Origin of the sequence: Mycolicibacter acidiphilus (genome assembly GCF_018455725.1) — a bacterium.
Classification (GTDB): domain Bacteria; phylum Actinomycetota; class Actinomycetes; order Mycobacteriales; family Mycobacteriaceae; genus Mycobacterium; species Mycobacterium acidiphilum.
Genome location: NZ_JAHCLR010000038.1, coordinates 1 through 57,193 on the forward strand (window position 1 = coordinate 1; position 57,193 = coordinate 57,193).

General features: G+C 70.1%; 54 protein-coding genes (1 of these 54 cut by a window edge). 24 read left to right on the forward strand and 30 right to left on the reverse strand.

Annotated elements, in window-relative coordinates; all coding sequences use genetic code 11:
* Positions 1-70: 70 nt before the first annotated feature.
* The 14 genes from KIH27_RS16475 to glf form a co-directional block, all read right to left on the reverse strand.
* Positions 71-955: a type IV toxin-antitoxin system AbiEi family antitoxin domain-containing protein gene (locus tag KIH27_RS16475; protein WP_214094045.1), complete on the reverse strand. Its 885-nt coding sequence runs from the start codon at positions 953-955 to the stop codon at positions 71-73.
* Between the two features lie 128 nt (positions 956-1,083).
* A complete protein-coding gene (locus KIH27_RS16480; RefSeq protein WP_214094046.1) occupies positions 1,084-2,622 on the reverse strand; it encodes an MFS transporter in 1,539 nt (512 codons plus the stop codon).
* Positions 2,623-2,773: 151 nt separating this feature from the next.
* The gene (locus KIH27_RS16485; RefSeq protein ID WP_214094047.1) at positions 2,774-4,108 is read right to left on the reverse strand and encodes a PE-PPE domain-containing protein; all 1,335 of its coding nucleotides are present in this window, start codon (positions 4,106-4,108) and stop codon (positions 2,774-2,776) included.
* A 244-nt stretch (positions 4,109-4,352) separates the two neighbouring features.
* The gene (locus KIH27_RS16490) at positions 4,353-5,906 is read right to left on the reverse strand and encodes an acyl-CoA carboxylase subunit beta (RefSeq protein WP_214094048.1); all 1,554 of its coding nucleotides are present in this window, start codon (positions 5,904-5,906) and stop codon (positions 4,353-4,355) included.
* Entirely contained in the window at positions 5,906-11,227 is a 5,322-nt protein-coding gene (gene pks13, locus KIH27_RS16495; protein WP_214094049.1) for a polyketide synthase Pks13, read from the reverse strand. The genes KIH27_RS16490 and pks13 overlap by 1 nt, the downstream gene beginning before the upstream one ends.
* A 40-nt stretch (positions 11,228-11,267) precedes the next feature.
* Positions 11,268-13,178, reverse strand: a complete 1,911-nt coding sequence (fadD32, locus tag KIH27_RS16500; RefSeq protein WP_214094050.1) for a long-chain-fatty-acid--AMP ligase FadD32 — start codon at positions 13,176-13,178, stop codon at positions 11,268-11,270.
* Between the two features lie 305 nt (positions 13,179-13,483).
* Positions 13,484-14,530, reverse strand: a complete 1,047-nt coding sequence (culp6, locus tag KIH27_RS16505; protein ID WP_214094051.1) for a carboxylesterase Culp6 — start codon at positions 14,528-14,530, stop codon at positions 13,484-13,486.
* Positions 14,531-14,632: 102 nt separating this feature from the next.
* A complete protein-coding gene (locus KIH27_RS16510; RefSeq protein WP_214094052.1) occupies positions 14,633-15,532 on the reverse strand; it encodes an esterase family protein in 900 nt (299 codons plus the stop codon).
* A gap of 165 nt (positions 15,533-15,697) precedes the next feature.
* Positions 15,698-16,726: an esterase family protein gene (locus KIH27_RS16515; RefSeq protein WP_214094053.1), complete on the reverse strand. Its 1,029-nt coding sequence runs from the start codon at positions 16,724-16,726 to the stop codon at positions 15,698-15,700.
* A 322-nt stretch (positions 16,727-17,048) separates the two neighbouring features.
* Positions 17,049-19,088 (reverse strand): terminal beta-(1->2)-arabinofuranosyltransferase, encoded by a 2,040-nt coding sequence (gene aftB, locus KIH27_RS16520; RefSeq protein WP_307856908.1) that lies wholly within the window; start codon positions 19,086-19,088, stop codon positions 17,049-17,051.
* Positions 19,066-19,971, reverse strand: a complete 906-nt coding sequence (locus KIH27_RS16525; protein ID WP_214094054.1) for a decaprenyl-phosphate phosphoribosyltransferase — start codon at positions 19,969-19,971, stop codon at positions 19,066-19,068. The genes aftB and KIH27_RS16525 overlap by 23 nt, the downstream gene beginning before the upstream one ends.
* Positions 19,964-20,524, reverse strand: coding sequence for a phosphatase PAP2 family protein (locus KIH27_RS16530; RefSeq protein ID WP_214094055.1), 561 nt, complete (start codon positions 20,522-20,524; stop codon positions 19,964-19,966). Before KIH27_RS16530 ends, KIH27_RS16525 begins: the two co-directional genes overlap by 8 nt.
* Positions 20,511-22,406, reverse strand: a complete 1,896-nt coding sequence (locus KIH27_RS16535; protein WP_214094056.1) for a glycosyltransferase — start codon at positions 22,404-22,406, stop codon at positions 20,511-20,513. Before KIH27_RS16535 ends, KIH27_RS16530 begins: the two co-directional genes overlap by 14 nt.
* Positions 22,403-23,605, reverse strand: coding sequence for a UDP-galactopyranose mutase (glf, locus tag KIH27_RS16540; protein ID WP_214094057.1), 1,203 nt, complete (start codon positions 23,603-23,605; stop codon positions 22,403-22,405). The genes KIH27_RS16535 and glf overlap by 4 nt, the downstream gene beginning before the upstream one ends.
* A 232-nt stretch (positions 23,606-23,837) precedes the next feature.
* Here glf and KIH27_RS16545 point away from each other — a divergent pair, with 232 nt between their 5' ends.
* The gene (locus KIH27_RS16545) at positions 23,838-24,755 is read left to right on the forward strand and encodes a hypothetical protein (protein ID WP_214094058.1); all 918 of its coding nucleotides are present in this window, start codon (positions 23,838-23,840) and stop codon (positions 24,753-24,755) included.
* Positions 24,756-24,897: 142 nt separating this feature from the next.
* Positions 24,898-26,619, forward strand: coding sequence for an N-acetylmuramoyl-L-alanine amidase (locus KIH27_RS16550; protein ID WP_214094059.1), 1,722 nt, complete (start codon positions 24,898-24,900; stop codon positions 26,617-26,619).
* Position 26,620: 1 nt separating this feature from the next.
* On the opposite strand, the gene KIH27_RS16555 is transcribed toward KIH27_RS16550, so the two are convergent.
* Genes KIH27_RS16555 through KIH27_RS16565 form a run of 3 tightly spaced genes read right to left on the reverse strand, consistent with a single transcriptional unit; the run spans position 26,621 to position 29,033 of the window.
* A complete protein-coding gene (locus KIH27_RS16555) occupies positions 26,621-27,442 on the reverse strand; it encodes an HAD family hydrolase (protein ID WP_250150264.1) in 822 nt (273 codons plus the stop codon).
* Complete coding sequence (locus KIH27_RS16560; protein WP_214094060.1) at positions 27,442-28,236, reverse strand: lysophospholipid acyltransferase family protein; 795 nt, start codon at positions 28,234-28,236, stop codon at positions 27,442-27,444. Before KIH27_RS16560 ends, KIH27_RS16555 begins: the two co-directional genes overlap by 1 nt.
* Before the next feature lie 26 nt (positions 28,237-28,262).
* On the reverse strand, positions 28,263-29,033 hold the full coding sequence (locus tag KIH27_RS16565; RefSeq protein WP_214094061.1) for a lysophospholipid acyltransferase family protein: 771 nt from the start codon (positions 29,031-29,033) through the stop codon (positions 28,263-28,265).
* Between the two features lie 84 nt (positions 29,034-29,117).
* Here KIH27_RS16565 and KIH27_RS16570 point away from each other — a divergent pair, with 84 nt between their 5' ends.
* Positions 29,118-30,677 (forward strand): MBL fold metallo-hydrolase, encoded by a 1,560-nt coding sequence (locus KIH27_RS16570; protein WP_214094062.1) that lies wholly within the window; start codon positions 29,118-29,120, stop codon positions 30,675-30,677.
* Between the two features lie 129 nt (positions 30,678-30,806).
* On the forward strand, positions 30,807-31,661 hold the full coding sequence (locus KIH27_RS16575) for an endonuclease domain-containing protein (protein ID WP_214094063.1): 855 nt from the start codon (positions 30,807-30,809) through the stop codon (positions 31,659-31,661).
* 69 nt (positions 31,662-31,730) lie between these two features.
* On the opposite strand, the gene serS is transcribed toward KIH27_RS16575, so the two are convergent.
* Positions 31,731-32,987: a serine--tRNA ligase gene (serS, locus tag KIH27_RS16580; RefSeq protein WP_214094064.1), complete on the reverse strand. Its 1,257-nt coding sequence runs from the start codon at positions 32,985-32,987 to the stop codon at positions 31,731-31,733.
* Between the two features lie 93 nt (positions 32,988-33,080).
* Here serS and KIH27_RS16585 point away from each other — a divergent pair, with 93 nt between their 5' ends.
* Positions 33,081-34,190, forward strand: coding sequence for a septum formation family protein (locus KIH27_RS16585; protein ID WP_307856909.1), 1,110 nt, complete (start codon positions 33,081-33,083; stop codon positions 34,188-34,190).
* Positions 34,191-34,196: 6 nt separating this feature from the next.
* Positions 34,197-34,547 carry a metallopeptidase family protein gene (locus tag KIH27_RS16590; protein ID WP_214094066.1) on the forward strand — a complete coding sequence of 117 codons (351 nt, stop codon included), beginning with the start codon at positions 34,197-34,199 and terminating at the stop codon, positions 34,545-34,547.
* A gap of 7 nt (positions 34,548-34,554) precedes the next feature.
* Here KIH27_RS16590 and KIH27_RS16595 read toward each other — a convergent pair whose 3' ends face one another.
* Positions 34,555-35,223, reverse strand: coding sequence for a histidine phosphatase family protein (locus KIH27_RS16595; RefSeq protein ID WP_214094067.1), 669 nt, complete (start codon positions 35,221-35,223; stop codon positions 34,555-34,557).
* Positions 35,220-36,068, reverse strand: coding sequence for a prephenate dehydratase (pheA, locus tag KIH27_RS16600; protein ID WP_214094068.1), 849 nt, complete (start codon positions 36,066-36,068; stop codon positions 35,220-35,222). Before pheA ends, KIH27_RS16595 begins: the two co-directional genes overlap by 4 nt.
* An 87-nt stretch (positions 36,069-36,155) precedes the next feature.
* Between pheA and KIH27_RS16605 the strand changes: the two genes are divergently transcribed.
* From KIH27_RS16605 to KIH27_RS16615, 3 genes are all read left to right on the forward strand, one after another.
* Complete coding sequence (locus tag KIH27_RS16605; protein WP_214094069.1) at positions 36,156-36,986, forward strand: DUF2470 domain-containing protein; 831 nt, start codon at positions 36,156-36,158, stop codon at positions 36,984-36,986.
* Between the two features lie 36 nt (positions 36,987-37,022).
* Positions 37,023-37,790, forward strand: a complete 768-nt coding sequence (locus tag KIH27_RS16610; RefSeq protein ID WP_307856910.1) for a CPBP family intramembrane glutamic endopeptidase — start codon at positions 37,023-37,025, stop codon at positions 37,788-37,790.
* Positions 37,791-37,916: 126 nt separating this feature from the next.
* Positions 37,917-38,462 (forward strand): ferritin, encoded by a 546-nt coding sequence (locus KIH27_RS16615; RefSeq protein ID WP_214094070.1) that lies wholly within the window; start codon positions 37,917-37,919, stop codon positions 38,460-38,462.
* Positions 38,463-38,481: 19 nt separating this feature from the next.
* On the opposite strand, the gene KIH27_RS16620 is transcribed toward KIH27_RS16615, so the two are convergent.
* The gene (locus tag KIH27_RS16620; protein ID WP_214094071.1) at positions 38,482-39,267 is read right to left on the reverse strand and encodes a glycerophosphodiester phosphodiesterase; all 786 of its coding nucleotides are present in this window, start codon (positions 39,265-39,267) and stop codon (positions 38,482-38,484) included.
* A gap of 4 nt (positions 39,268-39,271) precedes the next feature.
* Positions 39,272-40,333 (reverse strand): DUF4328 domain-containing protein, encoded by a 1,062-nt coding sequence (locus tag KIH27_RS16625; protein WP_214094072.1) that lies wholly within the window; start codon positions 40,331-40,333, stop codon positions 39,272-39,274.
* Positions 40,334-40,767: 434 nt separating this feature from the next.
* Here KIH27_RS16625 and KIH27_RS16630 point away from each other — a divergent pair, with 434 nt between their 5' ends.
* The 10 genes from KIH27_RS16630 (at position 40,768) to rraA (ending at position 47,008) form a co-directional block, all read left to right on the forward strand.
* Positions 40,768-40,926 carry a hypothetical protein gene (locus KIH27_RS16630; RefSeq protein ID WP_214094098.1) on the forward strand — a complete coding sequence of 53 codons (159 nt, stop codon included), beginning with the start codon at positions 40,768-40,770 and terminating at the stop codon, positions 40,924-40,926.
* 192 nt (positions 40,927-41,118) lie between these two features.
* Positions 41,119-41,739: a superoxide dismutase gene (locus KIH27_RS16635; protein WP_214094073.1), complete on the forward strand. Its 621-nt coding sequence runs from the start codon at positions 41,119-41,121 to the stop codon at positions 41,737-41,739.
* A gap of 182 nt (positions 41,740-41,921) precedes the next feature.
* Positions 41,922-42,455, forward strand: a complete 534-nt coding sequence (locus tag KIH27_RS16640; protein WP_214094074.1) for a peptidase — start codon at positions 41,922-41,924, stop codon at positions 42,453-42,455.
* A gap of 130 nt (positions 42,456-42,585) precedes the next feature.
* Positions 42,586-43,275, forward strand: a complete 690-nt coding sequence (locus tag KIH27_RS16645) for a TMEM165/GDT1 family protein (RefSeq protein WP_214094075.1) — start codon at positions 42,586-42,588, stop codon at positions 43,273-43,275.
* 324 nt (positions 43,276-43,599) lie between these two features.
* Positions 43,600-43,998, forward strand: coding sequence for a helix-turn-helix domain-containing protein (locus KIH27_RS16650; RefSeq protein WP_214094076.1), 399 nt, complete (start codon positions 43,600-43,602; stop codon positions 43,996-43,998).
* A 98-nt stretch (positions 43,999-44,096) separates the two neighbouring features.
* Positions 44,097-44,756 (forward strand): DUF6474 family protein, encoded by a 660-nt coding sequence (locus KIH27_RS16655; protein ID WP_214094077.1) that lies wholly within the window; start codon positions 44,097-44,099, stop codon positions 44,754-44,756.
* Entirely contained in the window at positions 44,753-45,433 is a 681-nt protein-coding gene (locus KIH27_RS16660; protein WP_214094078.1) for a YcnI family copper-binding membrane protein, read from the forward strand. Before KIH27_RS16655 ends, KIH27_RS16660 begins: the two co-directional genes overlap by 4 nt.
* 44 nt (positions 45,434-45,477) lie before the next feature.
* Positions 45,478-45,969: a copper resistance CopC family protein gene (locus tag KIH27_RS16665; RefSeq protein ID WP_214094096.1), complete on the forward strand. Its 492-nt coding sequence runs from the start codon at positions 45,478-45,480 to the stop codon at positions 45,967-45,969.
* 89 nt (positions 45,970-46,058) lie between these two features.
* Entirely contained in the window at positions 46,059-46,529 is a 471-nt protein-coding gene (locus KIH27_RS23030) for a nucleoid-structuring protein H-NS (RefSeq protein ID WP_214094079.1), read from the forward strand.
* A gap of 5 nt (positions 46,530-46,534) precedes the next feature.
* Positions 46,535-47,008, forward strand: coding sequence for a ribonuclease E activity regulator RraA (gene rraA, locus KIH27_RS16675; protein WP_214094080.1), 474 nt, complete (start codon positions 46,535-46,537; stop codon positions 47,006-47,008).
* A 6-nt stretch (positions 47,009-47,014) separates the two neighbouring features.
* Here rraA and KIH27_RS23315 read toward each other — a convergent pair whose 3' ends face one another.
* Positions 47,015-47,290, reverse strand: coding sequence for a ribbon-helix-helix protein, CopG family (locus KIH27_RS23315; protein WP_214094081.1), 276 nt, complete (start codon positions 47,288-47,290; stop codon positions 47,015-47,017).
* A 2-nt stretch (positions 47,291-47,292) separates the two neighbouring features.
* Entirely contained in the window at positions 47,293-47,556 is a 264-nt protein-coding gene (locus tag KIH27_RS16685; protein ID WP_214094082.1) for a hypothetical protein, read from the reverse strand.
* A gap of 207 nt (positions 47,557-47,763) precedes the next feature.
* Here KIH27_RS16685 and KIH27_RS16690 point away from each other — a divergent pair, with 207 nt between their 5' ends.
* The 3 genes from KIH27_RS16690 to KIH27_RS16700 are packed head-to-tail and all read left to right on the forward strand — an operon-like array spanning position 47,764 to position 49,652.
* Positions 47,764-48,162: a DUF302 domain-containing protein gene (locus KIH27_RS16690; RefSeq protein WP_214094083.1), complete on the forward strand. Its 399-nt coding sequence runs from the start codon at positions 47,764-47,766 to the stop codon at positions 48,160-48,162.
* On the forward strand, positions 48,159-48,887 hold the full coding sequence (locus tag KIH27_RS16695; protein WP_214094084.1) for a YggS family pyridoxal phosphate-dependent enzyme: 729 nt from the start codon (positions 48,159-48,161) through the stop codon (positions 48,885-48,887). Before KIH27_RS16690 ends, KIH27_RS16695 begins: the two co-directional genes overlap by 4 nt.
* Positions 48,888-48,929: 42 nt before the next feature.
* Positions 48,930-49,652: a hypothetical protein gene (locus KIH27_RS16700; RefSeq protein WP_214094085.1), complete on the forward strand. Its 723-nt coding sequence runs from the start codon at positions 48,930-48,932 to the stop codon at positions 49,650-49,652.
* Here the strand turns inward: KIH27_RS16700 and KIH27_RS16705 are convergent.
* Positions 49,649-51,118, reverse strand: a complete 1,470-nt coding sequence (locus KIH27_RS16705; RefSeq protein WP_214094086.1) for a flavin-containing monooxygenase — start codon at positions 51,116-51,118, stop codon at positions 49,649-49,651. The genes KIH27_RS16700 and KIH27_RS16705 overlap by 4 nt on opposite strands.
* A gap of 75 nt (positions 51,119-51,193) precedes the next feature.
* Here KIH27_RS16705 and KIH27_RS16710 point away from each other — a divergent pair, with 75 nt between their 5' ends.
* Positions 51,194-51,832: a TetR/AcrR family transcriptional regulator gene (locus tag KIH27_RS16710; protein ID WP_214094087.1), complete on the forward strand. Its 639-nt coding sequence runs from the start codon at positions 51,194-51,196 to the stop codon at positions 51,830-51,832.
* Between the two features lie 6 nt (positions 51,833-51,838).
* Here the strand turns inward: KIH27_RS16710 and KIH27_RS16715 are convergent, their stop codons facing one another.
* Complete coding sequence (locus KIH27_RS16715) at positions 51,839-52,261, reverse strand: hypothetical protein (RefSeq protein ID WP_214094097.1); 423 nt, start codon at positions 52,259-52,261, stop codon at positions 51,839-51,841.
* Positions 52,262-52,316: 55 nt separating this feature from the next.
* Here KIH27_RS16715 and KIH27_RS16720 point away from each other — a divergent pair, with 55 nt between their 5' ends.
* Positions 52,317-53,174, forward strand: a complete 858-nt coding sequence (locus KIH27_RS16720) for an LLM class F420-dependent oxidoreductase (protein ID WP_214094088.1) — start codon at positions 52,317-52,319, stop codon at positions 53,172-53,174.
* A gap of 405 nt (positions 53,175-53,579) precedes the next feature.
* Here the strand turns inward: KIH27_RS16720 and KIH27_RS16725 are convergent, their stop codons facing one another.
* From KIH27_RS16725 to gltB, 4 genes are all read right to left on the reverse strand, one after another.
* A complete protein-coding gene (locus KIH27_RS16725; protein WP_214094089.1) occupies positions 53,580-54,476 on the reverse strand; it encodes a nucleotidyl transferase AbiEii/AbiGii toxin family protein in 897 nt (298 codons plus the stop codon).
* Positions 54,473-55,057, reverse strand: coding sequence for a type IV toxin-antitoxin system AbiEi family antitoxin domain-containing protein (locus KIH27_RS16730; RefSeq protein WP_214094090.1), 585 nt, complete (start codon positions 55,055-55,057; stop codon positions 54,473-54,475). The genes KIH27_RS16725 and KIH27_RS16730 overlap by 4 nt, the downstream gene beginning before the upstream one ends.
* Positions 55,058-55,191: 134 nt before the next feature.
* The gene (locus tag KIH27_RS16735; protein WP_214094091.1) at positions 55,192-56,646 is read right to left on the reverse strand and encodes a glutamate synthase subunit beta; all 1,455 of its coding nucleotides are present in this window, start codon (positions 56,644-56,646) and stop codon (positions 55,192-55,194) included.
* Positions 56,639-57,193, reverse strand: partial view of a glutamate synthase large subunit gene (gltB, locus tag KIH27_RS16740; protein ID WP_214094092.1) — the 3' end only. The gene runs 4,044 nt beyond the window's last position; 555 of the gene's 4,599 nt are visible here — the last part of the coding sequence; its start codon lies beyond the right edge, outside the window; the stop codon is at positions 56,639-56,641. Before gltB ends, KIH27_RS16735 begins: the two co-directional genes overlap by 8 nt.

The window sequence follows — 57,193 nt, forward strand, 5'->3', positions numbered from 1 at the left end:
ATAGCTCACCTAACTACCGATTTTGCAACAGCCCGGTCGGGGCGGTGAGTTCTGCACGCTCGGCAGGAGGTCAGGCGGCGGCACGCTCCAGTTGCACCTCGATGCGCCGCAGCATCTCCAGCGGCCGGCGCCGCACGTCGTCGTAAATCACAGCGACGACCACCCAGCCGACCTCCTGCAGCGCCGCCCGCCGGCGCCGGTCGCGCACCAGCGCGTCGACGCCGCTGTGCCAGTCGAGGCCGTCGTACTCGACCGCGACCTTGAACTCCGGCCAGGCGAAGTCCACCCGCCAGGTCTGGAAATTGCGGTCGACGATCTCGTACTGCAATTCCGGTGGGGCCAGGCCGCCGTCGACCATCACAAGGTGCGTCTCGCTTTCCATCGGTGATTCCACCCGGGGGTCGACCACCGGCAGCAGGGCGCGGACCTTGACGATGCCCGGTCGGCCGGCCTGGCCCTCCGCCGCTGCCTGCATCTCCTGCGCATCGCACGTTCCGCTGCGTAGCGCGGCGCCCAGCGTGGCAAATGCCCGCGGTCGCCACAGGTCACGGGCTACCTCCATCGCGGTCCACGCCGGGGCGGTGGTCGGCCTGCCCTCGACCATCACCAGCGGGGCGCCGTCGCGCCGGTGCACCACCAGACCCGGCACCGGACGCAGTTGACGCCCAACGGGATTCAACACATGCAGCACGTCACGCTCCTCGGTGTCGAAGCCATGCGTCGCCGCGGCGGTCCCCAGGCACGTCGCGACGCGACACCCGGTCAACAGGTCCAGGCCGCAGAGCCGCAATTCGGTGTCCGGTGGTCGGTCGCCGTAGATGCCGTGCCAGATCTTGTGCAGTTCACCGTCTTCCACCGCATAGCGCAGGCGTCGCCCGCTGAGGTGGGTGAGGGCCTGGCCGTGGGTGACGACGCCACCCTGGCGTTGCAGAAGGTCAGTCAGTTCCGGGTTCATGGGCGCCTATCGTCGGCGCTGCACCCCGCCCGTCGCAGTCACCCGGCCGCCACTCTGTGGATATCCCCGGCCCACCTCCCCGCGGCCGTGCACAACTCACCACCCCCACCTGGGGAAATGCCGGTCAGCTATGCACGCTCGGCGGCAACCGGGGCACGCTCGGCACAAGACCGGGGCACAGACCGGATCCGCGGGCCGACGACGCCGGGGAGCTGCGGCACCCGCGAGCCGGCGTCGTCGCCGCGCACCCACGGCCGCACGTAGCGGTCCACCGCCCACACCTCGGGACGCCTCCGCCCGGCGATCAGCGACTCCAGTTCGCGCATCAGTTCGCTCTGCACGCCCGGAGTGTCGGTGCCGCGCAGCGAGCAACCGGCGGTCTCGGGCGCAAACCGCAGCGCGACCAGGCCGGCGACGGCGGCCAGCATCAGGCCGATCGCCGGGAACAGCCCCCAGCCGGTCTTGAGGATGACCGTGTCGGCGATGATCGGGGCGGTCCCGCCGAACAGCGCAATGCCCGCGTTGTCGGCGATCGCGAAACCGGCGTAGCGCACCTGGGTCGGGAACATCGCCGGGAACATGGCGGGCACCGTGCCCAGCGGCGCCGCCAGCAGCACGCTGAGCACGACGAACCCGATCAGCGCGTACGTCACCCCGCGACCCATTAGCCAGTACATCGGCAACGCCAGGAAGACCATGCCCAGCAACGACATTCGCCACAGCGGCTTGCGGCCGATCCGGTCCGACCAGGCACCGGCGAACGGGATGCACAGCATCATCACCAGCTCGCCGACCAGCATCACCGTCGTCCGGCTGCGCTCGTCGAGCCCGGCGGTGGCATGCAGATACGTCGGCTGATAGGTGGTGAGCGTGTAGTCGATGAAGCCGAGCGCCGACACCAGCACGAACATCACCGCGATCGGGCGGGTGTAGTTGGTCAGCAGGTCCACCAGCCGGTCACGCGCGGAACCGGTGATGGCGTCGACGGCAGCGCATTCGGCGAACACCGGCGTCTCGGTCATCGTGCTGCGCAGCACCAGCCCGACGCCGCCCAGCGGCAGCGCGATCAGGAACGGCACCCGCCAGCCCCAGTCCGCCATCTGCTCGGTGCTCAGCAGCGACTCCAGCCCGAGCACCACCGCGCTGCCGGCCATGAACCCGGCCAGTGCGCCGAACTCCAGGAAGCTGCCGTACCGGCCGCGCTTGTCATCCGGTGAATGCTCGGCCATGAAGGTTGCGGCGCCGCCGTATTCGCCGCCGGTGGAGAATCCCTGCACGATCCGCAGCGCGATCAGCAGACCCGGCGCCCACCAGCCGGCCATCGCGAACGTCGGCAGCAGACCGATCAGGGTGGTCGCCAGCGCGATCAGCAGGATCGTCGCCGTCAGCACCGACTTGCGGCCGAACCGGTCGCCGATCGGCCCCCACACCATGCCGCCCAGCGGGCGCAGCACGAACGACACCGCGAATCCCAGCATGGTTCCGAGACTGCCGAATTCGCCGGGGAAGAAGGCGCCGGTCAGGTAGGTGGCGACGACGGCGTAGACGCCGTAGTCGTACCACTCGGTGGCGTTGCCGACGGCGGAGGCCAGGATCGCCCGGCGCAGCATCGGGTCACGTTTAGGCGGATGCGCGACTCGCTTCCGCTCCGGTAGCAGTAAGGTCATCGAGCCTCGTCACTGCGCCGCACTGCTGCCTCCCCGTCATCTCCGGGGCCGAGATCCCCTCCCGGACAGGATAATTGCTCAGATGCGGGTATGACGGGTGTTGCTGAAGCGTTATCGAACGCATACTGCGTCGAGACCGCGGGACGGTGACCTAGGCCAGCCCGAGACTGGCCAGCAGCGCACCCCACACGTCGCCCGACTCCAGGTCCGCCAGCGCGGACCCGGGCGCGACCACCCCGGCGCCGGACAGCGACCCGGAGATCGTGTGCAGGAAGGCGCCGATCACCTCGCTCAGCGACATCGACTGGGCGTTCTCGACGATCCCGGCGCCCGCCGCGGCGGCCATCAGGTGCGCCAGTGCGGGATTGTCGGTCAGGTCGCCGACCTGGTAGGTCGCCGGGTTGGCCAGGTCCGCGGTGAACGCCGCGTACCCGTCCTTCGCGCCCTGCTCCAGCGCCGCGGACACCTCGGTCCAGTCGATCGTCGGCGGGGCCAGCGAGAACGGGGTCGCGACGTCGGCCGGACCGTCGTTCCAGCCGTTGGCCATGTCGCCGTAGCCGAGGTTCACCAGGATCCGCATGTCCGGTTCCATCAGGTCGTACAACGGCTTTCCGATCACCGGCATCAGCAGCACCGGCACCAGCAGCGGCAGGTACTCGCTGGAGATCATGTAGGAGTGGATCATGCCGTCGGCCGCGGTCTGCAGCGGTGTGGCGTCGGCGATCTGGTCCGCGGTCAGCCCCAGGTAGGCCAGGTGCTGGGTGGTCAGGCCCATCAGCGCGTTCAGGTCGGACAGCAGGTTGACCGGGTAGCGCGGGAAGTCGGCGTAGCCGTCGTACTCCAGCGTGTAGATGTCGGTGGGGTACAGATCGTTCGGGGTGGGGTTGCCCAGCGTGACGTCGCCGGCGCTGAGGACCTGCGACAAGCCGGGCAGGTTCTCGAACCCGATCAGCATGCCGCCGTTGGGATTCGCCGAATCGCCGACCAGCACGAAGTGCACGTCCTCGCTGGGCACGCCCGCCGCGTGCAGTTGCTGCATGGCCAGCGTCGTCAGCGCCGCGCTCTGCGAATACCCGAAGACCGTGACCGGGTTCTCGGCGTTCACCTGCCCCGCGTCGATCAGGCTCTGGATCTTCGCGGTGAGGATCTTTGCGCCCTCGTCCTCGGAACTGTCGAGGTAGTACGGGGATTCGGGCGTGGTCAGCACCTGCGTCTCGCCGGTGAAGCCGTTCGGCGCCAGGTAGAGCTTCTCGACGGTGTCGGCGTACTGCTGGCTCGGGGTGGAGATCATGCTCGGCCCCAGGATCAACGCGATCCCGCCGGCCGGCGCCGCGGCCTCGGTGGCGGTCAGTGTGACGCCGGCCCGGACGGGAGCGGCCGCCGGCACCGATCCGGGGGCGATCACCTCGGCCACCAGGGTTGCGGCGCCCAGCGCCTTGAGGATGCCGACCGGTGCTCCGGGCGTCAGCGGGGCGGCGTCAGACATCCACATTTCCTCGACACGTCTCCAAGCAGAAGATGAGAATCACATGATCAACATGGATGATTTCAATCACATCAACACATGTCAAATTCACGCTAGAACTCATTGACCTGCGGAGATGCGGTAGAAATCCCTGGAAATCAAGCGATTTCAGCAAACCCTACCGGTGATGCCGTCACGGCGCACTGTGAATCGTCTGAGTTAGTCGATCTGAGTGTTCAGCTTCCACCGAAGCGGACGCGAGTTGCTAGATCGGCGTCAGGCCGTGCTTCCGCTGGACCTTGTGGACGTTCTGCTTGTCCACCAACAGCCGCAGCGACTGGCGCAGCAGCAGCCGCGTCTCGTGCGGCTGGATCACCGCGTCGATGTAGCCCCGCTCCGCAGCGGTCCACGGGATCGCCATGTTGAGGTTGTAGCCCTCGATGAAGTCCTTCTTGATCTGCTGCGCCTCGGGCGTGGTCGGGTCCGGGAACCGCTTCATCAGCAGCTGCGCGGCACCCTCGGCGCCGATCACGGTGATGCGGGCGGTCGGCCAGGCGAAGTTCAGGTCGGCCGAGAGCTGCTTGGAACCCATCACCGCGTACGCGCCGCCGTAGGACTTGCGGATCGTGATCGTCACCTTCGGGACGTCGGCCTCGACGACGGCGTTGAGGAATCGCCCGCCGCGCTTGATGATTCCGCCCTTCTCCTGCTCCACACCGGGCAGGAAGCCGGGGGTGTCGACGACGAACACCAGCGGCAGGTTGTAGGAGTCGCAGAACCGAATGAACCCGGCCGCCTTGTCGGAGGCCTCGTTGTCGATCGAACCGGCCTGGTGCATCGGCTGATTCGCGATCACCCCGACCGGATGGCCGTCGACGCGCGCGAACGCGGTGATCATCGCCTGGCCGCGCTGCTCGCCGACCTCGAAGATGTCGCCGTCGTCGAAGATCCGCAGCAGGATCTCGTGCATGTCGTAGGCGGTGTTGTCGGAGTCCGGAACGATCGCGTCCAGCTCCAGGTCGTGCGGCGTGATCTCCGGCTCCAGGCCGGGGTTGACGATCGGCGCGTCGTCGAACGTGTTCGACGGCAGGAACGACAGGTAGTCCCGCACGTACTGGAACGCCGCGGCCTCGCTCTCCACGACCTGGTGGATGTTGCCGTACCGGGCCTGCGCGTCGGCGCCGCCGAGCTCGTCGAGCGACACGTCCTCACCGGTGACGTCCTTGATGACGTCCGGACCGGTGACGAACATGTAGCCCTGGTCGCGGACCGCGACCACCAGGTCGGTCTGGATCGGCGAATACACCGCTCCGCCAGCGCATTTGCCGAGGATGATGGAGATCTCCGGGACCAGGCCGCGCAGCAACTCGTGGCGGCGGCCCAGTTCGGCGTACCAGGCCAGCGACGTCACGGCGTCCTGGATGCGGGCGCCGGCGGAGTCGTTGATGCCGATCATCGGGCAGCCGGTCTTGGCCGCCCACTCCATCAGCTTGGCGACCTTGCGGCCGAACATCTCGCCGACCGAACCCTGGAACACGGTCTGGTCGTGGGAGAACACGCAGACCGGCCGGCCGTTGATCAGCGCGCGCCCGGTGACCACGCCGTCGCCGTAGAGCGCGTTGGGGTCACCCGGCGTCTTGGCGAGTGCGCCGATCTCCATGAACGTGCCGGGGTCGATCAGCGCGTTGATCCGGGCGCGGGCGGACGCGATGCCCTTCTTCTCCCGCTTGGCGACGGCTTTCTCGCCGCCGGGTTCGGCTGCGACGGCGAGCTTTTCGCGCAGATCGGCCAGCAGTTCGGCGGTGGTCTTGTTGGTCACTACGCCTGCTCCCCTTGAATGCGGTTGATGGCTTCGCTCATGTGTGCGCCGACCTTGGCGATGTACGGCTCGTCGATCACCTGGACGTGCTCACCGCCGACCGGGACCACCTCCAAGTCCGAAACGTACTCGCCCCAGCCGCCGTCGGGCTTACGGGTCGCATACGCCGGCTCGAAGACGATCGCGTCGTCGTGGTAGCGGTCAGCCAGGTACAGCGTGACGTGCCCGTCGTAGGGCTGGTAGTCGGCGGTGTCGAGGGCCCGGTTGTCCAGGTACGACGTGCGCTGGTGCTCGATGATCCCGCCGGGGATCTGCACCCCGCTCTGCGCGACGACGTCGAGGACGAACTTCACCTGACCCTCGTCGTCGAGCTTCTCCAGTTCCTCGTAGGGGATCTCGGGAACCTCGACGTTGAAGGTGCGCTCGGCGAACCGCGCGTAGCGGTCCCAGCGGGCGCGCATGCCCTCCGTGGACTGGTCGATCGGCTCGCCGGGCATCACCGCGTCGATCAGCCCGACGTAGCGCACGTCGGCGCCGTGCTGCTTCAGCCCGATCGCACAGGCGTAGGCCAGCGCCCCGCCCAGCGACCAGCCCGCCAACAGGAACGGTCCACTGTGCAGCTCAAGCAGTTTCGGCACGTACTCGGCGGCGCGCTCCTCGATGGAGCCCTCCACCCGCTCGATGCCGTAGACCGGGGTGTCGGCGGGCAACCGCTTGATCAGCGGCTCGTAGACGACGGTCGATCCGCCGGCCGGGTGGAACACGAACAGCGGCACCGCCGTCGATCCCTCCTTCGGCGCCCGCAGGGTGCGGACGAAGCCGTCGACCACACCCTCTTCGAGTTGCTCGCGGACGATCGTGGCCAGGGCCTCGATGGTCGTCGCCGACGTCACGTCCTCGACGCTGACGACACCCTCGGCCCGCTCGGAGAGCCGCGCCGCCATCTTCTCGGCCGCATCGGCGGACAGCGCCGGCAGCTCGTTGAAGATGCCGCCGGGACTCTTGCCGGTGACGATCGCCCAGGTGGCGAACGTGACCCGCTCCGCGGCGTCGCGCGGCGGCACGTCGGCTCCGAGCGCCTCGGTCACCGCCTCGGAGGTGAGCACCTTGGCCGCGGCGGCAGCAGCGGTCGCCTTGCTGACGCCGGAATCACCTGGGCCTGCGGGGTTCGCGGGCGGGGGCGGGGGCGGAACAGCCGGCCCGGCAGGATTGGTGGGCGGCGGTGGCAGCGGCGCCTCGGCGGCCGGCGCGGCCGGGGCCGGCGCCGAATCCTGCGCGGCCTCAGCCGCTTTCGCCGCGGCGATGATGCCGGCCTGCTCGGCGGCGATCTCCTCAGCCGTCTGCGTCTTCTGGTGCTCGTGCAGCGCCTCGACCTCGTCGCGGTTCTCCACCGCGTAGCGGATCATCTCCTCGACGTTGTAGAGGTTGGCGTCGCGCACCGCGGTCAGCTGGATCGGCGGCAGGTCGAAGTCGTACTCGACCCGGTTCTTGATCCGCACCGCCATCAGCGAGTCCAGGCCCAGCTCGATCAGCGGCACCTCCCAGGGGAGGTCCTCGGGCTCGTAACCCATTGCGCCGCCGACGATCGCGCCGAGCCGGTCGGCGATGGTCTCACCGGAGTCCGGCGACCACTTGGCGAACTGCGCGGCCAGCCCGGCGCCCGCGGTCAGGTTGTCGTGCAGGATCTCGGCATCATCGACCGACGGCTCGGCAACCGGAGCGGCAACGGAATCCGAAGCGGCGACCGCCACCCCGGCGCCCACCGCCACCGGCAGGACCGCCGCAGCACCGCCGCGGGCCACCAGTGCGTCGTAGACCAGCGTGAACGACTCCCCGATCCGGGCGTGCACGGTGACCGCCGCGCCGCCCGGGTGCCGGGTCAGCGTCGTCACCAGCCGGGCCCCCTCGCCGGGCACCGCCCGCTGCTCGGACGCCACCACCGCGGCATCCGGAAGCACCACGGCCGCAGCGGCTTTCACCAGTCCGGCCAGGTCCGCCTCGGAACCGCGCGGCGCGAACTCGAAGACGTGCCGGCCGTCCGGCAGCGTCACGTGCGCACCCGGCATCACACCGGAGGAGTCCCCGGAGAAGTGCGCGTCCAGCCAGTGCGGCTTGCGCTTGAAGCGGGTCGGCGGGATGTGCGCGAACTCGTCCGGGCTGACCGGACCGTCGGCGTGCCGCGGGAACAGCGTCCGCATGTCCAGGTCGTGGCCGAACACGTAGAGCTGGGCCATCGCGATCGTCATCGAGTCGACCTCGTCGGCCTTGCGGGCCAGCGTCGCGATGAGCTGCGCATCGTGCAGACCTGCTGCGGCCGTGGTCAATCCGACCTGCATCAGCGCCACCGGGTTCGGCGCCAGCTCCAGGAACGTGGTGTGGCCGTTGTCGACGGCGTTGCGCACCCCGTGGGTGAAGTAGACCGAGTGCCGCAGCCCCTTCTTCCAGTAGTCGACGTCGTGGATCGGCTCACCGCCGGGCCGGATGTAGTTGCCCTCGTGCACGGTGGAGAAGTAGCCGCAGGTCAGCGGCAGCGGCTCGATGCCCTGCAGGTCCGCGGTGAACTCGCCGAGCAGCGGGTCCATCTGCGCGGTGTGGCTGGCGCCCTTGGTCTGGAACTTGCGGGCGAACTTGCCCTCGGCCTCGCAGCGGGCGATGATCGCGTCCACCTGCTCCGGCGGCCCGCCGATGACGGTCTGGCCGGGCGCGGCGTAGACGCAGACCTCCAGGCCGGGGAAATCGGCGAAAACCGTTGTGATCTCGTCGGCGGAGTACTCGACCAGCGCCATCAGCCGGATGTACTCGCCGAACAGCATCGCCTCGCCCTCGCCCATCAGGCGGGCGCGCGGGACGATGATCCGCACGGTGTCGCGCAGCGACAGCCCGCCGGCGAAGTAGGCCGCGCCGGGCTCGCCCAGCGACTGGCCGATCATCGCGCCGGGCTTGGCGCCGTGCGCCTTGAGCACCTCACCGAGCGCGATCTGGATCGCGAAGATCACCAGTTGCACGGCCTCGATGGGGAATTCGACGGTCTCGTCGGTGTAGTCGACCGCGTCGTCGAGGATCATCTCCAGGATCGACACGCCCCGCTCGTCCTGGATCAGGGCGTCGATCCTGTCGATCCACTCGGCGAAGATCGGGTCGCGCAGGTAGAGCTGCTTGCCCATCTTGCGGTGCTGCGCACCGAATCCGGCGAGCACCCACACCGGACCGTTGGTGACCGGGCCGTCGGCGGAGAACACGTTCGGCTTGGACTTGCCCTCGGCGACGGCACGCAGGCCGGCGACGGCCTCGTCGTGGTCGTGGGCCAGCACCACCGCGCGCGAACGGCCGTGGTTGCGTCGCGACAGCGCCCGGCCGATCGACTCCAGCGGGGTGGCGCGGCCCTCTTCGCTGTCGATCCAGTCCGCCAGCTCGGCGGCCGCGACCTTCTTACGCGAGGTGAGGAACGCCGAAATCGCCAGCGGGATAAGCGGTTTCGGCGGGTCACCGGCGGCCAATTCGGCCCGTGCCGCCGCCAGCAGCTCCAGCGCCCGCTCGGTCAGCCCCGGCAGCGGGTAGTCGTCGTCGGAGTCCGAATCCGAACCCTCCGCATGAATGAACTCGCCGTACTCGTCGAACCGCGGCGCCTCATGCTCGACGGGAGCCTCCGCCGCCTCGGCAGCCTCCTCGACAACCGGTTCCTTCTCCACCACGTCCCGCGGCAGCACCTCGCGCAGCACCAGGTGCGCGTTGGCCCCGCCGAACCCGAAGCCGGACACCCCGGCCACGGCGTAGCCGGAGTACCGCGGCCAGTCCGACACCTCGGCGGCCACCTTCAGGCGCGCGGCGTCGAAGTCGATGTAGGGGTTGGGGCCGGCGTAGTTGATCGACGGCGGGATCTTGTCGTGCTGCAGCGCCAGCACTATCTTCGTCAGCGACGCCGCGCCGGCCGCCGACTCCAGGTGTCCCACATTGGATTTCACCGCACCCAGCAGTGCCGGCTTGTCGGCGGCGCGGCCGCGGCCGATCACCCGGCCCAGGGCCTCGGCCTCGATCGGGTCACCCAGGATGGTGCCGGTGCCGTGCGCCTCGACATAGTCGACGGTGCGCGGGTCGATGCCGGCGTCCTTGTACGCCTTGCGCAGCACCGCGGCCTGCGCATCGGAGTTCGGCGCGAGCAGACCGTTGGAGCGGCCGTCGTGGTTGACCGCGGATCCGGCGATCACCGCGAGGATCTGGTCGCCGTCGCGGCGGGCGTCGTCGACCCGCTTCAGCACCAGCATGCCGGCGCCCTCGGCGCGCGAATAGCCGTCGGCGTCCGACGAGAACGACTTGATCCGGCCGTCCGGGGCCAGCACGCCGCCGACCTCGTCGAAACCGACCGTCACCAGCGGGGTGATCAGCGCGTTGACGCCGCCGACCACCGCCATGTCGCATTCGCCGTTGCGCAGCGCCTGCACCCCGGAGTGCGCCGCCACCAGCGACGATGAGCAGGCGGTGTCGATCGTCATCGACGGGCCGTGGAAGTCGTAGAAGTAGGACACCCGGTTGGCGATGATCGAGTGCGCGTTGCCGGTGATCGCGTACGGGTGCGCCACGTCGGGGTCGGACAGGCCCAGGTAGCTGTAGTCGTTGTTGGACGCCCCGACGTACACCCCGACCGCCGAACCGCGCAGCGACGACGCCGGGATGCGAGCGTTCTCCAGCGCCTCCCAGGTCAGCTCCAGCGCCATCCGCTGCTGCGGATCGATGTTGTCGGCTTCCATCTTCGACAGCGCGAAGAACTCCGCGTCGAAACCCTTGATGTCCGAAAGGTATCCGCCGCGGGTGCGGGCGCGCGCCACCCGCTCGGCGATCCGCGGCTCCTCCAGGAACTCACTCCACCGGCCCTCGGGCAGGTCGGTGATCGCGTCGAACCCGGCCAGCAGCTTCGCCCAGGTGTCCTCTGGGGTGTTCATGTCGCCGGGGAACCGGGTGGCCAGACCGACCACCGCGATGTCGACTGCGCTGTCCTCGGCCCGCGACCAGTCCTCGTCGTCGGCGCTGTCGTCCAAAACCGGCTCGCCCTCGACGATCACCTGCGCCAGCGCCTCGATCGTCGGGTGGCGGAACGCGACCGTCGCCGAGAGCGTCACCCCGGTGAAGTCCTCGATGTCGGAGGCCATCGCCACCGCGTCCCGCGAGGACAGCCCCAGCTCGATCAGCGGGGCGGTCTCGTTGATCTTCTCCGGGGACTGACTGGTGGCCTTGGCCACCCAGTTGCGCAGCCAGGTCCGCATCTCGGCGACGGTCAGATCCGACCGATCCGTGCCGCGCAGTCGTGCGTCGTCGCCGTCGGACATATGCGGTGCCTCGCTCATCGTTTGTGTCGGACCCGGGGACTCAGACCTGGTCGGGGTAGGCGTTCGGCCCGGTGGTGCCGCCGCGCAGGCTGCCGTCGATGTAGGCGGCCCGGCAGGCGCTGCGGCCGATCTTGCCGCTGGAGGTGCGCGGCACGGCGCCGGCCGAGACCAGCAGCACGTCGCGCACGGTGACGCCGTGCCGGACCGCGATCGCCGCCCGGATGTCGTCGACGATCGGCTGCTGCTCGAGCTTGTGCGCGCCGGCGGCCCGCTCGGCGACGATCACCAGCTGCTCCGAGGAGTCCTCGGCGTCGTACTTCAGCCCGGAGTGCGGGTTGTCGAACGCCTCAGCCGGCAGCTGGTTGGCCGGCACCGAGAACGCCGCGACGTACCCGGTGCGCAGCGCCTTGCTGGCCTCCTGCGCCGAGTACTCCAGGTCCTGCGGGTAGTGGTTGCGGCCGTCGACGATCACCAGGTCCTTCACCCGGCCGGTGATGTAGAGGTCGTCGCCGTAGAAGGTGCCGTAGTCGCCGGTGCGCACCCACCGGCCGTCCTCGTCGGCGCCCTCCGCGCGGGACTGCGGCTGACGCGACTTGAGCACGTTGCCGAAGACGTCCTTGGACTCCTCGTCGCGGTTCCAGTAGCCGATGCCCATGTTGTTGCCGTTGAGCCAGATCTCGCCGATCTGGCCGTCGGGCAGTTCGGCGGCGGTGTCGTAGTCGACGATCACCGTCCACTGGTCGACGCTGACCCGGCCGGCCGACGCCTGCGCCACCGCGTTGGGGGCGTCCGCGGGCACCTCGACGAAGCGGTTCTCGTTGTTGAGCGCCTCGCGGTCGACGTGGATGATCTTCGGCTTCTCACCGATCGGGGTGGTGGAGACGAACAGGGTGGCCTCGGCCAGCCCGTAGGACGGCTTGATCGCCTCCTCGCGGAAGCCGTACGGCGCGAACGCCTCGTTGAACTTGCGCAGCGACGCCGCCGAGACCGGCTCGCTGCCGTTGAGGATCGCCTTGACGTTGGACAGGTCCAGCGGCGGGTCGCCCTCCTTGGGCAGGCCACGGGCGGCGGCATGCTCGAACGCGAAGTTCGGCGCGGCCGAGTAGACCTCGCCGGTCTCGCCCTCCTTGCGGGCCAGCTCGCGGATCCAGCGGTGCGGCCGGCGCACGAACGCCGCCGGGCTCATGAACGTCATCTGCTGGCCGAGCACGCTGGACAGCGTGATCGTGACCAGGCCCATGTCGTGGAAGAACGGCAGCCAGGTGACGCCGCGGTCGCCCTCGCGGCCCTGCAGGGTGTCCAGCAGCTGCACGACGTTGGTGGGCAGGTTCAGGTGGGTGATCTTCACACCGGTCGGGGTCCGGGTGGAGCCGGAGGTGTACTGCAGGTAGGCGACGTCGTTGCGGTCGGCCTCGGGCATCACCCAGGTGGCGCCGACCTCGGCGGGGACCGCGTCGACGGCGATCACCCGCGGCCGGGCGTTGGCCGGGCGGCTGCGGAAGAACTTGCGGACGCCTTCGGCGGAGTCGGTGGTGGTGAGCACCGCCGACGGGGTGCAGTCGTCGAGGACGGCGTGCAGGCGGCCGACGTGGCCGGGCTCGCCCGGGTCGAACAGCGGCACCGCGATCCGGCCGGAGTAGAGGATGCCGAAGAACGACACCAGGTAGTCCAGGTTCTGGCCGCAGAGGATCGCCACCCGGTCACCGGGCTGGGTGACCTGCTGCAGCCGGGCCCCGACGGCGCGGTTGCGGGCGCCGAAGTCGGCCCAGGAGATGTCGCGGGCGATGCCGTCGCGCTCGGTGGCGAAGTCCAGGAAGCGGTAGGCGACCTTGTCACCGCGCAACTTGGCCCAGCGCTCAACGGTGCTGACCAGGCTGGCATTGTCCGGGAAGCGGATCTTGCCGTCCTTGACGAACGGGTTGCGGTACGCCGCCTGGGCTGCGGGGGCCATGCAGATCTCCTGTCACGCGCATGCGTTCGGTATGTCACCGGGCGCACACGCCCACGTTTCGGTTCGTCGCGGCTCCCAGGACCCCACAGATGGTAGCGAGGTTCCCGGCACCGTTCGACGGGGTATCGAGCACCCGGCGACCGGCACCGTCTGCTCTTAAATTTCTCTTAATGTTAAAGGTCTGCGGGACGCATGCCAAATCAAACGGTACCGGGTGTGACCCCGGTCTCGCGGTGAACCGCCGGCCTCATGCGCCGGTCCCAGCTTCGCCTCTCCTTCGTCGAGCCTCGCTGAACCGCCGGGTCTCAGTTGTGCGGCGGGTGCGGCGCGTCGGCGATCAGCCCGTGCGCCCAGTTCAACGTCCACTGCGTCGCGGACTCACCGTCGTGGTTCCAGAAGTCGGTGGTGCCGTACAGCGCATGCACCGGCTGACCCGCACCGCCGGCCAGCGTCTGCAGCGTCTCCGGCAGCTTGGTGATACTGAACGCCTCCTGCGGCGCCGCGCAGATCAGGTCACCAACCGCGCAGATCTGGTTGACACGCTTGTCCAGGTCGCCGAAGCCGCCCGGCCGCGGCCCGGTCATCGTCAGCCCCATCGCCGACAGCATCGGCAACTCCTCCAGGGTCACCTCGGCGCCCTGCCCCGGCGGGGTCGGCGGGACGTCGACACCGCTGCTCGGTCCCTCCTGGCGGCGCCCGTCGGCGATCAGCGTCACGCCGAGCATCAGGTCCTCGTCGACCGGCCCGTCGCCGTTGCCGATCTTGCCGGCGACGTCCCCGGCGATCACCGCACCCTGCGAGAAGCCGACCAGCACATAGCCGGTGAGCGGGCAGCGCTCGTTCATGTCGGTGAGCGCCTTCACCGTGGCGCGGGTGCCCTCGGCCCGGCTGTCGTTGTAGGTCATCTGCCCGTCGTTGGCCAGCGGGTTCCGGAACTGCGCGGTGTAGGGAACCGTGTACGTCTGCACCCGCGCGCCGTCGAACTGCTCGGCGATCGGCCGGGTGACGGTCAGCAGCAGCGCCCGCGGGAACTCGGTCGGGTCGAGCGGGTTGTCCGTCGGCGACGACTCCCAGGTGCCGGGCACCGACACCAGCTGCACGTCCGGGCAGGAGGCGTCCTGGGCGGCGGGGCGCAGCTTGTGCGGCCGGTGCGACGGGCCGGTCGGCGGCACCGCCTCCGGGGCCTGCTCGGCGATCGGCGGCGACGCCGGGTGCCGGATCCAGATCACCACCACGACCAGCACCAGCGCGACGACCAGGGCCATCGCCCCGGCGGCCACCCAGGCCAGCATGCGACGCCGGTTACGGACGGCCTTGCTCGGTGCGGACTTGCGCGTCTTCTTCTTGGCCATATCGCCTAACACGGTACAGATCGGCCCGTCGGCGCAATGACTCTGCGCCTACGGCGGCCCGCACTCGCACTTTCGCGCCGTGGGCGCAGAGTCAACGCACACTCAGCGGATCGCGGCGACCAGATCACCCGTCATCGCGCCGAGCTGCCCGGCCCACGCACCCCAGCCGTGGTCACCCTGCCCGAACTCGAAGTGGGCGTTGTGGCCGGTCTGCTGGCGGTACTGGAACTGGAAGAACCGGGCGCTGCCGGTGATCTCACCGGTGTCGCCGAGCACCGCCGCCGGGTCCGACGCCCCACCCTGCGGGGAGTAGACCCATAGCCGGCTGTTGTTCTGCACCAGCAGGTTGCAGTGCACGGTCGGGTCGTGCCACTTCCACCGGCCCAGCTGCGGCGCGCCCCACATGCCGTAGGAGTCCACGCCGCCGAACTGCTGCAGGCCCGAGGTGATCACACCGGTCTCGGTGGTGTTGGAGGGCTGCAGGAATCCCGACAGCGACCCGACGAAGCCGAACCGGTCCGGGTGGAACGCACCCAGCGCCATCGACGCGTAACCGCCCTGGCCGGCGCCGACCACGGCGTGCCCGCCCGGCGCCAGCCCCTTGTTGGCCGCCAGGAAGTCCGGCAGCTCCGACGACAGGAACGTGTCCCACTGCTTGCTGCCGTCGCGCTCCCAGTTGGTGTACATGCTGTACGCGCCGCCGGCCGGCGCCACCACCGAGACGCCCTTGCCGGCGAGGGTGTTCATCGCGTTGCCCGCGGTCACCCAGTTGCTCACGTCGGGGTTGGCGTTGAACGCGTCCAGCAGGAACACCGCGTGCGGCCCCTGCCCGAGGAACGCCACCGGGATGTCGCGGCCCATCGACGGCGACGGCACCATCAGGGTCTCGAACCCCGCGGCCTGCCCGGTGCCGGCGGACCCGGCGAGCACGCCGCCGCCCCACATGCCCAGTGTCAGCACCGCCACGCACAGCACCCGCAGCAGCCTCGGCAGTCCGCTCATACCCACCTCGCTCGTCGGCACAACTCGTCGTCTGAAAGACCGCCGGTCGTCCGCCCCGGCCCCGGTGGGTAGTCAACCACACGGCGGAAGCGCACAGGCGGTAAACAAACCGACGGCGGCGACCGGTGAAGGTCGCCGCCGTCGGCGGATGCGTCTGCGCTGGGGTCAGCCGGCGGCCGAGCCGCCGTCAGCACCCTCGGTGGAGCCGCCACCCGGGGTGGCACCCAGGTACGCCTGCATGTCCGGCAGCATCGCGTGCAGCTGCTCGCCCCAGTACTCCCACGAGTGGGTGCCGTAGGCCGGGAAGTTGAACACGGCGTTGTGGCCGCCGGCCGCGGTGTAGAGCTCCTGGAACTTCTTGTTCGCGCCGATCATGAAGTTCTTCTCCAGGAACACGGCGGGGATGTTGTCGCCACCGAGCTGGTTGGCCTGCCCGTTGCCGCAGAACACCCAGAGCCGGGTGTTGTTGGCGACCAGCTTGTCCACGTTGACCGTCGGGTCGTTGCGCAGCCACGCCGGGTCGCTGTCGTCGCCCCACATGTCGTTCTTCTTGTAGCCGCCGGCGTCGCCCATCGAGATGCCGATCCAGCCCTTACCGGTGGACGGGTTCAGGTAGCCCGACAGCGAGCTGGCGTAGATGAACTGCTCCGGGTGGTAGATCGCCAGCGTCATCGCCGAGGAGCCGGCCATCGACAGGCCGACGGCCGCGCTGCCGTTCTGCTTCACGCCGTACTGGGCGTTGAGGTAGGCGGGCAGTTCGCTGGTGAGGAACGTCTCCCACTTGTAGGTCTGGCAGCCGGCCTTGCCGCACGCCGGCTTGTACCAGTCGCTGTAGAAGCTGGACTGGCCGCCGACCGGCATCACCATCGAGATGCCGGAGTTGTAGTACCACTCGAACGCGGGGGTGTTGATGTCCCAGCCGTTGTAGTCGTCCTGCGCGCGCATGCCGTCGAGCATGTAGACGGCGGGCGAACCCGAGCCACCGCTCTGGAACTGCACCTTGATGTCCCGGCCCATGCCGGCGGACGGCACGTCCAGGTACTCGACGGGCAGGCCCGGCCGAGAGAACGCGTTCGCGGGGGCCGTCTGCACGACGCCGACCATCCCCGACAGCAGGGCCGCGCCGGCGGCGGCGACCACGAGCCGGCGCGGCATTGCCTTCGCCGCCCGGGACAAACTGTCAACCAGCTTCATCCTTGGTTTTCCTCATCCATTCGTCATAGCGCCACTGAACACAGGGGTTTGGCCCGACCTGGGCCCGAGCCGCCTCGACGGGCGGCAGCGCCGGGTGGTAGTCAACCACACCGATCTGTGCCGGAACCCCTCCCGCGGAGCCGGGTGGACGGCCCTTCGGCGCGTCGCCGCACCCACCATCCTGCGCTGGCGACGGCATTCGAGCCGGTGAGACGCGACGTACTCGATAGCCAACCGGCGACGCGCATGAGATCGGTCACATTTTCGGCGCCGCCGGTTCCCGATGGGCCGCACCCGGCGTGTCCGAACCCGCCCCGGCGCGTCACGGACCGGTCGGCGACGTCCCCGCGTAGGGCGCTCCGGACGGCCGGCCGGTCGGCTCGGGGATGTCCAGGCCGCAGCGGATCAGCTCGTCACGCGGCACCCGGTCGATGCGGTAGCGGGTGAAGCTCGCCGCGTGCAGCACATTGGACAGGAACCGGTGCGGCCCCATCGGCGCCCGCACCGAGTTCAGCACCGCCGCGGTGTCCGGGCAGCGCAGCGCATTCTCGGCCTGGGTGATCCAGTCCTGGTCCAGGTAGCCGGGGATGATCGGGTACCACTTCACCCACGGCCCGTCGGCGACGATCCAGTCCCGGAACAGGTCCTTGTCGTGGCCGATCCGGCCGTTCTCGATGCGGTCGGTGTGCGCGGCGATCGGGTTGGCCAGCCCGATCTGGTCCAGCAGCCGGACGTCGAGGCCGGTGTTCATGCCGAGCATGCCCAGGTTGGTGAAGAACACGGTGTGCGGGCCGGCGCCGTCCGGGGCGGGCGGGGTGCCCGGCATCTGCGGCACCGGCAGGATCACCGGGATGACGTCCCACTGGTCGTAGTTGCCCGACGGCAGCAGCAGCGCACCGGCCGGGGTGTTGGCGATCGTGGTCAGCACCGCCCGCATCCGCGGGTAATCCAGGTAGTCCCCGGCGGTCAGCGGGTGGGCGTGCCCGGTCGCCTGCGAGTAGAACCGGCGTTCGTCGACGATCCCCGAGTAGCTGACCCGGGTGCCGTCGTCGCCCAGGCCCGGCGAGTTCGCCGCCCACAGTGCCCAGCCGGCCACCGCCACCCACAGCAGCCCGGCGGCCCCGCTCATCAGCGGACCGGCCTCCCGGTGGAACCGGGCGTCGTGCGGCAGCAGCACCGGGATCACCGCCACCGGCGCGAGCACACAGAACAGCGGTGCCAGCAGCACCCGCGCGTGCATGAAGTCGCCGCCCTGGCGCACCCAGTACAGCGCCTGCAGCAGCCCGCTGCCGACGATGAAGCAGACGGCCGCGGTCGGGCTCTGCACCAGCCGCGCCCAGCCCGACGCCCGGTCGGCCCCGGCCGGCGGGGTGTGCCGGGGCCGGTGGCGCATCGCCGCACCCAGCCACAGCACCACCCCGAGCGCCGTCAGCAGCACCAGCGGCACCCACAGCGCGTAGGGGCCGTTGAAGTTGGTCAGGTAGATCCTTCCCTGCGACCACTTGTCGCCGGTGGCGTCCTTGGCCAGCGCGGTGCCGGGCACCAGCAGCGCGTAGTAGCCCATCCGGAAGATCTGGTAGGCGACCGGCAGCAGCCCGCCGGCCACCACGATCAGCAGCCGCGGTCGCCAGCCGCGGTTGGCGATCAGCAGCATGATCAGCACGCCGCCGCCGATCAGCGCCAGCTCCGGGCGGACCAGCACGCTGAAGCCGGCGACGAACGCCAGGGCGGCGGTGAACGGGAGTCCGCGGGCACGGGATCGGGGCATCCGCGGTGCCTGCGACCAGCAGACCAGCATCCACCACAGCAGCCCCAGGTAGGCCAGCGCCAGCCCGTTCTCCAGGCCCGACGTGGCGAAGTCGCGGGCCGGGGGCACCGCGATGTAGACCAGCGCGCCAGCCGGCAGGATCAGCGCGCGCCGGCCCTGCAGACCCGGTGCGTAGAGCCGGGTGGCGCCGAGCATCAGCAGTGCCAGGCCGAGCAGGCTCAGCGCGAGCGCGAACACCAGCGCCACGTACTCCAGCCGGATCGGGCCGCCCAGCCAGCTGCCGAGGTACATCAGGTAGGTCCAGGCGGTGGAGGTGTTGGCCTCCACCCGCTCACCGGCGTTGAACACCGGTCCGTGCCCGGCCAGCAGGTTGCGCACGGTCCGCAGCACGATCAGCCCGTCGTCGGCGATCCAGCGCCGCCGCCACGCGCCGATCCCGAACAGCAGCACGGCGACGACCACCGCCGCCCAGGAGCTCAGCCGCACCGACGGGCTGTAGGCGACCGCCGGCCAGCCCAGCGGCCGGAGCCGGGACTGCGGCGCCCGGCCGGTCCCGGCCCAGGGGCGCAGGTTAGCCGAAGACGAGGGCAGCACCGATGGTTCCGATCCACGCCAGCGCCGTCACCTGCAGCACCCGGTCGCGGCGCAGGATGTCCTCGGCCGCACCGGCCAGGCCACCGTCGACGTCGACGGCGTAGCGCAGCAGGCCGACGATGATCGGGACGATCGACACCGCGTACCAGGAGCCGGCGCCGTGGTCGCGCTCGAACGCGTACAGGCTGTAGCAGACCACCATCGCGGTGGCCGCCATCGTCCAGACGAACCGCAGGTAGGTGCCGGTGTAGGACTCCAGCGACTTGCGGATCTTCGCGCCGGTCTGCTCGGCGATCTGCAGTTCGGCGTAGCGTTTGCCGGCCACCATGAACAGCGACCCGAACGCCATCACCAGCAGGAACCACTGCGACAGGGGGATGTCGGCGGCCACGCCGCCGGCGATCGCCCGCAGCAGATACGCCGACGACACGATGCAGATGTCCAGCACCGCCTGGTGTTTCAGCCCGAAGCAGTAGGCCAGCTGCATGGCCAGGTAGATCGCCATCACCAGCGCCAGGTTCGGGGTAAGCAGGCAGGAGACGCCCAGCGAGGCGATCGCCAGCAGCACCGCCAGCGCGTAGGCCAGCCCCGGCGGCACCACGCCGGCGGCGATCGGGCGGAACCGCTTGGTCGGGTGCGCCCGGTCGGCCTCCACGTCACGGGCGTCGTTGACCAGGTAGATCGCCGACGCCGCCAGGCTGAACACCACGAACGCGATCAGCGACTTGCGGGCCACCTCGGCGTAGTCGTAGTGGGCGTCCCGGCCCAGCGCGGCCAGCGGCGCGGCCAGCACCAGGACGTTCTTCACCCACTGGCGGGGCCGCAGCGCTTTGACGATCCCGACCGGGAGGCTGTACGGCCGGTCGGTCACGGGCTCACTCATCGGTCCCATCCAACCGGATCGCGGCAGCCGCGACGGCGGCGCCCACCGCGGCGCCCACCGCCACGTCGCTGGGGTAGTGCACGCCGAGCACCAGCCGGGACAGCGCCATCGGCGGCACCAGCAGCGCCGGCAGCACGCCGGCGGGCAGTCCGGCGGCGCGGCCGAGCAGGATCGCGGCGGTGGTGGTGGAGGTGGCGTGCGCCGACGGGAAGCTCAGCCGGCTCGGGGTGCCGACGTTGACGGCGATCGCGGGGTGGTCGGGCCGGGTGCGGCGCACCACCCGCTTGATGACGACGGCGGCGGCGTGCGCTGCCAGGGTTCCGGCCCCGGCGACCAGCCAGGCCCGGCGGCGGCGCGGCTGGGCCAGCGCACCGGCCGCCGCCACCGCCAGCCAGCCCAGGCTGTGCTCGCCGAAGTGCGACATGGTGCGCGCCGCCGGCAGCACACCGGGACGCCCGGTCAGCGCGGCCTGCACCCCGACCAGTACGGCGTCTTCGCCGTGCGGCGGCCCGACCGGTGCGTCCACCGGTGCCGCGAGGTCACGCGGAGGCATGGTCGGCCCTCTCCGGCCGGGGGAACACCGTCTCCCACTGCGCGGTGCTGGACAGCGTCGGCAGCGCCCGCCGGTACTGCCGGCGCAGGTCGTCGAAGCGGCGGGCCAGCCGGTACTGCCGGCGCAGCGACTCGCGCAGCAGCCCGAACATCTGCTCCCGGTCGCGCTGCCGGTAGACCACGCCGCGGCCGTCGGCGGTGGTGACGGTGACGCCGTCCTGGGTGCACAGCCGGAACCAGCGGGCGTCCTGGGTGGGCACGTTGAGCTGGGGGCGGCGGTGGTGTTCCGGTGCGGTGGCCTTGAGGTTGTGCAGCACGCCGCGGGCCAGCCGGTAGCCGATGCTCAACGGCTGCACCGGTGGCTTCATCTCCCGGCTGCGCCCGGACGGCTTCGGCAGTTCACTGGCCGCCGGCAGCACCACCGCGTCGGGGTAGGTCTTGCGCAGCGCGTGGATCGCCGGCAGCGCCGACTCCAGGATCGAGAAGATGTGCTCGGGGCCGGCCAGGAAGTCGTCCAGTGCCTTGTTCTGCACGGCGACGGTCGAATATTCCAGGCAGGCAAGGTGTTTCAGGGTTGCCTTGAGGTGGCTGCGGATCAGGCCGGTGATGTTGCCGTCCCAGTGCAGGGCGGCGACCATCAGCCGGTTGCGCAGGTGGAAGTAGGCCTGCCAGTCGATGGCGTCGTCCTTGTCGCTCCAGGCCATGTGCCAGATCGCCGCGCCGGGCAGGGTGACGGTCGGGTAGCCGTGCTCGCCGGCCCGGATGCCGTACTCGGCGTCGTCCCACTTGATGAACGACGGGATCGGCTGCCCGATCTCCTCGGCCACCGCCCGCGGGATCATGCACATCCACCAGCCGTTGAAGTCGACGTCGATGCGCCGGTGCAGATCCGGGGACTCCGCCAGCGGGTGTTCGGCGAAGTTGTGGTCGTACTCGGTGTGCGGGGCGTTGGTCCACATGAACACGCCCGGGTCGACGATCTCGCCCATGATGTGCAGGTGCGACGGCTCCTGCAGGTTGAGCATGTGCCCGCCGACCAGGGTCGGGGTCTTGGCGAACCGGCTCAGCGCCAGCGCCCGCAGGATCGAGTCCGGTTCGATGCGGATGTCGTCGTCCATGAACAGGATCTGTTCGCAGCCGGTGTTCTTCAGCGCCTCGTACATCACCCGGCTGTACCCGCCGGAACCGCCCAGGTTCGGCTGGTCGTGGATGGTGAGCCGGTCGCCGAGCCCCTTGGCGGCCGCGGCGAAGCCGGGGTGGTCGCGGACTTTGCGGGTGCCCTGGTCGGGGACGATCACCGCGCTGATGACGGCGTCGACGTCCGGGTCGGACGCCAGCGCGGCCAGCGCGTTGACGCAGTCGTCGGGCCGGTTGAACGTCGGGATGCCCACCGCGACGTCGGCGCGGACGACCGGTTCCACCGGCGCGAACCAGCCGCCGCCGTGCAGGGTGACGGCGGTGTCGGTGGTGATGTCGAACCAGATCCAGCCGCCGTCCTCGAACGGCTGCAGGCCGATCTCGAACTCCACGGTCGCGGGCTTGCCGCTGCCGTCGAACGACTTGCCGTCCACGGCGATGCGGGCGCCGGTCGCCTTGGACCGGTAGACGTCGACCCGGCCGGTGCCGGTCAACCGAAGCTGCAGCGTCACCGACTCCAGCGTCGACCAGCGCCGCCAGTAGGAGGCCGGGAAGGCGTTGAAGTACGTCGCGAACGACACCTCCGACTCCTCGCCGATCTCCAGGCTGGTGCGGGTCAGCGGGTGCGCCCGACGGCTGTTGGTGTCGGATTCCTCCAGGTAGAGCTTGCGCACGTCCAGCGGCTCGCCGTGCCGGGGTGCGATGATCCGCGCCAGCCGGCTCACCGCGGCGGAACTGTCATTCATGCCTTACTGCTCTCTCCCAGCGGCACCCCGTCGGCCAGATGCGGCGCCAGGGTGTTGTCGTACATGCTCAGCGCACTGGCGATGGCCATGTGCATGTCAAGGTACTGGTAGGTGCCCAGCCGGCCGCCGAACAACACCCGTGCGGACTCCGTCTCCGCTTTCGCGCGGGCCCGGTAGGCGGTCAGCAGCGTGCGGTCGGTGTCGGTGTTGATCGGGTAGTACGGCTCGTCGTCGGCCTCGGCGAAGCGGGAGAACTCGCGCATGATGACGGTCTTGTCGGCCGGGTAGTCGCGCTCCGGGTGGAAGTGCCGGAACTCGTGGATCCGGGTGAACGGCACGTCCTCGTCGTTGTAGTTCATCACCGGGGTGCCTTGGAAATCACCGGTGTCCAGCACCTCGGTCTCGAAGTCGAGGGTGCGCCAGCCCAGCTTGCCCTCGGCGTAGTCGAAGTAGCGGTCCAGCGGGCCGGTGTACACCACCGGGGCGTCCGGGTTCTCGGCGCGGAGCTGCTCCCGGACGTCGAACCAGTCGGTCTCGAGGCGCACGTCGATGTTGCCGTGGGCGGCCATGTTCTGCAGCCACGCGGTGTAGCCGTCGACCGGCAACCCCTCGTAGGTGTCGTTGAAGTAGCGGTTGTCGAAGGTGTAGCGCACCGGCAGCCGGGTGATGTTGGCGGCGGGCAGCTCCTTCGGGTCGGTCTGCCACTGCTTGGCGGTGTAGCCCTTGACGAACGCCTCGTACAGCGGGCGCCCGATCAGGCTGATCGCCTTCTCCTCCAGGTTGGCGGCGTCCTCGGTGGCGAACTCACCGGCCTGCTCGGCGATCAGCGCGCGCGCCTCGTCCGGGCTGAAGTAGCGGCCGAAGAACTGGCTGACCAGCCCCAGCCCCAGCGGGAACTGGTAGGCCTGCCCCTTGTGCAGGGCGAAGACCCGGTGCTGGTAACCGGTGAACTCGGTGAACTGCCGGACGTAGTCCCAGACCCGCTTGTTGGAGGTGTGGAACAGGTGCGCCCCGTACTTGTGGATCTCGATGCCGGTCTGCGGTTCCGCCTCGGAGTAGGCGTTGCCGCCGATGTGACCGCGTTTCTCGACGACGAGGACGCGTTTGCCGAGCTGGGTCGCCACCCGCTCGGCGATCGTCAGGCCGAAGAAACCGGAGCCGACAACATAGAGGTCATAGCGACCAGCAGGAGAAGTCATCGGCGCCTAGGTTATCGGACCCGCCGACGGAAGCCGATTCCCACGGCGGCGGGTGGTACGGCACCGCCCGGTGAAGCGGCAAGACGACGGTAGATCGCAGTTTCCTCACGATCCGGTCTCGTCACTCCAATCACACCAATCACACTCGTAACATCAACCGTGTAAGTAAAAACCGGCAGTAACGCCCGCCGGCCCCCGGGGCCGAACGGCAGAACATATTGAGGAGACTTCCGTGCCGAACCGACGTCGACGCAGGCTCTCGACCACCATGAGCGCAGTCGCCGCACTGGCGGTCGCAAGTCCGTTTGCGGTTGTTGCAGTGTCCCAGCTGGCGGCCCACGACAGCGCGCCGCAGCACCACGAGTTCGTCGCGGCCGCATCGGTCGCCGACCTGCCCAACGAGCTGATCTCGGCCCTGTCGCAGGGGCTGTCCCAGTTCGGGGTGAACCTCCCGCCGGTCCCCGGTGGCTTCGGCGGCGGCGGCGGGATGCCGCTGGGCACGCCCGGCCTGACCTCCCCCGGCCTGGGCACCCCGGGTCTGGGCACACCCGGCCTGACCTCGCCCGGTCTCGGCACGCCCGGCCTGGGCACCCCGGGCCTGACCGACCCGTCGCTGGCCACCCCCGGCCTGACCACCCCCGGACTGACGCCGGGTGTGTCGACCTCGGGGCTGACCTCGCCCGGGCTGACCACGCCGGGTCTCGGCACGCCCGGCCTGACCTCGCCGGGTCTGACCACGCCGGGCCTGGGCACCACCGGGCTGACCTCACCGGGCCTGACCTCACCGGGGCTGACCACGCCCGGCCTGGGCACCACCGGGCTGACCTCGCCGGGGCTGACCAGCCCGACCGGTCTGCTGCCCGACGGCAGCCTGGCCGCGCCGGGTGAGCTGGGGCTCACCTCGCCGACCGGCCTGGACCCGGGCCTGGACGGCACCTACCCGATCCTCGGCGACCCGTCCCTGGGCATGCCGGAGAGCGGCGGTAGCGGTGGGATCGTCAGCGACCTGATGAGCGCCGCGAACCAGCTCGGCGCCGGGCAGGCGATCGACCTGCTCAAGGGTGTGGTGATCCCGTCCATCACCCAGGCCGCTCAGGGCGCCGGCCCGGCCGCGGCCGCGGCACCGGCAGCCGCCCTGCCGCTGCCCTGATAACCGACCCATCACCCGACGGCACCGCAGAGTCGACCGGCCCCGGTTTCCCCCGGCCATGCCGGCACCAGGGCTCTGCGGTGCCGTTACCCTTTGCGTGTCGCACCACTGACACCATTCAGCACATGCGTAACATCAGTTCGTGCCATCTCGTCGCCCGCTGCCAACGATCAAGTTGACGGCCACCATCGCGACAGTGCTGATCCTGCCGTGGGCACTGAACTCGGGATCGGGCTTCAAATCCGCCACGGCGCCCCCGAGCGCCGCGGCCACCAAACTCACCCAGCGCCCACTCGCCGACCTCGAACCCGGGGTGACCATCCGGGAGATCAGCCAGGACGAGCCGTTCTCGATGGTCGCGCTCACCGGCGCCGACCTCACCGGCACGTCGGCCCGGGTCCGCGCCAAACGCGCCGACGGCTCCTGGGGCCCCTGGTACGCGACCGCCCACGAAGTCCGCGAGGAGCGCGCCGCCGGCCCGGCCGACCCCGCCAACCGCAGCCACGGCACCCCGGCGCCCGGCCCGGACGGGACCGAACCGGTCTTCGTCGGCCGGACCACCGCCGTGCAGATCGCCATCACCCGCCCGCAGGCACCCCGCAAACCCACGGCCGCCCCGGGTAAGACCGCCCCCAAGAAGGCGACCAAGGGCACTCCGAAACCGGCCCGCACGACCGAACCGGACCTGGGTTACGTCCCGGCGACCGCCGCCCAGCCACTGGCCCAGGGCATCTCCGCGGTGCTGATCGCCCCGCCGAAGGCCCCGCTCGACGGGCAGTGGACCCCGCCGAGCGCCGTGCTGGCGCCAGGTCAGCCGCCGAACATCATCCCCCGCAACCACTGGGGTGCCGGCGCCACCGGCCGGTGCGGCAAACCGGTGGAGAGCGGACCGGTGCACGCGGCGGTGGTGCACCACACCGCCGGCAACAACGACTACACCCCGGGGGACTCCGCGGACATCGTCCGGGCCATCTACGCGTATCACACCCGCACCCTGGGCTGGTGCGACATCGGCTACAACGCGCTGGTGGACAAGTACGGCCAGGTCTTCGAAGGTCGGGCCGGCGGCGTCACCCGCGGCATCATGGGCAGCCACGCCGGCGGGTTCAACCGCAACACCTGGGGGGTGTCGATGATCGGCACCTTCGACAAGAACCCGCCCCCGCCGATCCAGCTCGAGACCGTCGGGCGGCTGCTGGGCTGGCGGCTCGGACTCGACGGCACCGACCCGCGCGGTATCGCCGAGCTGGCGTCGGCCGGCGGCTCCTTCACCCACTTCGCGCGCGGGACGTCGCTGACGCTGCCGGTGATCATCGGCCACCGCGACGTCGACGAGACCGAGTGCCCGGGCGACAGCGGGTACGCCTCACTCGACGTGATCCGGGGCATCGCAGCGGGATTCAGCGCGCCGCCCGGCCCGGAGGACCTCATCCGCGTCATGGAGGGCGGCGCCATCCACGCCCGCTGGCTGGAGGTCGGCGGGTTCGACGGCATGCTCGGCGCACCGACCTCGCCGGAGGCGATCGGCGAGGGCTCCACCAAGTACGCCACCTTCGAACACGGCGCCGTGTACTGGTCGCCGGAGACCGGCGCGCAGCCGGTCACCGGGGCGATCTACGACGCCTGGGCCACCCTCGGCTACGAGCGCGGCGTGCTGGGCCTGCCGACCAGCGCCGAGATCCCCGAGCCGGAGTGGGTGGGCCAGAACTTCCAGCACGGCACGCTGAACTTCGACCGGGCCACCGGCGCGGTGATCCGGGTCGTCGACGGCGTCGCCGAGGAACTGCCGCCGCGGCCGCCGGAGGGTCCGCCGGTCCAGCTGGAGCGCTTCTCCCGGGTCATCGACCCGCTCGACGCCGGCTGAGTCAGCCCCACCACCGTTCGAGCACCTGCGCCAGGCCGTCCTCCGTGTTGGGGGCGGTGACCTCCGCCGCGGCGGCCCGCACCGCCGGATGCCCGTTGCCCATCGCCACCCCGTGTCCGGCGCTCAGCAGCATCGGCAGATCGTTGGGCATGTCGCCGAACGCGATCATCCGGTCGGCGCCGATGCCCAGCGGCCCGATGATCTCCGCGAGCCCGGTCGCCTTGGTGATGCCGGTCGGCACCACCTCGATCAGGCCGTTGTCGGTGGAGTAGGTCAACTCGGCGGTGTCGCCGACGTGGCCCGCCAACTGCACCGCCATGTCGGCGCTGGTCGCCCCCGGTTTGCGGATCAGCAGCTTGATCGCCGGCTGCGACAGCAGATCCTCGACCGACACCTCGGTGTCGTCGGGATTCAGCCAGGCGTGCTCGTACCCCGGTGAGCTGACGAACTGCGGCGTCGCCGCGTCGTGCGCCCGTTCCCCGATGCGCTCGACGGCCAGCCCCGCGCCGGGGATGGCGCGCGCCACCACCTCGGCCAGCTCCCGCAGGGCGGCCACCGACAGCGTCCGCGCCGACAGCACCCGGTCGGTGGCCGGGTCGTAGACGACGGCGCCGTTGGCGCAGACCGCCATCGGGGCGAAGCCGAGCGCGTCGACGACCGGGGCGATCCAGCGCGGCGGGCGTCCGGTCGCCAGGATGAACCGGGCGCCGTCGTCGACCGCGGCCCGCACCGCCGCCCGGGTCCGGTCGGTGACCCGCTCCTGGCCGTCGAGCAGGGTGCCGTCGACGTCGCTGGCGATCACCGCGGGCGGCGACACCGTCATCAGCGGCCCCGCAGCACGGCCAGCGCCCGGCGCACCTTGCCGTAGCCGGCCCGCGCCAGCCGCTTGCGGTCGCGCTCGGCCATCTCCGCCTCCCACATCGCCTGGGCCCGCTCCGGGTCGGGTGCGCTACCGCCGAGGCGCAGCGGCACCCAGTACGCCCCGGCCGGGTGCGGGTACTCCAGTTGCGCCTCTTCGAGCAGCGCCGCCATCTTCTGATACAGCAGCGCGACGCTCTCCTCGAGGTCGTCGGTCGGGTGGAACGGCTCGCCGATCTTGATCAGCACCGGCGCGGTGTTGTGCCACAGCTTGCGCGGGTGGTCCTTGGTCCAGATCCGCTGCACACCCCAGACGGCCACCGGGATCAGCGGCACCCCGGCGGCCTGCGCCATCCGGACCGCTCCGCTCTTGAACTGCTTCAGCTCGAAGCTGCGACTGATGGTGGCCTCCGGGTGCACCCCGATCAGCTCGCCCTCCCGCAGCCGCTGCACCGCCACCTCGTAGGCGCCCGACCCGGCGCTGCGGTCCACCGGGATCAGCTTGATGTGCCGGACGACGAAGCCGATCACCGGCACCCGGGCCATCTCGGCCTTGATCATGAACCGCAGCCGGCGATGCCGACGCATCGCCGCGATCGACGCCGGATACCAGTCCAGGTAGCTGGTGTGGTTCAGCGTGAGCACGGCGCCGCCGTGCTCGGGGATGTTCTCCAGGCCGTCGAAGGTCGGGTGCGTCCCGTTGGCCTCGACCAGCGGCGGCAGCAGGATCTCCAACGTGCGGAAGACGGGTTCAGCCATGTTCGGACGCTCGATACTCGCGGGCTTCAGCCCTGGCCCTGCTGCTCGCGGGCGGCCCGCTCGGCGGCCTTGCGTTTGGCCTCCGCGGCGTCCAGTTCCAGCGCCTCCGCCGGGCTGGGGGCGCCGCCGCCGAGCCGCTTCGGCACCCAGAACTCACCGGCCGGCGCCGAGCCGTACTCGTTCTGCGCCCGTTCGAGCAGTTCCTGCATCCGGGTGCGCATCAGCGCCCGCAGTTCCTCCATCGGCAGATCGGGGAGGATCGGCTCGCCGATCGTCACCGAGACCGGAATCTTGGTCCGTCCCAATCGCTTCGGGTAGTCCTTGGTCCAGATCCGCTGGGCGCCCCAGACGATGTGCGGGATGATCGGCACCTGCGCCTCGATCGCCATCCGGGCGGCGCCGCCCTTGAACTCCTTGAGTTCGAAGCTGCGGCTGATCGTCGCCTCCGGGTACACGCCCACCAGTTCGCCCGCCTTGAGCTTGGCCACCGCCTCCTCGTAGGAGGCGTGGCCGTGGGCGCGGTCGACGGCGATGTGCCGGCAGCCGCGCATGATCGGGCCGGTGTAGCGGTTGTCGAACGTCTCCTTCTTCGCCATGAACCGCACCCGGCGGCGCGGCCGCTCCAGGTAGGCGGGGAGCCCGGCGAAGGCGAAGTCCAGGTAGCCGGTGTGGTTGATCGCGATGACCGCACCGCCGGTGGCCGGCAGATTCTCGGCACCGGTGATCGTGATCTTCACCCCCTGGAAGCGCCACAGCGTGCGGGCAACGACGGCGACAGTTCCGAACCAGGGCTCCACAGCCCCAAAGCCTAGGCGATGACGGCGCCGCCGCCGCGGCTAAGCTCAGGGGGAATGCGGGCCGAGCGGCGGGAGAAGAGATAAGTGCGGGTCACCAGCGTCGGGCACGCCGGCTTCCGGATCGAAACCCACGCGGGCAGCATCCTCTGCGACCCCTGGGTCAACCCCGCCTACTTCGCCTCCTGGTTCCCGTTCCCGGACAACTCCACGCTGGACTGGGACGCCCTCGGCGACTGCGACTACCTCTACATCTCGCACCTGCACCACGATCACTTCGACCCGCGGCACCTGGCCGCGCACGTCAACAAGGACGCGGTGGTGCTGCTGCCGGACTACCCGGTGCCGGACCTGCGCGGTGAGCTGGAGAAGCTCGGCTTCACCAACTTCTTCGAGACCAGCGACTCGGTGCGGCACACCGTGTCCGGCCCCAAGGGCGACCTGGACGTGATGATCATCGCCTTGAGTGCCCCGGCCGACGGCCCGATCGGCGACTCCGGCCTGGTGGTGTCCGACGGCACGACCACCCTGTTCAACATGAACGACTGCCGCCCGGTCGACCTGGACGTGCTGGGCGCGTTCGAGCAGATCGACGTGCACCTGCTGCAGTACTCCGGGGCGATCTGGTACCCGATGGTCTACGACATGCCGGAGCGGGCCAAGGCCGCATTCGGGACGCAGAAGCGCCAGCGCCAGATGGACCGTGCGCGGCAGTACATCGCGCACGTCGGCGCGACCTGGGTCGTCCCGTCGGCCGGCCCGCCGTGCTTCCTGGACCCGGCGCTGCGCTCGCTCAACGACGACCACGGCGACCCGGCCAACATCTTCCCCGACGAGATGGTCTTCCTGGACCAGTTGCGCCGCAACGGCCACGACCGCGGCCTGCTGATGATCCCCGGGTCGACGGCGACTTTCACCGGGGCGCAACTCGATTCGCTGGAGCACCCGCTGCCCGTCGAGGACGTGGAGGCGATCTTCACCACCGGCAAGGCGGACTACATCGAGGCCTACGCGCAGCGGATGGGGCCGGTGCTGGCCGCCGAGAAGGCGTCCTGGGCGCCGGCTTCCGGCCCGGCGATGCTGCCGGAGCTGCAGGCGCTGTTCGAGCCGATCATGGCCCGCAGCAAGGAGATCAGCGACGGCATCGGCTACCCGGTGCAGCTGGTGCTCGACGGGGACGGCCACGCCGAGACGGTGGTGCTGGACTTCCCGGCGCGCGCGGTGCGGGAACCGTTGGCCGAGGAGAAGTTCCGCTACGGGTTCGCGATCCCGCCGGAGCTGGTGCGCACCGTGCTGCGCGACGGGGAGCCGGACTGGGTGAACACCATCTTCCTGTCCACCCGGTTCCGGGCGTGGCGGGTCGGCGGCTACAACGAGTACCTGTACACGTTCTTCAAGTGCCTCACCGAGGACCGGATCGTCTACGCCGACGGCTGGTTCGGCGAAAGCCACGACGACTCGGCGACGATCACGCTGGACGGCTGGCAGATTCAGCGGCGCTGCCCGCACATGAAGGCCGACCTGTCGAAGTTCGGGGTGATCAACGACGGCACGCTCACCTGCAACCAGCACGGCTGGCAGTGGGACCTGGAGTCCGGCCGCTGCCTGACCGCCAAGGGGCATCCGCTGCGCTCCGAGAAGTTGTGAGCCGCCTCCTCCTTCGTTGAGAGTGCCTCCTGGGCGGGATTCTCGCCGAAACGTCGCCGTGGACGCACACTCAACGCCCGTGCAGGGGGTGAATTGTGTGCTCCCACGGTTCTGGCCAGGCTTGCCGTCATGGTCCGTTCCTTCGAACCGTTTCTAGGCAGCGAGGCACTGGCCGACGGCCTGGTGAACCGTCATCAGCTGCGAACCCGGTACCGCGCGGTGCTGCCGAACGTTTACCTGCCGAACCAGGTGCGGCCGACACTGCGGCAACGCACGGTCGCCGCCTGGCTGTGGTCGGATCGGCAGGCGATCGTGGCCGGGGCTGCGGCCGCCGCCTTGTACGGCACCAGATGGATCGACGACGACAGCCCGATAGAGCTCATCCACCCCGGGACCCGCGCGCCTGAAGGCGTCATCACCCGTCGTGACACCGTGTTCGCCGACGAGGTGCAGTCGCTGGCGCTGCCGGTGGGAACGTTGTCGGTGACCACGCCCGCGCGCACCGCATTCGACATCGGCCGCTGCCGTCCCATCGCGACCACGATCGCCCGATTGGACGCATTGGGCCGGGCCGCCGGCCTCAATCCCGGCGCGGTCTCGGCGATCGCACTGCGCCACCCGCACACCCGTCGTCTGCGCCAACTGCCCCGCGTGCTGGACCTCGTGGACACCGGAGCGGAATCGCCCCAGGAGTCGTTTCTGCGGTTGCGGCTCATCGACGCGGGATTTCCCCGGCCGCAGACCCAGATCCCGGTCATCACCGCCGAGGATCGCTACTACATCGACATGGGCTGGGCGGAGTTGATGGTGGGCGTCGAATACGACGGGGAGCACCATCGCACCGACCCCGTGCAGTACGCCAGGGATTTGCGCCGCGCGGAGACCTTGGCCGCGCTGGGGTGGCTGATCATTCGCGTCATCAAGGGACACCGCGGCGCCGATATCGTGCGACGGGTCGCGCGGGCAAGGCAGTCGCGGCTCTAACCAACGTTCACCGTGCATCCTGGGCGGAATTCCCGGCGAAATCCCGCCGAGAACGCACACTCAACGCGGTTACTGGGGCTCCAGCACCTCGGCGCCGACGTAGGGCACCAGTGCTGCGGGCACCTTCACGCTGCCGTCGGGCTGCTGGTGGTTCTCCAGGATCGCCACCAGCCACCGGGTGGTGGCCAGGGTGCCGTTCAGCGTCGCCGCGGTCTGCGGCTTGCCGTTGTCGTCGCGGTAGCGGGTGGACAGCCGGCGGGCCTGGAACGTGGTGCAGTTCGACGTCGAGGTCAGCTCCCGGTAGGTGCCCTGCGACGGCACCCACGCCTCGCAGTCGAACTTGCGCGCCGCCGACGAGCCGAGATCACCGGCGGCGACGTCGATCACCCGGTAGGGCACCTCGATCTGCGCCAGCATCTCGCGCTGCCAGCCCAGCAGCCGCTCATGCTCGGCCTCGGCGTCCTCGGGACGGCAGTAGACGAAGCCCTCGACCTTGTCGAACTGGTGCACCCGGATGATGCCGCGGGTGTCCTTGCCGTAGCTGCCCGCCTCCCGGCGGAAGCACGACGACCACCCGGCGTAACGCAGCGGCCCGCCGGACAGGTCCAGGATCTCGTCGGAGTGGTAGCCGGCCAGCGGCACCTCGGAGGTGCCGACCAGGTACAGGTCGTCGGCTTCGAGCCGGTACACCTCGTCGGCGTGCGCACCGAGGAACCCGGTGCCGGTCATGATCTCCGGGCGCACCAGCGCCGGGGTGATCATCGGGGTGAACCCGTTGGCCACCGCCAGCCGCAGCGCCAGTTGCAGCAGGCCCAGTTGCAGCAGCGCGCCGGCGCCGGTGAGGAAGTAGAAGCGGGAGCCGGAGACCTTGGCGCCGCGGCCCATGTCGAGCAGGCCCAGCGCCTCGCCGATCTCCAGGTGATCGCGCGGGGCGTCGATGGCCGGCGGTTCACCGACGACGTCGAGCACCGCGAAGTCGTCCACCCCGCCGGCGGGCACGCCGTCGACGACGACGTTGGCGACGGCCAGGTGCGCGGCGGTGAACGCGGTCTCCGCGTCGGCTTGAGCCGTCTCGGCCGCCTTCACCTGCTCGGCGAGCTCCTTGGCCTTCGCCAGCAAAGCCGGCCGCTCGTCGGGTGAGGCCGCGCCCACCGACCGGCTGGCGGCCTTCTGCTCGGCGCGCAGGTTGTCGGCGGCGGCGATCGCCGAGCGTCGCGCGGTGTCGGCGGTGAGCAGGGTCTCCACCAGGGCCGGGTCCTCGCCGCGGGCGGCCTGGGAGCGTCGGACACGGTCGGGGTCCTCGCGCAGCGCGTTCAGGTCGATCACGGCGCAACCCTACAACCCGGTCCGCCCCGCCCGGTCGGCATCACTTTCGCATCATTAATCACGTCGTCGTGCTCGCCTGTCAGAATGGAGCCGATGTCGAAGCCAGTTGACCAGGACGATCCGCCCGCGCGGCGGCACTCCTGGCTGCGCGCACCGCAGGCGTCGGCGACCCGGCGCACGCTGCTGCTGACGGCACTCGGCGCCCTGATCATCGCCGGTGCGGCCACCGTGCTGCCGCCGGCCGGCGAGGGCCACGGCGGCCTGCTGCCGCGGCTGCGCTCCGACACCGCGCTGAGCTCCGGCGGCAAGGGCGCCGCACCGGCGCTGGGCAGCGGGATCGGCAAGGGCAACGAGGCGATCGACCGCGCGGCCAGCGGCGACTGCCTGACCTGGCCCGATGACGACCTCGACGCGGCGACCATCGTCGGCTGCGGCGAGGAGCACAAGTTCGAGGTGGCCGGTCCGGTCGACATGAAGATGTTCCCCGGCGCCGAGTACGGCCCCGCCGCCCCACCACCGTCGACCGCCCGCATCGAGCAGATCACCCAGGAGCAGTGCGAGTCCTCGGTGCGCCGCTACCTGGGGCCGCGATTCGACCCGCACAGCAAATTCGTCGCGAGCATGCTGTGGGCCGGTGACCGGGCCTGGCGGCAGCGCGGCGAGCGCCGGATGCTGTGCGGCCTGCAGATGCCCGGGGTGGAGGGTCAGGTCGCGTTCATCGGCAAGGTCGTCGACATCGACCAGTCGAAGGTGTGGCCGGCCGGCACCTGCCTGGGCATTGATCCGGCCACCAACCAGCCCAACGACGTCCCGGTGGACTGCGCGGCGCCGCACACCAAGGAGGTCACCGGCACGGTGAACCTCGCCGAGCGGTTCGGCGACGTCCTGCCGCCCGAGCCCGAGCAGGACACCTTCATCAAGGACACCTGCGCCCGGCTGACCGACGCCTACCTGGCCCCGGTGCAGCTGCGCGACACCACCCTGACCCTGACCTACGCCACCGTCTCACTGCCGAGCTGGTCGGCGGGGAGCCGCGAGGTGGCCTGCAGCCTCGGCGCCACACTGGGCAACGGCGGCTGGGCGGTGCTGGTCAACAGCGCCCGCGGTCCGCTGCTGATCAACGGCCAGCCGCCGATCCCACCGCCGGAGATCCCGGTCGAACGGCTCAACCAGCTGCCGGCCGGTTCCGGGTCGGGGCACTAGCCACCGGTGAGCGTGCAGATGGATCCGCGCCGGTTCGACGACCTGGTCTCCGACGCGCTCGACCTGATCCCCCCGAACCTGGCGGCCGCGCTGGACAACGTCGTCGTGCTGGTCGCCGACCGCGACCCCGAGGATCCCGACCTGCTCGGGCTGTATGAGGGGGTGGCGCTGACCGAGCGCGACTCGCATTACGCCGGGGCGTTGCCGGACACCATCACGATCTACCGGGGTGCGCTGCTTGAGATGTGCCACTCCGACGAGGAGGTCGTCGACGAGGTGCGGATCACCGTGATCCACGAGATCGCCCACCACTTCGGCATCGACGACGACCGGTTGCACGAACTCGGCTGGGGCTGAGGCCGGCTCACCCCATCGGATCGACGACGGCCTGTGGTGCCGACGTCGAGGCGAACGGCGGGGTCAGCGCCCCCCACCGCAGGCAACTCCAGCCCCCGCCGCCGGCCGGTGCCAGCACCACCGCCTCGGTGTTCGCCAGGTGGTGCTCGACGACGAAGCCGCCGTCGACGCCGGCGAGCACCGCGGCCGCCAGCCGGATCGCCGCCCCGTGACTGACGACGACGATGTCCCCGGTCCAGTCGTCGTCGTCGAGGTAGCGCAGCCGCAGATCGGTGACGACCGGCAGGTAGCGGTCCAGCACGTCGTCGGCGCTCTCCCCGCCGGGCAGCGCCAGACCGTGCTCCCCGGCGTGCCAGCGCCGGTAGGTCTCGTTGAACTCGGCGACGGCGGCCTCGTCGCTGCGGTTCTCCAGCGCACCGGCCTGCACCTCGTGGATGCCGGCGAGTTCGGCGGCGGTCACCCCGAACCGGCCGCCGATCTCCGCGGCGGTCTGCACCGCGCGGGTCGCCACCGAGTGCACCACCAGCGCCGGGCGCAGCCGGTCGGGCGGGACGAACGCCCGGGCCTGCGCGCGCCCCAGCGGGGTCAGCTCGGAGCCGGGCGGGCGGGTGTCCAGGCGCCGGTCGACGTTGGCGTAGGTCTCGCCGTGCCGCAGCAGGATCAGCCGGCCGCTCACCGCGGCTCCCCGATCGGCCAGGAGCCCAGGTAGCGCACCTCGGCGCAGCAGCGGTGCAGCGCCCGCAGCGCCGCTCCCACCGCGTCGTCGTCGACGTGTCCCACGCAGTCCAGGAAGAACAGGTAGGTGCCGAGTTCGACGCGGGTCGGACGGGATTCGATGCGGGTCAGATCGATTCCGCGGGAGGAGAATTCGGTGAGCGCCGCGACCAGCGCCCCGGGGGCGTTGTCGATGCGCAGCACCACCGAGGTGCGGTCGGCGCCGGTGCGCGCCGGTGGTGGCCCGGGTTGCCCGACCAGGACGAATCGGGTTCGGGCGTTGGCCTCGTCGATGACGCCGTCGGCCAGGGTGGGCAGTCCGCGGTGCGCGGCGGCCAGCGCGGTGCTCACCGCCGCATCCACCTCGCCGTCGCAGACCTGTTGTGCCGCTGCGGCATTGGAGTTCGCCGGGATGACCTGCGCCGCCGGCAGGTGCGCGGCCAGCCAGCGTCGCACCTGGGCACCGGCAACCGGGTGCGCGGCAACGGTTTTCACGTCGGCCGGCGCCAGGCCCGGCGCGATCACGATCGAGAACGCGACCTCCAGCGTCGTCTCGGCGAACACCTGCAGCGGCGAACCGAGCGCGAGGGTGTCCAGGGTGGGCAGTACGCCGCCCTCGATGGAGTTCTCGATCGGCACGCAGGCGTACTCCGCGGCGCCGGCGCGCACGGCGTCCAGGGCGGCCGGTGTGCTGTCGACCGGCACCGGGTCGACGACGCCGCCGGGCACCCGGCCGGCGGCCGCGAGCTGTCCGAGTGCGGCGTCGGTGAAGGTTCCCGCCGGACCGAGGTAGGTGATGCGCGCCACCGGCCAACCCTAACCGGCGTCCCACCGGTTGCACCCGGACCGTTCATTAATTAGGTTAGGGTTACCTCAGTAACGGAAGGGTGGTCGATGACTCCGACAGCGGAAGCCGTGCCGACGAGCGCGGAGCGTATTCGCAGTGCCTGCATCCGGGGCCGGGCCCTGCTCGCGGTCGCGGACGCCACCGACAACGAGACCGACACCGGCACCACCGCACCGGTCAGCGCGCCGCTGTGCCACCTGCTGGCGGACGGATCGATCGCGATCGCGGTGCCCGCCGGCGATGCGATCACGACGATCGCCGCCGGGGCGGGCGTGCCGGCCATGCTGGAGCTGACCGATCACGCGCCGCTGCCGCTGCGCCAGCGGGTCCGCGCCCTGGCGTGGATCCGCGGCCTGGTGCAGGTGGTGCCGCCCGACGACGTCGGTGCACTGCTCGACGTCATCGCCGCCGACAACCCCGATCCGGCGCTGCTGCAGGTGCACTCGCCGCGCTCGGCGCCGGACGGGCGGGCGGCCGCCGACGTCCGCTACGTGCTGCTGCGGCTGACGGCTGAATCGGCGGTGCTGGCCGACACCACCGGGGCCGAAGCCGTCGACGTCGCCGAGCTGCTGGCGGCCCGGCCGGATCCGTTCTGCGGGATCGAATCCTCCTGGCTGCAGCACCTGGACTCCGCGCACCCGGAGCTGATCGCCCGGCTGGCGGCCGACCGGGTGCCGGCGCGGCTGCGGCGCGGCCACGCCCGGCCGCTGGGCGTGGACCGTTACGGCATCTGGCTGCGCGTCGAAGGCGCCGACGGCGACCACGACGTCCGGCTGGGCTTCCCCCGGCCGGTGCTGGACCTGGCCGGGCTGAACCGGGCGATCCGGCTGCTGGCGGGCTGCCCGTTCCTCAACGGGCTGCACGCCCGGCGCGGGTAGCGCCACCGGGTCGGCCCCGGCGGTTACCGTGGCGGGGTGACCGAGCCGGACACCGCCGCACCGGCCCTGCCGCGGCGCGCACTGCGCGTGGAGATCGCGGTGGTGCTGGCGGTCACCTACGGGATGAGTGCCGCCACCGCGGTCCTCGAACTCGCCGACGCCGCCCTGCGCAACCTCGGCGCTCAGCGGGTCGCCCTGAACCCGCGCCGCTCGCATTTCGACCTGATCGACCTCGGCCTGAACGCGGCCTGGGCGGCGCAGCTGATCGCCTGGGGTGCCCTGGCGGTGTACCTGCTGTGGCGCAGCGGCTACCGCCCCGCCGACATCGGCCTGGGCCGCTGGCGCTGGCGCACCGATCTGCCGGGCGCGCTCGGGCTGGCCGCGCTGATCGGCCTGCCCGGACTGGGGATGTACCAGCTGGCGCGGCTGCTGGGCCTCAACGCCGACGTCATCCCCGCCGCGGTCAACGACACCTGGTGGCGGGCACCGCTGCTGGTCGTGATCGCCTTCGCCAATGGCTGGGCCGAGGAGGTGATCGTCGTCGGCTACCTGCTCACCCGGTTGCGCGAGCTGCGGATGCACCCGGCGGCGGCGCTGGTGTGCTCGGCGCTGCTGCGCGGGGCGTACCACCTCTACCAGGGCTTCGGCGCCGGTTTGGGCAACGTCGCGATGGGGCTGGTGTTCGGCTACGCCTGGCAGCGCACCGGACGGCTGTGGCCGCTGATCGTCGCGCACGGGCTGATCGACACCGTCGCGTTCGTCGGCTACGCGCTGCTCGCCGACAAACTGGGCTGGCTGCGCTGAAGAATATTCCCGAATTCAACACGAGCGACATTGATCAGCACATGCTAACTTTACTTAGGCAACGCTGGCCTTCGTAAGTGCGACCTTGCTTGAAAGCATTCCTGACCTGGACTTACCCTGGTCGGCATGAGCGACAAAGACAAGCATCAGACCAAATTCCACGCGCTGCTCCAGGAGCAGATCTACCACGAATTCACCGCCGCGCAGCAATACGTCGCAGTGGCCGTTTATTTCGATGGCGGCGATTACCCGCAATTGGCGAAATTCTTCTACGCGCAGGCCGTCGAGGAGCGCAACCACGCGATGATGCTGGTGCAGTACCTGCTCGACCGCGACGTCGACGTCGAGATCCCCGGCGTCGACGCGGTGCGCAACCACTTCGCCACCCCCCGCGACGCACTGGCGCTGGTGCTCGACCAGGAGCGCACCGTCACCGACCAGATCAGCCGACTGGCGGCGGCTGCCCGCGACGAGAACGACTACGTGGGCGAGCAGTTCATGCAGTGGTTCCTCAAAGAGCAGGTCGAAGAGGTCGCCACGATGACCCGACTGGTGCGGGTCGCCGAGCGGGCCGGGAGCAACATGTTCGACCTGGAGAACTTCATCGCCCGCGAGGTCGGCGTCGGCGCGCCGGAGGCCGGCGCCCCGCGCATCGCCGGCGGCGCCCAGTAGCACCGCCCAGCACCATCGATCAGCCCGCCCGCAACCGCGCCTTGGTTCGGGCGGGCTGATTCGTTGCGATCCAGGCGACCCCGACATCGCGGCAGAAGTCGACGTCGTCGGGCGCGTCGACGGTCCAGCAGTACAGCGCCCGCCCGCGCGCCGCGGCGTGATCGACCAGTTCGGGGTGCTCGCGCAGGGTGGCGATCGACGGACCGATCGCGGTCGCCCCGACCGTGGTGGCGGCACCGCCGCCGAGGTAGCGCGCCGTCGAACCGAGCAGCACCGTCGGCAGCAGCGGCGCGGCCCGACGGATCCGCCACACCGCCGCCGCCGAGAACGACATCACCACGGCCCGCGACCGGGTCGCCGATGCGGGTGCGGCGATCCCGAACCGCTGCAGCAGCGCCAGCACCTTGCGCTCCACCATCGCCCCGTAGCGCACCGGGTGCTTGGTCTCGATGAAGATCTTCACCGGCCGGTGCCAGTCCAGCACCAGCGCGACCAGCGCGTCGAGGGTGAGCAGCCCGGTCCGCGCCGGATCCCCGCACCGATCGCCGTAGTCGAATTCCTGCAACTGGGTCAGCGTCATCTCGCTGACCACGCCGACGCCGCTGGAGGTGCGGTCCACCCGCCGGTCGTGCACGCAGACCAGGTGGCCGTCGCTGGTCAGCCGGACGTCGCATTCGACGCCGTCGGCACCCTCCTGCAGCGCCAGGTCGTAGGCGGCCAGCGTGTGCTCGGGCCGTTCGGCCGACGCACCGCGGTGGGCGACCACGAACGGATGCCCCGCCACCACGCCGTCGGCCGCCGTCATGGACCTATGCTGCCGGTTCCCGCCCGTCGGACTCAAGCACAGCGGCCGGTGTCGCGGCGGGTTCCGGCGCCGGTTCGGGCATCGGGGGCTCCTGCGCCGGCCCGGCGTCGCCGACCACCACCCAGTGGTGGGCGGGCCGGCTCATCGACCGCCGCTCGAAGCCGTCGACGACGCGCGCCGCCGCCCGCACCGCGGCCAGCCCCAGCAGGTAGGCGATGACCATCGCGACGGTGTTGTTGGCGATACCCTGCGCGCCGGTCGCGAAACTGGTCGCGGTGGCGAACAGTGCAGCCAGCGTGCTGGCCACCCACAGCAGCCACCACACCACGATGGGTTTGCGCAGCCGTACCAGCCGGTCCTCCCGGGACGCCAACTCCATGGTGTAGACCGGCGCCCAGAACAGGTTGACCACCGGCACCAGACAACCGACCCACAGCGCCCACGGTCGCCGCGACTCCGGCCGGCGCAGCCGGGTGAACGCCGCCGCGCGGCGCCCGATCAGCCAGCGGGTCAGCAGCACCGCGCAGACGATCACCGCGATCAGCGCGGCCACGCTCGCCAGCCGGCCCAGCCACAGCGCCGCCCCGGCGACCACCGGGTGCAGCAGATGGGTGCGGTTGACGAGCATCAGCAGGTAGCTGAGCGTGTGCACCAGTGCGGCGACGCCCAGTGCCGCCGTGGCCGCCGACAGCGCACGCTGGACAGAGGCCAGCGCCGGCGCCTCGGCCTGAGCCGACTTCTCCTGGGCGACAACCGGATTCACCCATTCCATCAGGGTCCAGCGCGGCATCACCGAGTAGTGCGGGGTGGGGCCAAGCGGTCGCGATCGGCGATGCGGCAGCGGCGGCGGCCCGGGCCGGACCGCAATCCAGCGGTAGCCGTGCCCCAGCCGGGGCGTCGCCGGCGGGGCGGCCGGAGCGGGGGGACCGGGCTGCGTCCACTGCAGTTCCGCCTCCTGGGCGGGCGTCAGTGGCGCCCACAACGCACCGTTGCAGCGTGGACACCATGCCCGCCGCCGGTCGCGGACGTTCCACCGCGTGCCGCAGCGGGAGCACACCTGGATCACCGCACCAGCGTAGCGAGGCCTCCGCGCGCCCGTCCCGGGGCCGACGAACCGTACGCCCGGGGGTACCCGCCAGCTACCGTCGAGCTATCCACAGTTTCCACAGGTTTATCCACAGTGCGGTGTGGGGACGGCTCCGCCGGTGAACTGGTTCGGGCACGCCGATCCCCGGCGTAATTGTGGATAACGCAGCGTCGCCGGACGGCGGTGATTAACAGGCTCGGCCGTCGCTGAGCGAAATCTGGCGACCGGCTAAGCATCGACATCCGGTGATCGTCGGCGGCTGTCGCGCGCCCGGGCCGGTCGTCTCCGCAGCACTGCCGGATGACACCCGTCGAATTTCCTCGCCGGCGGCCCGTCCCGCTATGATGGCGATCACAATGTGATTGTGATCCGTCTCACGGGGGTGGGCCGGATGTGGTTTTGGGGGTAGAGCTATGACGGCGCAGCCGATGCAGCCGGTGGGACACCAGGCGGTCACGCCATGGCAGGGCGGCCTGCCGGCGTATCACCGATCGGACCTGTTCGCGTCCGTCCGCGCCGGGCTGATCGCCTTGGTGCTGCTGGTCCTGCTGGCCGCGCTGATCCTGCTCTGACGTCGCCGCCCGACCCGTTCTTGCGGTACCTGCCTTCTTGGAGCAATGTTGAGCAAGGCGGTCCAGCCCGTCGCGGAATGCGTTGCCGGTGGGCTGCCAGTTTGGGTCGAGCGCCGGTCGGCAATGATCGACGGTGATCGACTGTGACAGACAGCGATCATCGGATCGCTAGTGACCTAAGGAAGGAACGCCGTGGCCGACTACACCTTGCCGGACTTGGACTGGGATTACGGAGCACTGGAGCCGCACATCTCGGGGCAGATCAACGAGCTGCACCACAGTAAGCACCACGCGGCCTACGTCGCAGGCGCCAACGGCGCCCTGGCCAAGCTTGAAGAGGCCCGCGCCAACGACGACCACGGCGCGATCTTCTTGAACGAGAAGAACCTGGCGTTCCACCTGGGCGGGCACGTCAACCACTCGATCTGGTGGAAGAACCTGTCGCCCAACGGCGGTGACAAGCCGACCGGTGAGCTGGCCGCCGCGATCGACGACGCGTTCGGGTCGTTCGACAAGTTCCGCGCGCAGTTCACCGCCGCCGCCAACGGCCTGCAGGGCTCGGGCTGGGCGGTGCTCGGCTACGACACCCTCGGCGGCAAGCTGCTCACCTTCCAGCTCTACGACCAGCAGGCCAACGTCCCGCTGGGCATCATCCCGCTGCTGCAGGTCGACATGTGGGAGCACGCGTTCTACCTGCAGTACAAGAACGTCAAGGCGGACTACGTCAAGGCGTTCTGGAACGTGGTGAACTGGGCGGACGTGCAGTCGCGGTTCGCGGCCGCCACCTCGAAGACCTCGGGGCTGATCTTCTGATCACCGGCTGAGCCACCGCCGGAAGACTCCGACACTACTGGGGCGTCGCGCCAATAGCGCGGCGCCCCAGTCGTTTTCTTCATCGTTTTGTTATGGCATCGTTCGCCGTGTCTGCTTGCAACAGTGTGATCCGCGTCGCATTCTGCACACAACAGGCACAGCGCGATCGCGAGGAGTTGGCGATGCAGACAGGATCCGGCCCCAAGATCGAGGTCACGCCGTTCCATGCGCACGGGGAGCTTCACGGCTTCGTGGTGTTCGGCCGCTGGCCCGACTCCACCAAGGAGTGGACGCAACTGCTCAGTGTCGCGGTCCGGGTCGCCTCCCTGCCCGGCTTGCTGACCACCACAACCGTATTCGGCACCCGCGAGGAACTCCCCGAGGATCCCGGTCCCGGAACGGTCGGGCTGCTGATGGCCGAGGGCACCGTCTGCGGTGCGAGCGCGGTGCCGCCCGGACGGTTCGCCGCGCACCAGCCGTCGGCGCTGCTGATGCTGCACCCGCCGTCGGAGACCATCCCGTCGCTGCCGGAATGTCGTGGCGCGGCGTCGGGGTGCGTGCTGCTGCCGGGCATCCCGCATCTGGGCCTGGAACACCGCGCGGCGTGGGTGGAGGCCGACTCGGACGGCACCGTGACGTCGATGGTGAGCCGTGTCGGCGTCGACCCGGTCTGTCACCCCGACACCGCGATCCTGGCGATGCTGCTTGCCGCATAAGACAATTCGACGCCGGTGATCGCTGGGCCGGATCGCTGGATACGGCTGTCCGAACTTCTCGCGGCGGTGGCGGATGCGCCACCCGGCCGTTAACGTGGGCAGCCGACGGTGCGTCGAAAGGCCGATCCGGATGCTCACCGCCACACTGCTCAGCCTCGGAGTGGTCTTCCTGGCCGAACTGGGCGACAAGTCGCAACTGATCACGATGACCTATGCGCTGCGGCACCGCTGGTGGGTGGTGCTGAGCGGGGTGGGGATCGGCGCCTTCTTCGTCCACGGCATCTCGGTGCTGGCCGGACATTTCCTGGGGATGACGCTGCCCGAACGGCCGATCGCCGCGGTCGCCGGTGTCGCCTTCATCGGCTTCGCGGCCTGGACGTGGCGGGAGGGCGCCAACGCCGCGACCGGTTCGCCGACGGTGTCCGAACCGCGGTTCGTGTTGCTGGCGATCGTCTCCTCGGTGGTGCTCGCCGAACTCGGCGACAAGACGATGCTGGCGACGGTGGCGCTGGCCAGCGACCACGACTGGCTCGGGGTGTGGATCGGCGCCACCGCGGGCATGGTGCTCGCCGACGCGGTGGCGATCGCGGTCGGCATGGTGCTGCACCGCCGACTGCCCGCGCATCTGCTGCACGTCGCGGCGAGCCTGCTGTTCCTGGCGTTCGGGCTGTGGGTGATCCTCGACGAGGCACTGGGCCGGCGCCCGCTGGCCGTCGCCGCGGTCGGCGGGCTGGCACTGATCGCGCTGACGACGGCGCTGTGGCGGGCCGCCGCCCGACGCTCCAACCCGACTGCCGAACCCGGTACGGCTGTTCACTAGCAAATTCCGCTCGCGGGGCGATCGCGCGGGGCGATCTTCATTTCGCTGGAGTCACGTCCGGTTCCGGGGACCGGTCACCGCGCCCGCACCGACCGCACGACGACCGCCCGTCGCGTAATTCACCTGGTACAGCACGAAACTGCGACTCGGCGGCCTCCCGCCGACGCTGATCACGGCACCGCGCACCAGAAAACACCTTCAAGATCAAATTAGGTGGTCTCAGACTATTGGTTGTCCTCTTATCTATCGCTACCATGATCAGCAAACCCGTACACGGCGCTTCGTACGCCGCTGGCCGCCATCCCCCCACTGGAGGTCCCATCGATGAGCACGACCTTCTCTGCGCGTCTCAACCGTCTTTTCGACGTCGTCTACCCACCCGGGCGCGGACCGCACACGTCCGCTGAGGTGATCGCGGCGCTGAAAGCCGAAGGCGTCACGATGTCGGCTCCCTACCTGTCCCAGTTGCGCTCCGGGAACCGGACCAACCCCTCGACGGCGACCATGGCGGCGCTGGCCAACTTCTTCCGCATCAAACCCGCGTTCTTCACCGACGACGAGTACCACGACAAACTCGACGCCGAGTTGACCTGGCTGGCCAGCATCCGCGACGCCGGCGTGCGCCGGATCGCCACCCAGGCGATCGGACTGTCCTCGGAGTCCCAGGAGGACATCCTGAGCCGGATCGGCGAGCTGCGCCGCAAGGAGAGCCTCGCCGTCTGACGCGCCCGGCCGCGACCTGGCGCACCGTCGGCGCCGCGCCGCGATTAGGGTTGGCTCGGTCACGGTAGTGCCAGCGAGACACCGGGGAGGCGGCCGCGATGGGCCTGTTCAGAAAGCGTAAGAGTCGCGCAACCCGGCGTGCCGAAGCCCGGGCGCTCAAGGCGCGCGCGAAATTGGAGGCCCGGCTGGCCGCCAAGGGCGAGGCGCGCCGGTTCAAGGCGACCCAGCGCGCCGACTCCAGAGCACTCAAGGCGCGCCTCAAATCCGACCGCGACCGCGACCGGGTGGCGCTCAAGACCGCCGAGACCCACCGCAAGGCGGCGCTCGACGGGCGACTGCTCTCGCCGGCCCGCATCCGCCGCACGCTGACGGTGTCGCGACTGCTGGCACCGGTCGCCGTGCCGGTGCTCTACCGGGCGGCGATGGCGGTGCGCGGGCTGCTCGACGAACGCCGCGCCGACCTGCTCGGGGTGCCGCTGGCGCTGGTCGGGCAGTACTCCGGCAACGGCGCCCAGCTGTCGGCGCGGATCGCCGGCGCGGAGAAGACGCTGCGACTGGTGCAGGAGAAGAAGCCCAAGGACGCCGAGACCAAGGCGTTCGTCGCCGCCATCACCGAGCGGCTGTCCGACCTGGCCACCGCGGTGACGGCGGTCGAGACCATGCCGGCCGAGCGGCGACGGACGGCGTACGCATCGGTGGGCGCCCAGCTCGACGGCATCGACGCCGACCTGATGGCCCGGCTGGGGCTGTCGGCATGACGGCCCGGGTCACCCGCGCGCTGGCCGGGGCCGCGGTCCTGCTCGGCACCGGTTTCGTCGGCGCCGCACCGGCGGGGGCGCACGTGCACGCCAGCAGCCCCGGCGCGGTGCGCGGCGGCGTCGCAATGGTGACGTTCGAGGTGCCCAACGAGTCACCGACCGGATCGGCGACCACCGAACTCACCGTGACCCTGCCCGACGTCGCCTCGGCGCGCACCGAGACCAAACCGGGCTGGACGGCCCGGATGGACCGCGACGCCGCGACCGGCACGGTCCGCTCGGTGACCTGGACGGCCACGCCCGGTGCGGGCGTCGGCGCCGACCAGTTCGGGCTGTTCCGGATCGCGGTGAAACTGCCCGACGCCGACACCGTGACGTTCCCCGCCGCGCAGCGCTACGCCGACGGGACCGTGGTCCGCTGGGACCAGGATCCGCTGCCCGGCGGTGGCGAACCGGACCGGCCGGTGCCGGCACTGCACCTGGTGAGCGGCCCGGCGGCCCCGATGGAGCACCACGCGCAGCACCCGGCTCCGGCGGTCTCGGCCGGGCCCGCGGAGACCGAGGCGGCAGAACCCGAGGCGCCGCCGCACGACAACGCGGCGCGGTTGCTCGGCGGCACGGCGCTGCTGGTGGCGGCGCTGGCGGTCACGGTCGCGATAACCCGGCGGCGCACGTGACCCGGTCCGTGCGGGCCGCGCTGGCGGCGGTGTTCGCGCTGGCGATGCTGCTGGCCGCGGTCTCGCTGGCCGGGGTCGCCGCTGCACACGCGGTGCTGACCGACACCGATCCGGCCCGCGACGCCGAACTGGCCGCCGGACCGGAGCGGGTCAGCGCCACCTTCAACGAGCAGCTGCAGAACACCTTCCCGGCGATGACGGTGGTGGGACCGGACGGGAACCTGTGGTCGACCGGTGAGACGCGGGTGCAGGGCGCGGTCGCCAGCGTCGCACTGCGCCCGCTCGGGCCGGTGGGCACCTACACCGTCAACTACCGGGTGACCTCCGCCGACGGGCACCCGGTGTCGGGTTCGTGGCAGTTCCGGTTGACGACGGCCGGCACCGGGGAACCGGGTCCGCCGGTCGGCGCGCGCGTCGACCCCGACGCGGCCCGCCGGTACGCCGACCCGGGCGGTGAGATGCCGGTCTGGCCGTTCGGGGTGGGAGCGGTGCTGATCGTCGGCGCGGGTCTGTGGTTCGCCCGACCGAGATCGTGACCGCCGCTTCTCGATGAGCGACAACACGTGCTGGCATGATGGGCACCGTTGCCGGTGTCCGTGACGACAATCCGCAGAGGAGCCGCCGTATGACCGAACCACAGGGCCAGCCCGAGAACGACGCCGCCGCCGAGGCGGCCTCCCCGCCGCCCGCCGCGCAGCCGCCGGCACCGCCCGCCACACCGGCACCGCCCGCCGCGCAGGCACCGGCCGCTGAGCCGGCGAAGAAAGCGCCCGCCAAAAAGGCACCGGCCAAGAAGGCGCCGGCGAAGAAGGCCGCGGCGAAGAAGGCACCCGCCAAGAAAGCGCCCGCCAAAAAGGCCGAATCACCGGCACCGGCCGCGCCGCCGGCGGCGGTCGCCACCAACGGCCACCTGACGAACGGGGCCAAAGAGGCCGCAGCCCAGGCGAAGTCCGCGGTGGAGACGGTCCGCAACCCGGTCGCCCCGGCGCCGCAGCAGAGTTCCCGGTCGCCGCGCACGCTGCTGGCCGCCGGTGCGCTCGGCCTGGCCGGTCTGCTGTTGCTGCGACGGCTGCGCCGCCGGCGCGCAGCGGGCTGAGCGCCTTGACCGTGGCATTCCGGCCCACCGCCGACCTGGTCGACGACATCGGGCCCGACGTGCGCAGCTGCGACACCCAGTTCCGGCAGCTCGGCGGAAACGCCGAATTCGCCGGGAAGATCAGCACCGTGCGCTGCTTCCAGGACAACGCCCTGCTCAAATCGGTGCTGTCGGAGAACGGCGGCGGCGGGGTGCTGGTGATCGACGGTGCCGGCTCACTGCACACCGCGCTGGTCGGCGACGTGATCGCCGAGCTGGCCCGGTCCAACGGGTGGGCGGGGCTGATCGTGCACGGGGCGGTGCGCGACGCGTCGACGCTGCGCACCCTGGGCATCGGCATCAAAGCGCTGGGCACCAACCCCCGCAAGTCCACCAAAACCGGCGCCGGGGAACGTGATGTGCCGGTGGAGTTCGGCGGCATCACGTTCGTCCCGGGGCAGACCGCCTACAGCGACGACGACGGGATCGTCGTCGTCTAGCGGCCCTCAGGGCCTGGCGAGGTATTCCGAGAGTGCTTTTCGGGTGATCTCGCTGGTGGATACGTCTTCGTCCCGGGCGCGTTGCTCCAATTGCTCGACCAGGGGTCCGGGGAGCCGAAAAGACCGGACGGGGGTGCTACCCCGCACTGCCCGTCCCGACGGGCGACCACGGCGTAGAACGGTCTCCCCGTAGCTGGGCTCTCCGACCGGGCGAACGTCGCCTCGCTCGAAGTCACGGGCCATGGCCGTGTAGTCGTCGTCAGAGATCCGGCGTTTCGTCATAGCTACCCCTTCCGTTCCGTCCGCTGAGCGGCGATGTCGCGCACCAATTCTGGATGCGTCCGGTCCAACCCCAACTCCTTCGCGATGCTCAAACGCAGCATCATGGCGTGGAACACCAGCCAATGCCGAGCACTCAACCGGTCCGCACCCACCTCGATAGGGGGCTCGTTCTCATCGAACCTCCCGATGAAGATGTGCGGATCAGAGTCCGGGCGCCGTCGCTCCACTCGGCTCACGAAGATCGGGTACTCGATCACCGCGCGCATCTCGTCGACGGTGATGCCGTGAGCGAAGACCCTGGCGCCGGCGAATTCGATGCGCAGCGGTCAATTGTAATACATATAAACGAGTTCGTGCCCTCCGACTGCGGAGGGGTCCACGCCTCGATCGGGAACAAGTCAGCAGGGCGGTGCGGCCGCCGGGCATACTGGAATCCGGTTTCGCCGAACGTCGGAGAGGACGTACCCGTGTCGATGTCTAATTGGGTCGAGAAGTCAAGTCCGCATTCGGTTTCCGAGACCCTCGACCGGCTGGAGGCGGCGCTGCTGGCCGCCGGCTGGAAGGTGATGGCGCGGGTCGACCACTCCGGGCACGCCACCAAGGCCGGCCTGGACCTGCGGCCCACCCAGGTGCTGCTGTTCGGCAACCCCGCGCTGGGAACGCAATTGATGCAGGCCGAGCAGACCATGGCCATCGACCTGCCGTCGAAGGCGCTGGCCTGGCAGGATGCCGCAGGTCAGGTCCGGCTGGGCTACCGCGATCTGCGTGCCGTCACCGCCGGCCGTCCGGAACTGGCGCCGGCACACGCGGCGATCGAGGAACTCGCCGCCACCATCGACCGCGCCACCGATTCGGCGGTGGCACCGGCATGACCGCCCCGGACACCTTGGCCGCCCGCTGGGAGCAGCTGCGCCGGCGGGTCGACGACGCCTGCCGTGACGCCGGCCGGGATCCCGGCGAGGTCACCGTGCTGCCGGTCAGCAAGACCTTCGGCGTCGAGGTGGTCCGCGAGGCGGTCGGGCTCGGGCTGCATCGGTTCGGCGAGAACAAGGTTCAGGAGATCCGCGACAAGTCCGGGCCGCTGGCCGACTGCGGGATCGACTGGGTGATGATCGGGCACCTGCAAACCAACAAGGCGGGTGTGGTGGCGCGACTGGCCGCCGAGGTGCAGTCGCTGGATCGCCCGAAGCTGGCCGCGGCGCTGCACCGGCACCTGAGCGACGAGGGCCGGGTCATCGACGTGCTGGTGCAGATCAAGACCTCCGACGAGCCGAGCAAGTACGGCCTGGAACCCGATGCGCTGCTGCCGTTTCTCGACGAGCTCGGCGGCTATCCCACCATGCGGGTGCGCGGCCTGATGACACTGGCCATCAACACCACCGACCAGGTCACGGTGCGCGGCTGCTTCCGGCGGCTGCGCGAACTGCGCGACGACGCGGCCGCGCACGGCCACGACCTGCCACGGCTGTCGATGGGCATGAGCGGGGACTTCGCGCTGGCGATCGCCGAAGGCTCCACCGAAGTGCGGATCGGCACCGCGATTTTCGGTGCTCGGCCGTATCCGGATTCCTACTATTGGCCGGAGAGCACCGGCTAGATCGGCGCCGGATCGGGCGGGTGGTCACGTAGGGTGCCAACCATGCCGACCATGCACAGGCTCGCGGCGTTGATGGGTGCGCTGGTGGTGGTCGGCGGGTGCGCGGCCCCCGACAGCGACAGCGCGCTGCTGCCGGATCTGCCCGCGAGCGCAACGAGTACGACGAGTACGACGAGTACGACGGGCGCGACGAGTTCGGCCGTGCCGCAGCAGAGTCCGTCGCAGCCGGCGCCGCCGCCGGACGCCGCACCCGCGGCCGTCGCCGCTTGGATCGCGGCCGGTCGGCCCGCCGACCCGGCCGGTTACCAGACCGTCGAACGCGACGACACCACCACGCAGCTGGAAGGCGACGAGGTGGCGTTCCGGCTGCCCGGGCCGCTGGAGCCCAACCATCTGGCCGGCTGCATCCGGCGCTGGGCGCCGAACCTGTCGTGCCTGCCCGGCCTGCGTGACACCCCTGACCGTCCGGACGGGCTTGTCGGGCAGTGGATTCCCGGCTGGGTCGACTTCGACGGCTCGATGATCAGCATCGGCAGCGTGCACGGCGATCCGGGCGTGTTCAACGACGGCGCCGGGAAGGTGCTGCCGTACGGCGACAGCCTGAAATTCGGTGACTACCAGTGCCGTTCGGACCCGAGCGGGCTGTACTGCGTCAGCCTGTCCCGGCAGACCGGGATGCGCCTGTCGGACACGGTCACCGCGTTCGGCTGTGTCCGGCAGGCGACCCCGCCGTACGGCATCGGCCAGCAGTTCTTCTGCGACTAGACCGCCGCCGGCGCACGGTGTTTGGAGAAGTGCAGTGACTTCTCGTCGACCTTGCCGTACCGGATCAGCCGCAGGTCCAGCAGATAGTTCTGCTTGAGCCGCCACGGCGCCTCGGACCCGGAGCGGGGCAGGGCGTCCATCGCGCGCCGGAAGTAGCCGGGGCTGAAGTCCATGAACGGCCGCTCCTCCACCGCGGCACCGGGGTGCTCGGGCTCGACCCGGTTGAACCCGTGCGAGTCCATGTAGTTGAGCACCCGGCAGACGAACTCCGAGACCAGGTCGGCCTTGAGCGTCCAGGAGGCGTTGGTGTAGCCGAAGCTGACCGCGGCGTTCGGCACGCCGGAGAACATCAGCCCCTTGTAGGTCATCGTCTTCGGCAGGTCGATCGGCTCACCGTTGCGCAGCAGGTGGGCGCCGCCGAGCAGCTGCATGTTCAGACCCGTCGCGGTGATGATGATGTCCGCGTCGAGGTGCTGCCCCGACGTCAGCTGGATGCCGGTCTTGGTGAAGGTCTCGATGGTGTCGGTGACGACGTCGGCCTTGCCGGCCTTGATCGTCTTGAACAGGTCCCCGTTGGGTGCCAGGCACAGGCGCTCGTCCCACGGGTTGTAGCGCGGGCCGAAGTGCTTGGCCACGTCGTAACCCTCCGGCAGCCGGTGCTTGGCCATCGTCATCAGCGTCTTGCGCATGTACTTGGGGAAGGTCCGCGACAGCTGGTATTGGAAGGTGGAGAAGCCGATCGCCTTCCAGCGGTTGACGAAGTGCGCCGCCTTCTCGGGCAGGTACTTGTTGGCCCGCACCGCGACCGGGTCCACCAGCGGCAGCGAGCCGACGTAGGTCGGGGAGCGCTGCAACATCGTGACGTGCCCGGCGCCGGAGTTGGCCAGGGCCGGAATCAGGGTGATCGCAGTCGCGCCGGAGCCGATCACGACGATCTTCTTGCCCGCGTAGTCGAGGTCTTCGGGCCAGTGCTGCGGGTGCACGATGGTGCCCCCGAAGTCCGCGGAGCCGGGGAACTCCGGGGTGTAGCCCTGCTCGTAGTTGTAGTAGCCGCTGCAGGCGAAGACGAACGACGCGGTGATCTGCTCCTGCGTGCCGTTGTTGTCGACGGTGACCGTCCAGTGGTTGTCCGCGTCTGACCAGTCGGCGCCCAGTACCCGGTGCCGGTAGCGGATGTGCTTGTCGATGCCGTTCTCGACGGCGGCCTCGTTGACGTAATTCCAGATCGACTCACCGTCGGCGATGCTCTTGGCGTCCTGCCACGGCTTGAACCGGAAGCCGAGGGTGAACATGTCGGAGTCCGAGCGGATGCCCGGGTACTTGAACAGGTCCCAGGTGCCGCCGAGGTTATCCCGAGCCTCCAGGATCGTGTAGCTCTTCTTCGGGCAGCGGTTCTGCAGGTGCCAGGCCGCACTGATGCCGGAGATGCCGGCGCCGACGATCACAACGTCGAGGTGTTCAGTCATGCCGCCAGGTTATCAACGGTGTGTTGAGTGAGTCAACAGTCTGTTGAATTTTCCGACGTCGTGTAAAGTAGGGCCGTGGCCAGCCCGAATTCGACCCGCTCGCACGGCCGACGCTCGACGCGTCCGTCCGGCGACGACCGCGAACAGGCCATCCTCGCTACCGCCGAACAGCTCCTGGCACAGCGTCCACTCACAGAGATCTCCGTCGACGACCTGGCCAAGGGCGCCGGAATCTCCCGGCCGACGTTCTACTTCTATTTCAAGTCCAAGGACGCGGTGCTGCTGTCGCTGCTGGAACCGCTGATCGCCGCGGCCGACTCCGAGTTCGACGGGGCGGTGGGCCGGGTCGCCGCCGACCCGCGTCGGGTGTGGCGCAGTGGGATTCGGGCGTTCTTCACCGCATTCGGCTCGCACCGCGCGATCGCCCGGGCCGGCACCGAGGCGCTGGCGAGCAGCCCCGACTTTCGGGCCATGTGGAACGGCTTCATGGGCAAGTGGATCAACCAGACCGCGGCGATGATCACCGCTGAACGAGCCCGGGGGGCGGCGCCGGAGACGATCCCGGCACTCGACCTCGCGACGTCGCTGAACCAGATGAACGAGCGCACGATGATCGCCGCACTCGCCGCCGAGGAACCGTCGGTGCCGCACGACCGGGTGGTCGACACGCTGGCGCACATCTGGGTCACCAGCATCTACGGCGAACAGCCCTGAGGCCGCTCAGAACTGGGCTGTGACGAACCCGGCGAGCAGCACCGCGAATCCGCCGACCTCACCGGCGATCAGCAACACCATGCTCATCCGCAGGAACCAGCCCTCCTGCTCGAACTGGTTGGTGGTGTCGCGCAGCGCGCCGTGCAGCATGTAACTGCCGATCGCCGACACGAAGAAGAACACCGTCACCATTGCCGCAGTCAGGTTCACCCAGGTCGGCCAGCCGCTGAACTCGACGAACACCGCGGTGAGCAGGGTGGCGAACGAGTACAGCAGCGCCGCCCGGTGCGCGATGTCGACGTAGATGTGCGCCTGATGCTTCTCGGTGGTGGCGATCTGCTGGTACTTCCAGACGCCCAGTAGCAGGGCCAGCAGGAAGATCAGGCCGGCGGCCAGCAGGGTGATCTTGGTGTCGATGCCCAGGGTTATGTCCACGGACCGTAACCCTAGTTAGGTCATCCCGTCCCTGACTAGCCTGTGGGGAATGCGCTTCGCCTTCAAAACCTCCCCGCAGAACACCACCTGGGCCGACATGCTGGCGGTCTGGCAGGCGGCCGACGACATCGACGTCTACGAGTCCGGTTGGACGTTCGACCACTTCTACCCGATCTTCTCCGACCCGACCGGGCCGTGCCTGGAGGGCTGGACGACGCTGACCGCGCTGGCGCAGGCCACCACCAGGCTGCGGGTGGGCAACCTGGTCACCGGAATCCACTACCGTCATCCGGCGGTGCTGGCGAACATGGTTGCGGCAGTGGACATCATCTCCGGCGGCCGGCTGGAGTTGGGGATCGGCGCCGGCTGGAACGAGGAGGAGTCGGGAGCCTACGGCATCGAGCTGGGCACGGCCGGTGAGCGCATGGACCGGTTCGAGGAGGCCTGCCAGGTGCTGATCAGCCTGCTCAGCCGCGAGACCACGACGTTTGACGGCAGCTACTACCGCCTCACCGACGCCCGCAACGAACCGAAGGGGCCGCAGCGGCCGCACCCGCCGATCTGCATCGGCGGCAGCGGTGAGAAGCGCACGCTGCGGATCGCCGCCCGCTACGCCCAGCACTGGAATTTCGTCGGCGGCACGCCGGCGGAATTCGCCCGCAAGCGCGACGTGCTGGCCGCGCACTGTGAAGACATCGGCCGGGATCCCGGCGAGATCATGCTCTCCGCGCACGTTCGCCTGGAGCCGGACCTGGACTACCGACGCGTCGTCGATGACGCCGCCGCGCTCGGCGCCGAGGGTCTGGACCTGGCGATCGTCTACCTGCCGGCGCCGCACGATCCCGTGGTGCTAGAACCGCTGGCCGAGGCGGTGCGGGATTCGGGGCTGCTGACGGCGCCGGCCTGATCACGGTCAGCAAACGGCTGCCGGCCGCATCGCGGCCGGACCCTAGGTCGCGAACCGCAGCAACTCGTCCGACGTGACGAGACGCTCGTGCTTGGCGGGGAAACCCCGGCTCTTCACCGGGTGACGCATCAGGGACCAGGCCATACGTGCGAGGCGATGGCAGTAGGTCGGGTTGAGGTACACCGTGCTGTCTCCCGTCTCAACTCGGGAAGATTGATACTGGTGTGGTCGACGTTAACGTCGAGTTAACAGAATGCCCACGGTTGACCATTAGACACCGGTTCGTCGGCAAACTGAATGCGGCACACCGCAGTGATCGATCTGATCTTCGGTTGGCGGGTCTATCAGACGTGGCCGGGGCCGCCGACACTTTCACCAGCTGTCAATGTCAACCCACCCGCATCTTCAGCGCCAGAGTTCGATTCCCGGGTCCCACGTGTGACCATTGGCGGTGCCAGTGATCGCCGGGTCGGCGAACTCGATGACACCGTCGAGCAGCACATCGAACGCCTCGGGCAGGTGGTTGGAGCTGGTTCGTCGACGCCACGCGGCCCAGCGCGCTTGGGCGATATCGGCGTAGCCGTCGAGCACCTCTCGAAGCGGTGCGAGAGCGGTGTGCCGGTGGCGTGCGACTTCGCCGATACCGTGCTGCAGGTCAGATCCACCGACACGGTGATGGTGCGAGAGCGTCCAGATGTCAGCGAAGTCGCGCCACCGGGTGTTGGCCGTGCCCCGCTGCGCAGCGGTGACGATCTTCTCGGCGTACACCATGTGCAGCGGGTAGCCGGCTATTGCGATCGGCTCGCCGCCCCGCAGTCGTGGCACCAAGACGAGGGTGGGCTCGGGCCAGATGGGGTCGCCCACGTTGACGTCGACGTGGAACCGTGTTCGTCCTCGTGCCAATCGGGCCCCGACGCTGACGCGGACGCCGGCATATTCGTCCTCCTCGCGGATGGCCTCCGCCCTGGCTGAACCGGGATCGAACTCGATGCCGTCATCGGCGGTCAGCGGTACCCCGAGCACCGAACGGACCAGTTCGAGGACCGTCTGCACGTCGTTGCTCACCGCAAGTCCTGCGAGGTCGATGTCGCGGGTCGGACGGCGGTTGCCGAAGGCGGCAAGCAACACGCCACCTTTGAGGACGAATCTCTGCCGCACCGGGCTTACCGCCAGGCGAGCAAGGAATCCTTCCAACACGTACAACTGGATGAGTTCGTCGGTGAGTCTGCCCGACGCCTTGGCCTGTGCTTGCAGGTCGAGGTATGCCTGCCCGGCCGGAGTGTCGCGCGAAACCGGACTCACAGCAGGATCTCCAGCGCCTGGCGCAGCGGGGTCAACACGCGGGGGAATTCTCGGGTCATCTGCAGGAGCGCCGACGGCTGCCCGCCCTGCCGAAGCCACCGCTTCAACGCTTCGTTGGCCATGTCGGCACCTTCTCGGTGCCGCATCCTGAACGCGTCAATGATGCTGCGTTCGGCGGAGTACACCCCGATGCTGTGTTCAGCGCTGATGGCGAGCGTGGACCGGCCGACCTCGAACGTTGCGGGATCGAAGTGGTGCCAGCGAACCGGGATCGTGGTCTCCGGCCGCCACGAGCCCCGTGGTATCGCGATGTCCACGGCATTCGGAATGTCGTCGATGAGATCATGGCGGGCCAGCGCCGAACGCAACGCGATGGTTGCTTTCAGCGATTTTGACGCGATCTCGAGCAGATCCTCGTCGCCGTGCCAGTCGCTTTTGCGGTACAAGCCGCGCGCCAACGCCGTGATGCGCCCATCTGCGATGAGGCGTCTGAGCTGACGCTCGCTGATTCGCTCCAACGCCTCGGAGTACCGGAACGTGTCCGGCAGTGCAGCCAACAGCTTGGGGGAACCCGCAGCCATGGCGACACCTCCGGAGGGAAACCTCAACACGTACACCGCTAGTGTAGAGGGATTCCTACGCTGTTGTTTTTTGTCGCAGCACGCTCCGCTGATCCAGCCCCCGGGTGGCGCCCCACAGTCCGTCGTGCGCCCGCTCAGTGGATGGCGACCGTCGTCGGGGTGATCGGCGAGGGCAGCGCGGTGTGCCCCATCAGGTAACGGTCGACGCTCGCGGCGGCCGCCCGCCCCTCGGCGATCGCCCAGACGATCAGTGACTGACCGCGGCCGATGTCGCCGGCGACGTACACCCCCGGCACAGTGCTGGCGAAGTCGGCGTTGCGGGCGACGGCGCCGCGGTCGGTGAACTCGACCCCGAGATCGGTGAGCAGCCCCGGGCGCTCCGGGCCGACGAAACCCATTGCCAGCAGCACCAGATCGGCCGCCAGGGCGAAGTCGGTGCCGGCCACCTTCTCGAACACCCCGCGGTGCCGGCGCACCTCGTGGGCGCGCAACCCGGTGACCCGACCGTCCCGCCCGGTGAACTCCTCGGTGTTCACCGAGAACACCCGCTCGCCGCCCTCCTCGTGGGCGGCGGTGGTCCGCATGATCAGCGGGTACATCGGCCAGGGTGTCACCGCCGGGTCCCGTATCTCCGGAGGGCGCGGCAGGATCTCGAACTGGTGCACGCACGTTCCGCCCTGCCGGTGCACGGTGCCCAGGCAGTCCGCCCCGGTGTCGCCGCCGCCGATGATGATGACCTTCTTGCCGCGGGCGGTGATCGGCGGTTCGGGCAGATCACCGGCCTGCACCCGGTTGGCCCACGGCAGGTACTCCATCGCCTGGTGGATGCCGTCGAGGTCCCGGCCGGGGATCGGCAGATCCCGCCAGGCGGTGGCGCCACCGGCCAGCACCACGGCGTCGAAGTCCGCACGCAGGTTCGCCGCCGGCACATCCACCCCGACGTTCACCCCGGTGCGGAACACCGTGCCCTCACCGCTCATCTGCACCAGCCGCCGGTCGATGAAGCGCTTCTCCATCTTGAACTCGGGGATGCCGTAGCGCAGCAGCCCGCCGATCCGGTCGGCGCGCTCGAACACCGTCACCGCATGCCCGGCGCGGGTGAGCTGCTGCGCCGCGGCCAGGCCCGCCGGCCCGGAGCCCACCACCGCCACCGTCTTGCCGGTCAGCGTCTGTGGGCGGATCGGCTCCGCCCAGCCTTCCCGGAAACCGCGCTCGACGATCTCGTACTCGATCTGTTTGATCGTCACCGGCGGCTGGTTGATGCCGAGCACGCACGCCGGTTCACACGGCGCGGGGCAGAGTCGGCCGGTGAAGTCCGGGAAGTTGTTCGTGGCGTGCAACCGGTCGAACGCTTCCCGCCAGCGGCCGGTGCGGACCAGGTCGTTCCACTCCGGTATCAGATTGCCCAGCGGGCAGCCGTTGTGGCAGAACGGGATTCCGCAGTCCATGCAGCGCGACGCCTGCTCGCGCAGGGTGTCCTCGGCGAAGTCCTGATAGACCTCACGCCAGTCATGGACCCGCTCGTCGACCGGGCGCCGCGCCGGCAGGATCCGCCGGGTGTACTTGAGGAAACCTCTCGGGTCAGCCATGTGCCATCGCCATGATCGCCTCGTCGGGGTCGGAGCCGGCCACCTTCGCCTCGGCGACCGCGTCGAGCACCCGCCGGTAGTCGCGCGGCATCACCCGGACGAAGTGCCGCCCCTGACTCGGCCATGCTGCCAGTATCCGTTGGGCCACTGCGGAATCGGTGGCCTCGGCGTGGCGGCGCAGCAGGTCGTGCAGCCAGCTGGTCTCCGCCGCGTCGAATTCGTCGCGATGCTCCAGCTCCACCATCTCGGTGTTGAGATTGCCGCGCAGCTCCCGGTCGGGGTCATAGACGTAGGCCACTCCCCCGGACATCCCGGCGGCGAAATTGCGCCCGGTACGGCCCAGCACCACCACCCGGCCGCCGGTCATGTACTCGCAGCCGTGATCCCCGACGCCCTCGACGACGGCCACCGCCCCGGAGTTGCGGACCGCGAACCGCTCTCCGACCACCCCGCGCAGGAACGCCTCACCGCCGGTCGCCCCGAACAGGATCACGTTGCCGCCGATGATGTTCTCCTCGGCGACGTAGCCGGCCGGCGCGTCGAGTGG

Bases quoted from the DNA above. Each gene is read 5' to 3' on its own strand.
- KIH27_RS16475 (WP_214094045.1), bottom strand. From the start codon at position 955: ATGAACCCGGAACTGACTGACCTTCTGCAACGCCAGGGTGGCGTCGTC.
- KIH27_RS16480 (WP_214094046.1), bottom strand. From the start codon at position 2,622: ATGACCTTACTGCTACCGGAGCGGAAGCGAGTCGCGCATCCGCCTAAA.
- KIH27_RS16485 (WP_214094047.1), bottom strand. From the start codon at position 4,108: ATGTCTGACGCCGCCCCGCTGACGCCCGGAGCACCGGTCGGCATCCTC.
- pks13 (WP_214094049.1), bottom strand. From the start codon at position 11,227: ATGTCCGACGGCGACGACGCACGACTGCGCGGCACGGATCGGTCGGAT.
- fadD32 (WP_214094050.1), bottom strand. From the start codon at position 13,178: ATGGCCCCCGCAGCCCAGGCGGCGTACCGCAACCCGTTCGTCAAGGAC.
- culp6 (WP_214094051.1), bottom strand. From the start codon at position 14,530: ATGGCCAAGAAGAAGACGCGCAAGTCCGCACCGAGCAAGGCCGTCCGT.
- KIH27_RS16510 (WP_214094052.1), bottom strand. From the start codon at position 15,532: ATGAGCGGACTGCCGAGGCTGCTGCGGGTGCTGTGCGTGGCGGTGCTG.
- KIH27_RS16515 (WP_214094053.1), bottom strand. From the start codon at position 16,726: ATGAAGCTGGTTGACAGTTTGTCCCGGGCGGCGAAGGCAATGCCGCGC.
- KIH27_RS16525 (WP_214094054.1), bottom strand. From the start codon at position 19,971: ATGAGTGAGCCCGTGACCGACCGGCCGTACAGCCTCCCGGTCGGGATC.
- KIH27_RS16530 (WP_214094055.1), bottom strand. From the start codon at position 20,524: ATGCCTCCGCGTGACCTCGCGGCACCGGTGGACGCACCGGTCGGGCCG.
- KIH27_RS16535 (WP_214094056.1), bottom strand. From the start codon at position 22,406: ATGAATGACAGTTCCGCCGCGGTGAGCCGGCTGGCGCGGATCATCGCA.
- glf (WP_214094057.1), bottom strand. From the start codon at position 23,605: ATGACTTCTCCTGCTGGTCGCTATGACCTCTATGTTGTCGGCTCCGGT.
- KIH27_RS16555 (WP_250150264.1), bottom strand. From the start codon at position 27,442: ATGACGGTGTCGCCGCCCGCGGTGATCGCCAGCGACGTCGACGGCACC.
- KIH27_RS16560 (WP_214094060.1), bottom strand. From the start codon at position 28,236: ATGGCTGAACCCGTCTTCCGCACGTTGGAGATCCTGCTGCCGCCGCTG.
- KIH27_RS16575 (WP_214094063.1), top strand. From the start codon at position 30,807: ATGGTCCGTTCCTTCGAACCGTTTCTAGGCAGCGAGGCACTGGCCGAC.
- KIH27_RS16585 (WP_307856909.1), top strand. From the start codon at position 33,081: ATGTCGAAGCCAGTTGACCAGGACGATCCGCCCGCGCGGCGGCACTCC.
- KIH27_RS16605 (WP_214094069.1), top strand. From the start codon at position 36,156: ATGACTCCGACAGCGGAAGCCGTGCCGACGAGCGCGGAGCGTATTCGC.
- KIH27_RS16615 (WP_214094070.1), top strand. From the start codon at position 37,917: ATGAGCGACAAAGACAAGCATCAGACCAAATTCCACGCGCTGCTCCAG.
- KIH27_RS16620 (WP_214094071.1), bottom strand. From the start codon at position 39,267: ATGACGGCGGCCGACGGCGTGGTGGCGGGGCATCCGTTCGTGGTCGCC.
- KIH27_RS16630 (WP_214094098.1), top strand. From the start codon at position 40,768: ATGACGGCGCAGCCGATGCAGCCGGTGGGACACCAGGCGGTCACGCCA.
- KIH27_RS16640 (WP_214094074.1), top strand. From the start codon at position 41,922: ATGCAGACAGGATCCGGCCCCAAGATCGAGGTCACGCCGTTCCATGCG.
- KIH27_RS16645 (WP_214094075.1), top strand. From the start codon at position 42,586: ATGCTCACCGCCACACTGCTCAGCCTCGGAGTGGTCTTCCTGGCCGAA.
- KIH27_RS16650 (WP_214094076.1), top strand. From the start codon at position 43,600: ATGAGCACGACCTTCTCTGCGCGTCTCAACCGTCTTTTCGACGTCGTC.
- KIH27_RS16655 (WP_214094077.1), top strand. From the start codon at position 44,097: ATGGGCCTGTTCAGAAAGCGTAAGAGTCGCGCAACCCGGCGTGCCGAA.
- KIH27_RS16660 (WP_214094078.1), top strand. From the start codon at position 44,753: ATGACGGCCCGGGTCACCCGCGCGCTGGCCGGGGCCGCGGTCCTGCTC.
- KIH27_RS16665 (WP_214094096.1), top strand. From the start codon at position 45,478: ATGCTGCTGGCCGCGGTCTCGCTGGCCGGGGTCGCCGCTGCACACGCG.
- KIH27_RS23030 (WP_214094079.1), top strand. From the start codon at position 46,059: ATGACCGAACCACAGGGCCAGCCCGAGAACGACGCCGCCGCCGAGGCG.
- KIH27_RS23315 (WP_214094081.1), bottom strand. From the start codon at position 47,290: ATGACGAAACGCCGGATCTCTGACGACGACTACACGGCCATGGCCCGT.
- KIH27_RS16685 (WP_214094082.1), bottom strand. From the start codon at position 47,556: ATGCGCGCGGTGATCGAGTACCCGATCTTCGTGAGCCGAGTGGAGCGA.
- KIH27_RS16690 (WP_214094083.1), top strand. From the start codon at position 47,764: ATGTCTAATTGGGTCGAGAAGTCAAGTCCGCATTCGGTTTCCGAGACC.
- KIH27_RS16695 (WP_214094084.1), top strand. From the start codon at position 48,159: ATGACCGCCCCGGACACCTTGGCCGCCCGCTGGGAGCAGCTGCGCCGG.
- KIH27_RS16700 (WP_214094085.1), top strand. From the start codon at position 48,930: ATGCCGACCATGCACAGGCTCGCGGCGTTGATGGGTGCGCTGGTGGTG.
- KIH27_RS16705 (WP_214094086.1), bottom strand. From the start codon at position 51,118: ATGACTGAACACCTCGACGTTGTGATCGTCGGCGCCGGCATCTCCGGC.
- KIH27_RS16720 (WP_214094088.1), top strand. From the start codon at position 52,317: ATGCGCTTCGCCTTCAAAACCTCCCCGCAGAACACCACCTGGGCCGAC.
- KIH27_RS16730 (WP_214094090.1), bottom strand. From the start codon at position 55,057: ATGGCTGCGGGTTCCCCCAAGCTGTTGGCTGCACTGCCGGACACGTTC.
- KIH27_RS16735 (WP_214094091.1), bottom strand. From the start codon at position 56,646: ATGGCTGACCCGAGAGGTTTCCTCAAGTACACCCGGCGGATCCTGCCG.